The sequence below is a fragment of the Bradyrhizobium sp. Leaf396 genome (assembly GCF_001424605.1).
Taxonomy (GTDB): Bacteria; Pseudomonadota; Alphaproteobacteria; order Rhizobiales; family Xanthobacteraceae; genus Bradyrhizobium; species Bradyrhizobium japonicum_C.
Genome location: NZ_LMQJ01000001.1, coordinates 335,726 through 389,649, shown reverse-complemented (window position 1 = coordinate 389,649; position 53,924 = coordinate 335,726). Strand labels below are relative to the sequence as shown.

At 64.1% G+C, this 53,924-nt stretch carries 62 protein-coding genes and 2 tRNA genes (1 of these 64 cut by a window edge); 23 read left to right on the top strand and 41 right to left on the bottom strand.

Annotation, left to right across the window (positions count from 1 at the left end; all coding sequences use genetic code 11):
- The 5 genes from ASG57_RS01950 to ASG57_RS01930 all read right to left on the bottom strand — a co-directional run.
- On the bottom strand, positions 1-1,379 hold the 5' portion of the coding sequence (locus ASG57_RS01950; protein ID WP_024337767.1) for an O-linked N-acetylglucosamine transferase family protein. Its footprint begins 856 nt before the window's first position; only the first 1,379 of its 2,235 coding nucleotides appear in the window; its start codon is at positions 1,377-1,379; the stop codon falls past the left edge of the window.
- Positions 1,380-1,473: 94 nt separating this feature from the next.
- On the bottom strand, positions 1,474-2,211 hold the full coding sequence (locus tag ASG57_RS01945) for an amino acid ABC transporter ATP-binding protein (RefSeq protein WP_024337768.1): 738 nt from the start codon (positions 2,209-2,211) through the stop codon (positions 1,474-1,476).
- An 11-nt stretch (positions 2,212-2,222) separates the two neighbouring features.
- The gene (locus tag ASG57_RS01940) at positions 2,223-3,743 is read right to left on the bottom strand and encodes an amino acid ABC transporter permease (RefSeq protein ID WP_024337769.1); all 1,521 of its coding nucleotides are present in this window, start codon (positions 3,741-3,743) and stop codon (positions 2,223-2,225) included.
- Positions 3,740-4,945, bottom strand: coding sequence for an amino acid ABC transporter permease (locus tag ASG57_RS01935; protein WP_024337770.1), 1,206 nt, complete (start codon positions 4,943-4,945; stop codon positions 3,740-3,742). The genes ASG57_RS01940 and ASG57_RS01935 overlap by 4 nt, the downstream gene beginning before the upstream one ends.
- A gap of 23 nt (positions 4,946-4,968) precedes the next feature.
- Entirely contained in the window at positions 4,969-5,985 is a 1,017-nt protein-coding gene (locus ASG57_RS01930; protein WP_024337771.1) for an amino acid ABC transporter substrate-binding protein, read from the bottom strand.
- A 381-nt stretch (positions 5,986-6,366) separates the two neighbouring features.
- On the opposite strand from ASG57_RS01930, the gene metC reads away from it, so the two are divergent.
- Both metC and ASG57_RS01920 read left to right on the top strand, forming a co-directional pair.
- The gene (metC, locus tag ASG57_RS01925) at positions 6,367-7,551 is read left to right on the top strand and encodes a cystathionine beta-lyase (RefSeq protein WP_024337772.1); all 1,185 of its coding nucleotides are present in this window, start codon (positions 6,367-6,369) and stop codon (positions 7,549-7,551) included.
- A 133-nt stretch (positions 7,552-7,684) separates the two neighbouring features.
- Positions 7,685-9,376 (top strand): Na/Pi cotransporter family protein, encoded by a 1,692-nt coding sequence (locus tag ASG57_RS01920; RefSeq protein WP_024337773.1) that lies wholly within the window; start codon positions 7,685-7,687, stop codon positions 9,374-9,376.
- A gap of 9 nt (positions 9,377-9,385) precedes the next feature.
- Here ASG57_RS01920 and ASG57_RS01915 read toward each other — a convergent pair whose 3' ends face one another.
- The 6 genes from ASG57_RS01915 to ASG57_RS01890 form a co-directional block, all read right to left on the bottom strand.
- Positions 9,386-9,724 carry a lipid-A-disaccharide synthase N-terminal domain-containing protein gene (locus ASG57_RS01915; RefSeq protein ID WP_008559030.1) on the bottom strand — a complete coding sequence of 113 codons (339 nt, stop codon included), beginning with the start codon at positions 9,722-9,724 and terminating at the stop codon, positions 9,386-9,388.
- Positions 9,721-10,458, bottom strand: a complete 738-nt coding sequence (locus ASG57_RS01910; protein WP_024337774.1) for a glycosyltransferase family 2 protein — start codon at positions 10,456-10,458, stop codon at positions 9,721-9,723. Before ASG57_RS01910 ends, ASG57_RS01915 begins: the two co-directional genes overlap by 4 nt.
- A 65-nt stretch (positions 10,459-10,523) precedes the next feature.
- Positions 10,524-11,369: a phosphatase PAP2 family protein gene (locus ASG57_RS01905; protein ID WP_024337775.1), complete on the bottom strand. Its 846-nt coding sequence runs from the start codon at positions 11,367-11,369 to the stop codon at positions 10,524-10,526.
- A 1-nt stretch (position 11,370) separates the two neighbouring features.
- Entirely contained in the window at positions 11,371-13,113 is a 1,743-nt protein-coding gene (locus ASG57_RS01900; protein ID WP_024337776.1) for an ArnT family glycosyltransferase, read from the bottom strand.
- Positions 13,114-13,164: 51 nt separating this feature from the next.
- Entirely contained in the window at positions 13,165-15,276 is a 2,112-nt protein-coding gene (gene pbpC, locus ASG57_RS01895; RefSeq protein WP_024337777.1) for a penicillin-binding protein 1C, read from the bottom strand.
- A 111-nt stretch (positions 15,277-15,387) separates the two neighbouring features.
- Complete coding sequence (locus tag ASG57_RS01890; RefSeq protein ID WP_057195578.1) at positions 15,388-20,592, bottom strand: alpha-2-macroglobulin family protein; 5,205 nt, start codon at positions 20,590-20,592, stop codon at positions 15,388-15,390.
- 389 nt (positions 20,593-20,981) lie between these two features.
- Here ASG57_RS01890 and ASG57_RS01885 point away from each other — a divergent pair.
- Positions 20,982-21,058, top strand: a tRNA-Arg gene (locus tag ASG57_RS01885).
- Between the two features lie 155 nt (positions 21,059-21,213).
- Positions 21,214-21,432, top strand: a complete 219-nt coding sequence (locus tag ASG57_RS01880; protein ID WP_230646518.1) for a hypothetical protein — start codon at positions 21,214-21,216, stop codon at positions 21,430-21,432.
- A 52-nt stretch (positions 21,433-21,484) separates the two neighbouring features.
- Here ASG57_RS01880 and ASG57_RS01875 read toward each other — a convergent pair whose 3' ends face one another.
- Positions 21,485-22,756 carry a hypothetical protein gene (locus ASG57_RS01875; RefSeq protein WP_028145818.1) on the bottom strand — a complete coding sequence of 424 codons (1,272 nt, stop codon included), beginning with the start codon at positions 22,754-22,756 and terminating at the stop codon, positions 21,485-21,487.
- Between the two features lie 109 nt (positions 22,757-22,865).
- On the opposite strand from ASG57_RS01875, the gene ASG57_RS01870 reads away from it, so the two are divergent.
- Positions 22,866-23,093 (top strand): DUF2171 domain-containing protein, encoded by a 228-nt coding sequence (locus ASG57_RS01870; protein ID WP_018323146.1) that lies wholly within the window; start codon positions 22,866-22,868, stop codon positions 23,091-23,093.
- Between the two features lie 125 nt (positions 23,094-23,218).
- On the opposite strand, the gene ASG57_RS01865 is transcribed toward ASG57_RS01870, so the two are convergent.
- The 4 genes from ASG57_RS01865 to ASG57_RS01845 form a co-directional block, all read right to left on the bottom strand.
- Positions 23,219-23,431, bottom strand: coding sequence for a hypothetical protein (locus ASG57_RS01865; protein WP_024337780.1), 213 nt, complete (start codon positions 23,429-23,431; stop codon positions 23,219-23,221).
- A 1,024-nt stretch (positions 23,432-24,455) separates the two neighbouring features.
- Positions 24,456-25,226, bottom strand: coding sequence for a hypothetical protein (locus tag ASG57_RS01855; protein WP_024337783.1), 771 nt, complete (start codon positions 25,224-25,226; stop codon positions 24,456-24,458).
- Positions 25,227-25,400: 174 nt separating this feature from the next.
- On the bottom strand, positions 25,401-25,613 hold the full coding sequence (locus tag ASG57_RS01850) for a hypothetical protein (protein ID WP_024337784.1): 213 nt from the start codon (positions 25,611-25,613) through the stop codon (positions 25,401-25,403).
- A 70-nt stretch (positions 25,614-25,683) separates the two neighbouring features.
- Positions 25,684-25,920, bottom strand: coding sequence for a hypothetical protein (locus ASG57_RS01845; RefSeq protein WP_024337785.1), 237 nt, complete (start codon positions 25,918-25,920; stop codon positions 25,684-25,686).
- A 259-nt stretch (positions 25,921-26,179) separates the two neighbouring features.
- Between ASG57_RS01845 and ASG57_RS01840 the strand changes: the two genes are divergently transcribed.
- Positions 26,180-26,527: a DUF6481 family protein gene (locus ASG57_RS01840; RefSeq protein WP_024337786.1), complete on the top strand. Its 348-nt coding sequence runs from the start codon at positions 26,180-26,182 to the stop codon at positions 26,525-26,527.
- A 122-nt stretch (positions 26,528-26,649) separates the two neighbouring features.
- Here ASG57_RS01840 and ASG57_RS01835 read toward each other — a convergent pair whose 3' ends face one another.
- From ASG57_RS01835 to ASG57_RS01815, 5 genes are all read right to left on the bottom strand, one after another.
- The gene (locus ASG57_RS01835; RefSeq protein WP_024337787.1) at positions 26,650-26,895 is read right to left on the bottom strand and encodes a pentapeptide MXKDX repeat protein; all 246 of its coding nucleotides are present in this window, start codon (positions 26,893-26,895) and stop codon (positions 26,650-26,652) included.
- Between the two features lie 401 nt (positions 26,896-27,296).
- Positions 27,297-28,208: a hydroxymethylglutaryl-CoA lyase gene (locus ASG57_RS01830; protein WP_024337788.1), complete on the bottom strand. Its 912-nt coding sequence runs from the start codon at positions 28,206-28,208 to the stop codon at positions 27,297-27,299.
- Position 28,209: 1 nt separating this feature from the next.
- On the bottom strand, positions 28,210-30,213 hold the full coding sequence (locus ASG57_RS01825; protein WP_024337789.1) for an acetyl/propionyl/methylcrotonyl-CoA carboxylase subunit alpha: 2,004 nt from the start codon (positions 30,211-30,213) through the stop codon (positions 28,210-28,212).
- 4 nt (positions 30,214-30,217) lie between these two features.
- The gene (locus ASG57_RS01820; protein ID WP_024337790.1) at positions 30,218-31,822 is read right to left on the bottom strand and encodes a carboxyl transferase domain-containing protein; all 1,605 of its coding nucleotides are present in this window, start codon (positions 31,820-31,822) and stop codon (positions 30,218-30,220) included.
- 24 nt (positions 31,823-31,846) lie between these two features.
- Positions 31,847-33,019, bottom strand: a complete 1,173-nt coding sequence (locus ASG57_RS01815) for an isovaleryl-CoA dehydrogenase (RefSeq protein WP_024337791.1) — start codon at positions 33,017-33,019, stop codon at positions 31,847-31,849.
- 111 nt (positions 33,020-33,130) lie between these two features.
- On the opposite strand from ASG57_RS01815, the gene ASG57_RS01810 reads away from it, so the two are divergent.
- Entirely contained in the window at positions 33,131-34,159 is a 1,029-nt protein-coding gene (locus tag ASG57_RS01810; RefSeq protein WP_024337792.1) for an AraC family transcriptional regulator, read from the top strand.
- A 97-nt stretch (positions 34,160-34,256) separates the two neighbouring features.
- Here ASG57_RS01810 and ASG57_RS01805 read toward each other — a convergent pair whose 3' ends face one another.
- From ASG57_RS01805 to ASG57_RS01795, 3 genes are all read right to left on the bottom strand, one after another.
- Positions 34,257-34,556 (bottom strand): DUF3551 domain-containing protein, encoded by a 300-nt coding sequence (locus tag ASG57_RS01805; RefSeq protein WP_024337793.1) that lies wholly within the window; start codon positions 34,554-34,556, stop codon positions 34,257-34,259.
- 207 nt (positions 34,557-34,763) lie between these two features.
- A complete protein-coding gene (locus tag ASG57_RS01800) occupies positions 34,764-35,255 on the bottom strand; it encodes an Lrp/AsnC family transcriptional regulator (protein ID WP_024337794.1) in 492 nt (163 codons plus the stop codon).
- A 203-nt stretch (positions 35,256-35,458) separates the two neighbouring features.
- A complete protein-coding gene (locus ASG57_RS01795; protein ID WP_024337795.1) occupies positions 35,459-35,764 on the bottom strand; it encodes an ETC complex I subunit in 306 nt (101 codons plus the stop codon).
- Positions 35,765-36,018: 254 nt separating this feature from the next.
- Between ASG57_RS01795 and ASG57_RS01790 the strand changes: the two genes are divergently transcribed.
- Positions 36,019-37,194 (top strand): OpgC domain-containing protein, encoded by a 1,176-nt coding sequence (locus ASG57_RS01790; protein ID WP_024337796.1) that lies wholly within the window; start codon positions 36,019-36,021, stop codon positions 37,192-37,194.
- A 160-nt stretch (positions 37,195-37,354) separates the two neighbouring features.
- Complete coding sequence (locus ASG57_RS01785) at positions 37,355-37,780, top strand: hypothetical protein (RefSeq protein WP_024337797.1); 426 nt, start codon at positions 37,355-37,357, stop codon at positions 37,778-37,780.
- A gap of 57 nt (positions 37,781-37,837) precedes the next feature.
- On the opposite strand, the gene ASG57_RS01780 is transcribed toward ASG57_RS01785, so the two are convergent.
- Together ASG57_RS01780 and ASG57_RS38990 are read right to left on the bottom strand one after the other, a co-directional pair.
- Positions 37,838-38,032 (bottom strand): hypothetical protein, encoded by a 195-nt coding sequence (locus ASG57_RS01780; protein WP_024337798.1) that lies wholly within the window; start codon positions 38,030-38,032, stop codon positions 37,838-37,840.
- A gap of 776 nt (positions 38,033-38,808) precedes the next feature.
- Positions 38,809-38,991, bottom strand: a complete 183-nt coding sequence (locus ASG57_RS38990) for a hypothetical protein (RefSeq protein ID WP_230646517.1) — start codon at positions 38,989-38,991, stop codon at positions 38,809-38,811.
- On the opposite strand from ASG57_RS38990, the gene ASG57_RS38985 reads away from it, so the two are divergent.
- Both ASG57_RS38985 and ASG57_RS01770 read left to right on the top strand, forming a co-directional pair.
- Entirely contained in the window at positions 38,990-39,397 is a 408-nt protein-coding gene (locus tag ASG57_RS38985; RefSeq protein WP_244490924.1) for a hypothetical protein, read from the top strand. The two genes, ASG57_RS38990 and ASG57_RS38985, sit on opposite strands and share 2 nt — an antisense overlap.
- Before the next feature lie 136 nt (positions 39,398-39,533).
- The gene (locus ASG57_RS01770; protein ID WP_230646515.1) at positions 39,534-39,695 is read left to right on the top strand and encodes an RNA-binding protein; all 162 of its coding nucleotides are present in this window, start codon (positions 39,534-39,536) and stop codon (positions 39,693-39,695) included.
- A gap of 54 nt (positions 39,696-39,749) precedes the next feature.
- On the opposite strand, the gene ASG57_RS01765 is transcribed toward ASG57_RS01770, so the two are convergent.
- The 4 genes from ASG57_RS01765 to ASG57_RS01750 all read right to left on the bottom strand — a co-directional run bounded on the left by ASG57_RS01765 (position 39,750) and on the right by ASG57_RS01750 (position 42,163).
- Positions 39,750-39,826 (bottom strand) — tRNA-Pro (locus ASG57_RS01765).
- A gap of 116 nt (positions 39,827-39,942) precedes the next feature.
- A complete protein-coding gene (locus tag ASG57_RS01760) occupies positions 39,943-40,425 on the bottom strand; it encodes a DUF192 domain-containing protein (RefSeq protein ID WP_024337800.1) in 483 nt (160 codons plus the stop codon).
- Between the two features lie 114 nt (positions 40,426-40,539).
- Entirely contained in the window at positions 40,540-41,202 is a 663-nt protein-coding gene (locus tag ASG57_RS01755; RefSeq protein WP_024337801.1) for a cold-shock protein, read from the bottom strand.
- 199 nt (positions 41,203-41,401) lie between these two features.
- Positions 41,402-42,163, bottom strand: coding sequence for an SIR2 family NAD-dependent protein deacylase (locus tag ASG57_RS01750; RefSeq protein WP_024337802.1), 762 nt, complete (start codon positions 42,161-42,163; stop codon positions 41,402-41,404).
- Between the two features lie 252 nt (positions 42,164-42,415).
- Between ASG57_RS01750 and ASG57_RS38550 the strand changes: the two genes are divergently transcribed.
- Complete coding sequence (locus ASG57_RS38550) at positions 42,416-42,580, top strand: hypothetical protein (RefSeq protein ID WP_196232350.1); 165 nt, start codon at positions 42,416-42,418, stop codon at positions 42,578-42,580.
- An 81-nt stretch (positions 42,581-42,661) separates the two neighbouring features.
- Here ASG57_RS38550 and ASG57_RS01745 read toward each other — a convergent pair whose 3' ends face one another.
- Complete coding sequence (locus ASG57_RS01745; RefSeq protein WP_024337803.1) at positions 42,662-42,949, bottom strand: hypothetical protein; 288 nt, start codon at positions 42,947-42,949, stop codon at positions 42,662-42,664.
- Positions 42,950-43,228: 279 nt separating this feature from the next.
- Here ASG57_RS01745 and ASG57_RS01740 point away from each other — a divergent pair, with 279 nt between their 5' ends.
- Together ASG57_RS01740 and ASG57_RS39605 are read left to right on the top strand one after the other, a co-directional pair.
- Positions 43,229-43,459, top strand: a complete 231-nt coding sequence (locus ASG57_RS01740) for a hypothetical protein (RefSeq protein ID WP_024337804.1) — start codon at positions 43,229-43,231, stop codon at positions 43,457-43,459.
- Positions 43,460-43,549: 90 nt separating this feature from the next.
- A complete protein-coding gene (locus ASG57_RS39605) occupies positions 43,550-43,675 on the top strand; it encodes a hypothetical protein (RefSeq protein ID WP_283805263.1) in 126 nt (41 codons plus the stop codon).
- Here ASG57_RS39605 and ASG57_RS01735 read toward each other — a convergent pair.
- From ASG57_RS01735 to ASG57_RS01730, 3 genes are all read right to left on the bottom strand, one after another.
- Positions 43,672-43,872 carry a hypothetical protein gene (locus ASG57_RS01735; RefSeq protein ID WP_024337805.1) on the bottom strand — a complete coding sequence of 67 codons (201 nt, stop codon included), beginning with the start codon at positions 43,870-43,872 and terminating at the stop codon, positions 43,672-43,674. The genes ASG57_RS39605 and ASG57_RS01735 overlap by 4 nt on opposite strands.
- A 657-nt stretch (positions 43,873-44,529) precedes the next feature.
- Positions 44,530-44,667: a hypothetical protein gene (locus tag ASG57_RS38545; RefSeq protein WP_196232351.1), complete on the bottom strand. Its 138-nt coding sequence runs from the start codon at positions 44,665-44,667 to the stop codon at positions 44,530-44,532.
- Positions 44,668-45,105: 438 nt separating this feature from the next.
- Positions 45,106-45,402 carry an HU family DNA-binding protein gene (locus ASG57_RS01730; RefSeq protein WP_024337806.1) on the bottom strand — a complete coding sequence of 99 codons (297 nt, stop codon included), beginning with the start codon at positions 45,400-45,402 and terminating at the stop codon, positions 45,106-45,108.
- 339 nt (positions 45,403-45,741) lie between these two features.
- On the opposite strand from ASG57_RS01730, the gene ASG57_RS01725 reads away from it, so the two are divergent.
- The 3 genes from ASG57_RS01725 (at position 45,742) to ASG57_RS01715 (ending at position 47,105) form a co-directional block, all read left to right on the top strand.
- Entirely contained in the window at positions 45,742-46,233 is a 492-nt protein-coding gene (locus ASG57_RS01725) for a hypothetical protein (RefSeq protein WP_024337807.1), read from the top strand.
- Between the two features lie 111 nt (positions 46,234-46,344).
- Complete coding sequence (locus ASG57_RS01720; protein ID WP_024337808.1) at positions 46,345-46,647, top strand: hypothetical protein; 303 nt, start codon at positions 46,345-46,347, stop codon at positions 46,645-46,647.
- A gap of 185 nt (positions 46,648-46,832) precedes the next feature.
- Positions 46,833-47,105 (top strand): hypothetical protein, encoded by a 273-nt coding sequence (locus ASG57_RS01715; protein WP_024337809.1) that lies wholly within the window; start codon positions 46,833-46,835, stop codon positions 47,103-47,105.
- Positions 47,106-47,194: 89 nt separating this feature from the next.
- Here the strand turns inward: ASG57_RS01715 and ASG57_RS01710 are convergent, their stop codons facing one another.
- The 6 genes from ASG57_RS01710 to ASG57_RS01690 form a co-directional block, all read right to left on the bottom strand.
- Positions 47,195-47,401 (bottom strand): hypothetical protein, encoded by a 207-nt coding sequence (locus ASG57_RS01710; RefSeq protein WP_024337810.1) that lies wholly within the window; start codon positions 47,399-47,401, stop codon positions 47,195-47,197.
- A gap of 228 nt (positions 47,402-47,629) precedes the next feature.
- The gene (locus ASG57_RS37495) at positions 47,630-47,794 is read right to left on the bottom strand and encodes a hypothetical protein (protein ID WP_155248290.1); all 165 of its coding nucleotides are present in this window, start codon (positions 47,792-47,794) and stop codon (positions 47,630-47,632) included.
- Positions 47,795-48,383: 589 nt separating this feature from the next.
- Positions 48,384-48,596: a DUF2934 domain-containing protein gene (locus tag ASG57_RS01705; protein WP_024337811.1), complete on the bottom strand. Its 213-nt coding sequence runs from the start codon at positions 48,594-48,596 to the stop codon at positions 48,384-48,386.
- Between the two features lie 120 nt (positions 48,597-48,716).
- On the bottom strand, positions 48,717-49,784 hold the full coding sequence (locus ASG57_RS37490; protein ID WP_156402559.1) for a DUF1236 domain-containing protein: 1,068 nt from the start codon (positions 49,782-49,784) through the stop codon (positions 48,717-48,719).
- Positions 49,781-50,008, bottom strand: a complete 228-nt coding sequence (locus ASG57_RS01695) for a hypothetical protein (protein ID WP_024337813.1) — start codon at positions 50,006-50,008, stop codon at positions 49,781-49,783. The genes ASG57_RS37490 and ASG57_RS01695 overlap by 4 nt, the downstream gene beginning before the upstream one ends.
- Positions 50,002-50,235, bottom strand: coding sequence for a Dor-1 like family protein (locus ASG57_RS01690; protein WP_024337814.1), 234 nt, complete (start codon positions 50,233-50,235; stop codon positions 50,002-50,004). The genes ASG57_RS01695 and ASG57_RS01690 overlap by 7 nt, the downstream gene beginning before the upstream one ends.
- Before the next feature lie 97 nt (positions 50,236-50,332).
- Here ASG57_RS01690 and ASG57_RS01685 point away from each other — a divergent pair, with 97 nt between their 5' ends.
- The 3 genes from ASG57_RS01685 to ASG57_RS37480 are packed head-to-tail and all read left to right on the top strand — an operon-like array spanning position 50,333 to position 50,923.
- The gene (locus ASG57_RS01685; RefSeq protein WP_024337815.1) at positions 50,333-50,524 is read left to right on the top strand and encodes a DUF3072 domain-containing protein; all 192 of its coding nucleotides are present in this window, start codon (positions 50,333-50,335) and stop codon (positions 50,522-50,524) included.
- 59 nt (positions 50,525-50,583) lie between these two features.
- Complete coding sequence (locus tag ASG57_RS37485) at positions 50,584-50,736, top strand: hypothetical protein (RefSeq protein WP_155248291.1); 153 nt, start codon at positions 50,584-50,586, stop codon at positions 50,734-50,736.
- Between the two features lie 34 nt (positions 50,737-50,770).
- Positions 50,771-50,923 (top strand): hypothetical protein, encoded by a 153-nt coding sequence (locus ASG57_RS37480; RefSeq protein WP_155248292.1) that lies wholly within the window; start codon positions 50,771-50,773, stop codon positions 50,921-50,923.
- A gap of 78 nt (positions 50,924-51,001) precedes the next feature.
- Here the strand turns inward: ASG57_RS37480 and ASG57_RS39600 are convergent, their stop codons facing one another.
- A complete protein-coding gene (locus tag ASG57_RS39600) occupies positions 51,002-51,133 on the bottom strand; it encodes a hypothetical protein (protein WP_283805264.1) in 132 nt (43 codons plus the stop codon).
- A 503-nt stretch (positions 51,134-51,636) separates the two neighbouring features.
- Between ASG57_RS39600 and ASG57_RS01675 the strand changes: the two genes are divergently transcribed.
- The 3 genes from ASG57_RS01675 to ASG57_RS01665 all read left to right on the top strand — a co-directional run bounded on the left by ASG57_RS01675 (position 51,637) and on the right by ASG57_RS01665 (position 53,821).
- Positions 51,637-51,894 carry a hypothetical protein gene (locus tag ASG57_RS01675; RefSeq protein ID WP_024337817.1) on the top strand — a complete coding sequence of 86 codons (258 nt, stop codon included), beginning with the start codon at positions 51,637-51,639 and terminating at the stop codon, positions 51,892-51,894.
- 452 nt (positions 51,895-52,346) lie between these two features.
- On the top strand, positions 52,347-52,799 hold the full coding sequence (locus tag ASG57_RS01670) for a VOC family protein (RefSeq protein ID WP_024337818.1): 453 nt from the start codon (positions 52,347-52,349) through the stop codon (positions 52,797-52,799).
- A 383-nt stretch (positions 52,800-53,182) separates the two neighbouring features.
- Positions 53,183-53,821: a glutathione S-transferase family protein gene (locus ASG57_RS01665; protein ID WP_024337819.1), complete on the top strand. Its 639-nt coding sequence runs from the start codon at positions 53,183-53,185 to the stop codon at positions 53,819-53,821.
- The last annotated feature ends 103 nt before the right edge of the window (positions 53,822-53,924 follow it).

The window sequence follows — 53,924 nt, the reverse complement described above, 5'->3', positions numbered from 1 at the left end:
ATCAGAATGTCGATCCCGTCCGCCTGGATGCGATCGGCCAGCTCGTCGTCCGAAAGCTGCGCAGCATCGACCCAGACATCGGCGAGAGGCTTGAAGCGCTCAGTCATCTCGTCCTGAGATGGCCAGCAGGAATAGCAGACGATCTTGAATTTGGCGTGATCGTGATGGCGCAGCACCGGCAGCAGCGAATACGCTGCCGAGTGGCGCCTGAATTCGGAGGCGACATATCCGATCACGATCCGCCTGTCCGGATCGACCTCGCGCGGCAGCAGCGTCCTTTGCGGAAGCTTGGCCCCGATCGCGTCCCACCAATATCTTCGCGCAGCCTGCTGGGCCACGAAGTCGGCCTCCGGCAGATAGTCCAACACGAAAATCTTGTATCCGATAGCTTCCGGAAAATCCGGAGCGATCCTGAGCGCCGCGTCCAGGTGCTCGAGTGCGGTCGCGATGTCTCCCTGGTTCACATGGCAAGCCGCCAGAAGCGCCATCCCCATCTCAGATTGCGGATTGACCTCGAGAAGTCGCTTGACGCCCGCCAGAGCCCGCGCGGTATTCCCCACGAGGAGGTCGATCTGCGCTCTCCAGCACAGTGCGAGCTCGAGCCGCGGCGATTGCACCAGCGCCGCATCGAGGTCCGCGGCCGCCTGCTCCAGCCGGGACCGGGTTAGATTGAGACGCCCGCGCTGCAGCAGAAGCTGCGGTGAACCGGGCTTGAGCGCGAGTGCTGCGTCAAAGGCGACGACTGCCTCCTCGAAGTGTCGGAGCTCGAGGCTCACCATGCCCTTGCCGGCGATCGCCTCCGCATGACGCGGCTGAAACGCCAGCGCGCGATCGAAGCTCTCTTTGGCGCGTTCTAACCGGCCGGTCATCAGTTCCGCCATGCCCCTGTTGCAAAGTGCGTCGGCATAATCCGGCTTGAGCCTGATCGCGCGTTCGTGCAGCCCGATCGCCTCCTCGGCGAGGCCGATATGCAGCAGGGTGTTGCCGAGATTGGTCAGGGTGATCGGGCAATTCGGCTTCAGCGCAATGGCCTTCTCCTGGCATGCGCGGGCTTCCTGAAATTTCTGGAGGTCGAAATACACGGCTCCGAGATTGCCGTGGGCATCGGGCGAACGCGGATCGAGCGCAATCGCACGCTCAAGCAGGATTTCCGCTTCCTCGAGCCGCCTGCCATCGAACGCGCGCAGGCCGAGCAGGTGCGTGGCGTGGAAATGATCCGGCACCTCCTTCAAGATCTCGCGGCAGAGCATCTCGGCTTCGTCAAGTCTGCCCTGCCCGAGTGCCTCGACCGCGAATGCCATGACGGCATCGGCTTGCTTCTTCAGCTTCTTTTCCAGTCGCGCATTGTGATATGCGCGCGCGCCGGCGCTTCTCTGCAAGATCTCTCTCCCGAGTATTGCTCGGAAAGAGGCCAGCTGATTCGCATGGTGCCAGGCTTGCGGTCGGTCAGACCGCGAGGCCGGATCGCAAGGTTCACCGCAGAATCTGGCTGAGGAACAGCTTCGTGCGGGCGTGCTGCGGAGCGGCGAAGAACTCGTTCGGAGTGTTGGCCTCGATGATCTGGCCAGCGTCCATGAACACGACGCGGTTGGCGACCTCGCGGGCAAAGCCCATCTCGTGGGTGACGACCAGCATGGTCATGCCCTCCTCGGCCAGATCGACCATGGTGTCGAGAACCTCCTTGACCATCTCGGGATCGAGCGCCGAGGTCGGCTCGTCGAACAGCATCACCTTCGGATTCATGGTCAGCGCGCGGGCGATTGCGACGCGCTGCTGCTGGCCGCCGGACATCTGCCCCGGAAATTTGTTGGCCTGGTGCGGGATCTTGACCCGCTCCAGGAACTTCATCGCCGCCGCCTCCGCATCCTTCTTGGGGATGTTGCGGACCCAGATCGGCGCCAACGTGCAATTGTCGAGCACGGTCAGATGCGGAAACAGATTGAAGCTCTGGAATACCATGCCGACTTCACGGCGCACGGCATCGACATGCTTGAGGTTGGGACCAAGCTCGATACCGTCGACGACGATCTCGCCCTCCTGGAACTCCTCCAGCGCATTGATACAGCGGATCAACGTCGACTTGCCCGAGCCCGAGGGGCCGCAGATCACGATGCGCTCGCCCTTGTTGACCGCCAGATCGATGTCACGCAGGACGTGGAATTCGCCGTACCACTTGTTGAGGCCCGAGATCTTGACGATGGGGTCGGACATGGTGACCTCGATCAGTTGCGCCGGTGGGCGTTGAGGCGGTGCTCGACGAACAGCGAGTAGCGCGACATGCCAAAGCAGAAGACGAAGTAGATGATCCCGGCGAAGGCGAAACCCGTGAACGCCGTCGACGGCGTCGACCATTTCGGATCCGAGAACGAGGCACGAAGGGAGCCGAGAAGATCGAACAGCGCTACGATCGAGACCAGCGAGGTGTCCTTGAACAGCGAGATGAAGCTGTTCACGAGGTTCGGAATGACGTGGCGCAGCGCCTGCGGCAACACGATCAGCGAGGTCGTTTTCCACCAGGACAGGCCGAGGGCGGCCGCCGCCTCGCTTTGCCCGCGCGGGATCGCAGCGAGCCCGCCGCGGACGTTCTCGGCCTGATAGGCCCCGGTAAACAGCGCAATGCCGATCAGCGCGCGGACGAGCCCGTCGACGCTGAAATTGCCGGGCAGGAACAGAGGCAACATATAGGTGGCGAAGAACAGCACGGTGATCAGCGGCACACCGCGCCAGAACTCGATGAACGTGATCGAAAAGATGCGGATCAACGGAATCGTGGAGCGGCGGCCAAGGGCCAATGCGATGCCGATCGGCAGCGAGGTGACGATGCCGGTGACAGAGACCACCAGGGTCACCAGAAGGCCGCCCCACAGATTCGTCGACACGACCGGTAATCCGCCGCGATCGAGGCCCATCAGCTGGATGACGACCGCGATGCCGATGAAAACGGCGACGCTGGTCACCAGAGCGCGCCCTCCAGCACGAACGCCGCCCCCCAGTACGAAGGCGACGAGGGAGACAATCGCGGCGGTAACGGCAAAATCGATCCAGACCGGTTGCGCCGTCCCCTGGATATGATCGCTCAGCCAGGTGAGCGGAAAGATCAACCAGGAGATCGCCGTGCCGACCAGCATGATCAAGCTTCCGAGACTCCACAGCAGAGGGCCGATTGCGGATGTCTTGCTCAGATTGAGCAGCGCCTGCCCGGCGCCGATAATGCTCTCGTCGAACAGCTGAAGCAGCCCGGCCGTCCAGCTCAAGCCAAATCCCTTGATGCCGCCACCGTACAGCAGGAAAAATGCGACCACCGGAAATGCGACGAAGAAGAGGCTGGCGTTGATGCCCTTCGCCGGCAGCCGCGGGACGAGCAGCGGCACGAGAAGGACGGCTGAAAGGAGGAATGTGACGTTGACGCGCCAGCGCTCGGCCTCGGGATAGAAGCCGTAGATCAGCTGGGGCAGCTTGGCCTGGATGTAGGGCCAGCAGGCGCCGACCACAAAGCCTGCGTTCTCGGGGAGACACGCGGTGCGGTCCTGGCCGGTCCAGACCGCATCGACCATCAGGAACTTGACCGAGGGAACGATGGTGAACCAGAGCAGCAAGGCACCTACGACCGTGAGTAGGATGTTGGTCGGCGAGTTGAACAGGCGCGTGCGCATCAGGCCGATGAAGCCGGTGGTCTTCACCGGCGCGGGACGCTCGGCGAGCAGATCCCGCCGCACGAAGCTGAGCGAAGTGACATCGCTCATGCGCCGAGGCCCCGATTGACGCGCCAACCGTAGACGCTCATGACAGCGCTGGTGAACAGCGAGATCAGGAGGTACATGCCCATCGTCATCGCAATGATCTCGATCGCCTGTCCGGTCTGGCTTAGCGAGGTGCCGGCGAACACCGAGACCAGGTCAGGATAGCCGATCGCGACCGCCAGCGACGAGTTCTTGGTGAGATTGAGATACTGGTTGGTCAGCGGCGGCACGATGACGCGCATGGCCTGCGGCACGACGATGAGGCGGAGCGTGGCGCCGCGGCTGAGACCGAGCGAGGACCCCGCCTCCATCTGCCCCTTGTGAACGGACAGGATGCCGGCACGCACGATCTCGGCGATGAAGGCGGCGGTATAGGTCGACAGCGCCAGCGTCAGCGCCACGAATTCGGGAATGATCCGCGAGCCGCCGGCGAAGTTGAACCCCCTGAGCTGCGGCAGCTCGAAGGTTAAAGGCAGACCGAACATCAGGACGGTAGCGAGCGGCAACCCGAACAGCAGACCCAGCACATAGGGCCAGATCCGGATCACCCGCCCCTGCCGAAACAGCGCACGCCGCGCATGGAAGTGCAGGGCCAGTGACGCAACGACGCCGAAGGCCAGCATTGCCAAAAACGGTTCGAGTCCGCGCTCGCCGATCGCGCTCGGAATGACGAGTCCGCGATTACTGATGAAGGCAATGCCGAGCAGCGAAATGCTCTGTCGTGGATTGGGCAGGGCCGCGAGCACCGCGAGGTACCAGAACAGGATCTGGAACAATAGCGGCAGGTTGCGAATGACCTCGACATAGATCTCGCTGACGCGCGACAAGAGCCAGTTGGGCGACAGCCGACACAGCGCGACGATGAACCCGATCACGGTGGCAAAGACGATACCCACCGCCGAGACCACCAGCGTGTTCAAAAGCCCGACCACGAACACGCGCAGGAAAGTGTCCGATCCGGAATAGGAGATCAGGGTCTGGTTGACGTCGAAGCCGGCATTGTTCCTGAGGAAGCCGAAGCCGGCGGCGATATGCTGGTTCTCCAGGTTGGCACGAGCATTGGAGATGATCTCATAGCCGATCCAGCCGAGGATCGCCGCGAAGGCAAACTGGACGGCAACGCCGTTCCAGCCTGCCCTGCCGCCCAGAATGCGCCGGATCTTCAGCGCGATCTGGGGCGGCGGCTTTCGGGCCTCGGTGCTCATGCCGCTGCTGGCCGACCGGGTGATCAGCGGATCGGCGGCGCGTACTGAAGACCGCCCTTGTTCCAGAGATTGTTTAGGCCGCGGTTGATGGCGAGTGGCGAGCCTGCGCCGACGTTGCGATCGAAAACTTCGCCGTAATTGCCGACGGTCTTCACGATCCGCACCACCCAGTCCTTGGTCAGGCCGAGTTGTTCCCCGAAATTGCCGTCGCTGCCGAGCACGCGCTTCAGCTCCGGATTTTCCAGCTTCGCCTTCTCGTCGACGTTCTTCGAGGTCACGCCGAGCTCTTCGGCGGTGATCATCGCGAACAGGGTCCACTTCACGATGTCGAACCACTGGTCATCGCCGTGGCGCACCATCGGCCCGAGCGGCTCCTTCGAGATGATCTCCGGGAGCACCATGTGGTCGTTGGGATTGGCGAGCTTGAGGCGATTGGCGTAGAGGCCCGACTGGTCGGTGGTAAAGACGTCGCACCGCCCGGCTTCATAGGCCTTGACGGTTTCGTCGTTGGTGGCGAACGCGATCACCTCGTATTTCATGTTGTTCGCCTTGAAGTAGTCGGCGAGATTCTGCTCGGTGGTGGTACCGGTCTGCACGCAGACCGATGCGCTGTTGAGCTCGAGCGCCGAATTCACCTTGAGCGACTTCTTCACCATGAAGCCCTGCCCGTCATAGTAGGTCACGCCGGTGAAATTGGCGCCGAGCGAGGTGTCGCGCGAGATGGTCCAGGTGGTGTTGCGCGAGAGCACGTCGATCTCGCCCGATTGCAGCGCCGTGAACCGGTCCTTGGCCGACAGCGGCACGAACTTGACCTTGGCCGGGTCATTGAAGATCGCGCCCGCAATGGCACGGCAGACGTCGACGTCGATGCCGGTCCAGTTGCCCTTGTCGTCGGGTGAGGAGAAGCCGGGCAAGCCCTGGCTGACGCCGCAGGAGAGCATGCCGCGGTCCTTGACCGTCTTGAGCGTTTGCGCATCGGCGGCTTGGGTAGACAGGCCTGCGGCGAGAGCAAGGGTGAGAGCCAGGGTTACGCGTTTCATGGGCTTTGGGCCTTTCAAAGGTCGTCTCAAGGTCAGGAACGTTGTCTCTGGGATCATCTGTGCCGGGGAGAGCCCTGCAAGAGTCATGCTGGCAAACCTAGCCGAACACTCGCCGATGCAGGGAGGCCATATCCATACCTTAATCCCTGTCCCGGCGCCCGCCCTGGTGGCTATGGCGTCTGGCCCGGTCAGACATCGGATCGAAGGTCGCGGCAGGCCCCTCAACATGCGGCGACTGAATAGCACCTGCGCATCACAGAACGACTGGCCTGCCCGGTCAAGGGGTTGACGGGACTCTTCTGTGTTCTGTTATTAACGACAGTGGCCTTCGGGCCTAACCGCGGGCGCGATGCGTCCGGTGGAAATTTTGAAAGCAGGCGCATGGACTCCTCGCACCCTCAAGAGCAGCACGCCGAGACCCGGCTGGTCACCTCCGGCCGCGACACCAAGGCCCAAAGGGGGTTCGTCAATCCACCTGTCTTCCACGGCTCGACCGTGCTCTATCCGACCGCCGAGGACCTGCATGCCCATCGCGGCGAGTTCACCTATGGCCGCCACGGTTCCCCGACCACCAAGGCGTTCCAGGAGACGCTGATGGCGCTGGAGGGGCCGCAATGCGCCGGCGTGGGCATCGTGCCGTCGGGGCTGTCGGCAATCTCCACCACCCTGCTCTCGGTGCTGAGGGCCGGCGACCACATCCTGGTCGTCGACAACATCTATCGGCCCTCGCGCAATTTCTGCAACGGCATGCTGGCGCGCTACGGCGTCGAGACCACCTATTTCGATCCGCTGATCGGCGCCGGCGTCGACAAGCTGTTCAAGCCGAACACCCGCGCGGTGCTGGTGGAGGCCCCCGGCTCGCAATCGTTCGAGATGCCCGACATCCGCGCCATGGCCGAGGTCGCGCATGCGCGCGGCGCGCTCGTCATCGACGACAACACCTGGGCGACGCCGCTCTATCACCGCTCGCTCGAGCAGGGCGTCGACATCAGCATGCAGGCCGCCACCAAATATATCGGCGGCCATTCCGACATCATGTTCGGCACCATCTCGGCCAATGCCAAGGCCTGGCCACAGATCAACGAGGGCATCCGCCTGCTCGGTGTCTGCGCCGGTCCCGACGACGTGTTCCTCGCGCTGCGCGGTCTGCGCACGCTGTCGGTGCGGCTGGCGCAGCATCATCGCTCCGGACTCGACATGGCGCGCTGGCTCGCGGGCCGGCCCGAGGTCGCGCGCGTGCTGCATCCGGGCCTGGAGACCGATCCCGGCCATGCGATCTGGAAGCGTGACTTCACCGGTGCATCAGGCCTGTTCAGCATCGTGCTGAAGCCGGCGCCGCAGAAGGCGGTCGACACGATGCTCAATACCCTGAAGCTGTTCGGCATGGGCTTCTCGTGGGGCGGATTCGAGAGTCTTGCGATTCCCTTCGACTGCGACAGCTATCGCACGGCGACGAAATGGGCGCCCGGCGGCCCGACATTGCGCCTCCACATCGGGCTCGAAAACACTGACGATCTGAAGGCCGATCTCGATCGCGGCTTCGCTGCCCTGAAGGCGGCAACGTGAGCCTGCTCACAAGGCACAGCGCCATAGGAACGCGCATTCGCCGCAGGCGTTAACGCCCGTTGCCCAACAAACGGTTTGAACGCCGGACGTTTGGCGCTAGCCTCACCGATCGACTCCAATCCGGACACGGAGCATGGGAACGTTGGTTCTGCTCGATCTCATGGGCGGCGTTGCGCTGCTATTGTGGGGCCTGCACATGGTCCACAGCGGGATCCTGCGCGCCTTCGGTCCCGACCTCAGACGCCTGCTCGGCAAGGCGCTAGGCAACCGCGCCAGCGCGTTCGCCGCCGGCCTCGGGCTGACCGCGCTGCTCCAGAGCAGCACGGCGACGGCCCTGATCACTTCTTCGTTCGCAGCCGAGGGGCTCGTCAGCCTCGCCGCGGCGCTCGCCATCATGTTGGGCGCCAATGTCGGCACCACGCTGATCGTGCAGGTGCTGTCGTTCAACATTGCGGCCGTCGCGCCGGTGCTGTTCGTGCTCGGGCTCGTCGCCTTCCGCTCCGGCCCGCGATCCCGGATCAAGGACATCGGCCGCGTCTGCATCGGCCTCGGCCTGATGCTGCTCTCGCTGCACATCCTGCTCGATACGCTGGCGCCGGCGGAGAACGCGCCCGGCGTCCGCATCGTCATGTCGGCCATCACAGGCGATCCCATCCTGTGCGTCGTCATCGCCGCTCTCGTCACCTGGGCGGTGCATTCGAGCGTCGCCAGCGTGCTGCTGATCATGTCCCTCGCCTATTCGCAGTTCATCTCGCCCGAAGCGGCACTGGCGCTGGTGCTCGGGGCCAATCTTGGCAGCGCCATCAATCCAGTTTTCGAGGGCGCCAGGCGCGACGACCCGGCGAGTTATCGCCTGCCGGTCGGCAATCTCGTCAACCGCGTGGTCGGGATCGGTCTCGTCCTGCCCTTCCTGGGTGACGTCGCCGGGCACATGCACGCCTGGCAGCCCGATCTTGCGAGGATGACCGCGGCCTTCCACATCGCTTTCAATGTCGGCACGGCCATCCTCTTCATCGGCCTGCTCGACACCATGTCGCGCCTGCTCACCCGCCTCCTGCCAGATCGCGTCCAGGAGGCCGATCCCGCCGGCCCGCGCTATCTCGACGAGACCGCGCTGGAAACGCCGTCCCTGGCACTCGCCGACGCCGCCCGCGAGACGCTCCGCATGGGCGATTTCGTCGAGGTGATGCTGCGCAAGGTCATGACCGCGATGATGTCCGGCGACCGTGCGCTGGTCGACCAGGTCTCCAAGATGGACAATCTCGTCGATGGTCTCGACGAGGCCATCAAGCTCTACGTGACCAAGCTGATGCGGGGCAGCCTCGACGAGAGCGAAGGGCGCCGCGCGATGGAGATCATCTCCTTCGCCATCAACCTCGAACATATCGGCGACATCATCGACAAGAGCCTGAGCGAGCTCGCCACCAAGAAGATCAAGCGGCGCTTCCAGTTCTCGGCGGAAGGGGCCGAGGAACTCGCCGCGTTTCACAAGCGCACGATGGACTCCCTGCGCATCGCGTTCGGCGTTTTCATGTCGGGGGACGCCACCGAGGCGCGCAAGTTGCTGGTAGAGAAGACGGCGCTGCGCAACACCGAGCTTGCCGCGGTCGAGCGGCATCTCGATCGCCTTCGCGAGGGCCGCCCGGAGACCATCGAGACCACCTCGCTGCATCTGGACGTGCTGCGCGACCTCAGGCGCATCCACTCGCACATCTGCTCGGTCGCCTATCCCGTGCTCGATGCGGCCGGCGAGCCTTACCGCAGAGCCGAGGTGGACACCGTCACCCTGCCCGCATCAGGCGCAGCGTCGGCATTGCCGCGATGACGCCTTGGATCAGCGGTCCAGTGTCTTCGAGGCGGTGCCGCGGTTCTTCCAGATCAGCATGATGTTTCTGATGTAGATGACGGTCGCAAGGGACTGTCCGAGGATGATCACGGGCTCGCGCTTCACGACGCCGTAGACCAGCGTCATCAGCCCGCCGCCCATCGAGCAGAACCAGAACGCCATCGGGACTACGCTGTTGCCGGCGCGTTCGCTCGCGATCCACTGCACCAGGAAGCGCGCGGTGAAGAACAGTTGCGCGACGAGCCCGAACGCGAGCCAGAAGTCGAACTTGGCGACGAAGACGTCGTAGAGATAGTTGCTGAGCGCCTGACCGTATTGGATGATCATGCATGCACCTCGGTCACTTCCGGCGTCGGCTTCTTGCGGCGGATCAGCCACCATACGCCCGCGAGATCCATGATGCCGATCCACAGCCGGTCGAAGAAGCCATAGTTCGACACGCCGGAATGGCGCGGCCTGTCGATCACGTCGACATAGGCGATGTCGTAACCTTCCCGGCGGACCAGCGCCGGCAGGAAGCGATGCAGCCCGTCGAAATAGGGTAGCATCAGGAACACGTCGCGCCGAAACGCCTTCAGGCCACAGCCGGTATCGCGCGTCCCGTCCTTCAGGATCGCGTTGCGTACCCCGTTCGCCACGCGCGACTGGAACTTCTTGAAGCCGGTGTCCTTGCGGCCAACGCGTTGGCCGGCAGCGAGCCCCACGCGCCCTGCTCCTTTCTCGACCGCCGCGATCAGGTCGGGCAGGAAGGCCGGGTTGTTCTGGCCGTCGCCGTCGAGCGTCGCCACGATCTCTCCGCGCGCCGCACGCACGCCGCTGCGCACGGCGGCGGATTGGCCGCCCGATCGCGCATGGCGAAGCTGACGCAGATTGCTCCGCTGCTTCATGATGGCGGCGAGACGCTCGCCCGTCGCGTCGGTGGAGCCGTCGTTGACGTAGATGATCTCGTACGGCCACCGGCCATCGAGCGCCGCGCCGATCTCCGCGATCAGCGGCGCGATATTGTCGGCTTCGTTGCGCACGGGAACGACGATGGAAACCGAGGGCTGGGACGTCGACAAATCAAGGCTCGTGGTTGGAATTGGCCGCCTCAAAGGGAACCGGCGCCCCCCGCAGGCAGCCGCTTTTATGTGGCAGATGCCCCGCGGGCAACCTTTTTGAGGCGGTTCGAAACCCTCCCCGGAAGCGGCACGATGGTGCCGTCAGAGCGGATCGCAAAACCGAGCCGTCTGGCCGCGAACCAGTAGCGGACCGCCATGGCGCCGGCCGTGCCCACCAGGGCGCCGGCAACGACGTCGCTCGGATGATGGGCAAGCAGCACGAGGCGCGTCAGGAGAATCACGATCGCGTAAGTGAACATGAAGGCGCGCAGGCGCGGCCACAGCGACGACACGGCAAACGCGAGGGCGAATGCGGCCACGGCATGCCCCGAGGGCAGGCTGGCATAAGCGCCAGTCCCTTCGAATGGAACGAAGTTGAACGGATTGGGCGTGCCGCCGACGAACGGACGTCCACGACCGATGACGTATTTCAGGATCTCGGTCACCAATGCCGAGACGGCAACCGACAGAAACAGGAATTGCAGGCGCGTGCCGAAGCCGAGCAGCAGCGCGCGGCGAGTCCCATGTAGTCCCGCCGCAACGAAGGCGAGGACCACCAGCGCAGCCCCCAGCACCGAGAGCAGATACTCGTCCTTCCCGAAGTCGGTGAGGATACGGATCGGCCAGAGGCTGGGTGTCCCGCGGGGCGGCATCAGCTGGATCTCGGTCTGGTCGAAGGTGACCATGAGCGCAATGATCGCGATCGAGCCGGCCACGGCAAGCCACAGCGAATGCCGCGCCAGCTTGCGGGCTGCCTCGGCCCGGCGCGAATGCGAGGGCGAGCGCACGAGCTGCGCCAGCCCGCGCCTGGTCACGGCGAGCACTTGCGCGGGATAGCCGGCGCGCGGCGCACTGTCGGCCGGGGCCCGCATCCTACTCGGTGCCTTCCGAGCGGAAGATCGAGATCGAGATCGCGCGTCCTTGCGAGAAGTTGTAGCCCTCGATGCGGGCGCCGACCTTGTAGCGCAGCCCGATCGCCTCCGCGCGCTGCACGAAGCTACGCTCGGAGCGCTGCTCGATCAGCGCGAAGCGGCAGCTGCCCTGCCCGAGGAAATCGGCGGCACCGGAACCGTCAGTGAGCAAGGTTCGCGTGCCTACCAGAAAGACGAGGCTGGGCTCGTGATAACCGGCCGCAGCCGCTTTCGGCCCGACACAGGTGACGTTGCGCAGCGCGCGCGCGATCTCGATGCTCGGAAACAGCGGCGTCAGTGACGGCAGCACGATGCCGTAGACCGCCACCGCCAGCATCAGCGCGGCGACCAGCGCGTTGAGGAAAGAGCGCTCGGCGCGATTGTTGTCGTAGAGCCACCAGGCGAACAGGCCAAAGATCAGCGCGGCGGCGAAGAACGGCCAGGCCACGAATGCCGGCTGCCGCGTCAGGATCACCGCGCCCACGACCGCGATGATCGAGGCGCCCGCGGGGATCGCGAACCACCAGGCCGAACCGCGCGCCAGCCAGGAACGCGACAGCACGCGCTGCTCCACCGCGCCTGCGGTCAGGATCGCGATCGCCGGATAGAGCGGCAGCACGTAATGCGGCAACTTGGTCAGCACCGCCTCGAATACGATCCAGGACGGGATCAGCCAGGCCAGCAGAAATTGCGCGCCGGGCTCGCGCCGGGCCCGCCAGACTGCGGGAGCCGCCATCGCTGCAAGCGGCGCACCGGGCCAGAAGGTGATCCAGAACAGCACGAGGTAGAGTCCGGGCGGTGCACCGTGGGATTCCTGGGCACCCAGCTTGCTCAGCATGTCGCCGCCGACGGAGGTGGTGAAGAAGGTGTCGCCCGCGCGCCAGAAGATCGCGACAAACCAGGGCAGCACCAGCACCAGCATCCACATCAGGCCCCACACCGGGCGCAGCTTCCACAGCCAGGAAGCATCGCGATCCTGAATCGCGAGCGCAACGATGGTCAGGCCCGCGAACATCAGGATCAGCGGGCCCTTGATCAGGATTCCGACAGCGAGCGCAGTCCAGAAGATCGCGGGCCAGCTCCAGGGCGGATGCGTCTCGTCCTCGGCTCGTTGCCAGGACACATAGGCCCGCGCCATCGCGCCCATTGCGGCCACGACGCAGAACAGCAGCATGGCGTCGGTCTTGGCGAGCCGTGCTTCGACGCCGAGCAGCACGGAAGCGCACATCATCAGTGCGGCAAGCACGGCGGCACGCCGCGTGACGAAGCCGAGCGCGGCCCAATAGGTCATGAGCACGGCGCCGATCGCGCCCATCAGCGACGGCAGCCGATAGACCCAGATGCGCAATTCCGCCCTCGGCAGCTTGAGCAGCGACGCCGCCTCCACGGTCGCCGATTGCAACCAGTAGATGCCGACGGGCTTCTTGTAGCGGACGTCCTCCTGGAAGCGGATGTCGACGTAGTCGCCGCTCTCGACCATCTGCTTGGTGGCCTGGGCGAACCGCGCCTCATCGCGGTCGATCGGCGGGATGGTGAAGAAGCCCGGCAGGAAGAGCAGTAGCGCGCACAGAACCAGGAAGCCGACGGCGCGCGCATGGCTGGTCGTGACGATGTCGAGCATGCGCACGAGACCGCTGCCCGGATTTGCGGGCGATTTCGACTCTCGGGGTGCTCCAAAACGGGGGCTTGGGTAGGTCTCGGCCATTGGTTCCGCTTACGCCGAAACCGCCATCGCCACAACCGCTTGAGGCAGGGATCATTGAATTCGAATGACGACTGTGTCCGCGGCGCCCGTGGCATCGATCACGGTGAGCCGGGCAAAGCCGGGACCGGGCGGATCGATCAGCCGCTGACGGCGACCGTCGATCTCGCCGAGCGCGGTGCCATTAACCATGACGGTCATCGGCAACACGCCGCCGGCGACTTTGACCGGCATGGCTGCGCTTTCCCGACCACCCGATCGGTCGACGTCGATCCGCGAGCCGTTGAGCGGAAACTGAATGTGCAGCGGCTGCTCGCTTCCGGCGCGCACCAATTCTCCGACTGGGCGGAACCGCTTCAGCGGCAGCGGCAGCTTGGCGTTGCTGGCAACCAGGGTTCCCTTGGGCGCCTTGGGCAGCGGGACAAGCGTCTTGCCGCTCCGCGCGAAAGCGTCGAACAGGATCGGCGCCGCGGCGACGCGGCCAATCAGGCCGGGAACTGGGGCGCCGTCGGGCCGGCCGACCCAGACGCCGATGGTCATGCGGCCATCGAAGCCGACCGACCAGGCATCGCGGTAGCCATAGGACGTTCCGGTTTTGAACGCGATGCGGTTATGAGCGGCGTTCTCCGGGGGCGGCGTACCCAGGAGCACGTTGCCGACCTGCCAGGCTGCGACCTGATCCAGCAACCGCATCGGCTCGCGGTCGTCCTTGTCAGACATGATCTCCCGAATGGGCCTCGTGGTGCCGAGCCGGGCGAAGCCCGCATACAGCTGGGCGAGATCCTGAAGGGTGACGCCCACCCCGCCGAGGCCCATGGCGAGCCCTGGCGCCTCGTCCTTGGGCAGGACCAGGTTGCCGCCGGCCTGGCGCAGTCGCGACGCCAGCCGGCTGGAGCCGACGCGGTCGAGCAGCACGATGGCCGGCACGTTCAGCGACAATTGCAGCGCCTTCTTCACGGGCACCGTGCCCTGGAAGGTCATGTCAAAGTTCTCCGGCGCGTAGGAGCCGAAGCGGGCCGGACGGTCGTCGATCAGACTGTCGGGATGGACGAAGCCGTCCTCGAAGGCGAGCCCGTAGATGAAGGGTTTGAGCGTCGAGCCCGGGGAGCGGATCGCACGTGTCATGTCGACCTGCCCTGCCCGGCTTTCGTCAAAATAATCGGCCGAGCCGACGCGGGCGAGCACGTTCCCGCTCTCATTGTCGACCACGATGATGCCGACCGAGATGTTGGGCCCGAGCGCGATGGCGCGGTCGCGCGCCAGCGGCTCCAGCACCTTTTGCAGGTTCGCATCCAGCGTCAGCTTGACTACCGGCTTATCCTTGATCATCGACAGCGCGGCGTCCGAGGCGTGCGGCGCCAGGATCGGCATCGGCTTGCGCAGCTTCGGAATGGGAACGGCCTTGGCCTGCTTCGCCTCCTCCGCACTGACCTGATGCTCCCCGACCATGCGGTCGAGCACACGGTCGCGCGCGATGCGGGCAGCCTCGGGATGGCGATCGAGCCGGCGCGTCTCCGGCGATTGCGGCAGAGCCACCAGCAGGGCGGCCTCGGCCAGCGACAGCCGCTTCGGCTCCTTGCCGAGATAGGCAATCGACGCGGCGCGGATGCCCTCAAGGTTGCCCCCGTAAGGCGCCAGCGCGAGATAGAGATCGAGGATCTGCTCTTTGCTCAACGTTCGCTCGAGCTCGATCGCGCGCACGATCTGCCTCAGCTTGGCATAGAGCGAACGCTGGCGCCGCGGCTCCATCAGCCGCGCGAGCTGCATGGAGATGGTCGAGCCGCCCGAGACGATGTGGCCGCGCGTTCCGAGCTGCAACGCCGCGCGCCCGAGCGCAAGCGGGTCGAGGCCGTTGTGGGCGTAGAAGCGCTGATCCTCGTAGGCGAACAGCAGCTTCAGATACGTGGGATCGACGCTGGTCTTGGCATCGACCGGCAACCGCCAGCGCCCGTCGGCCATGGCATAGGCGCGCAGCAGCTTGCCGTTGCGATCGACAATGGTGGTGGAGACCCGGCGGGCCTCGTCGAGCGGGAGAGGACCGAGAGAGTAGACCCAGCCGACGAAACCGACGAGGGCGAGGATGAGCGTGAACGCAGCGGCTGACAGCAGACGAAAGGCTATCCGCCCTCGCCGCCCGTCATGGCCCGGCTTGACCCGGCCATCCACGCCGTCATCCACCGCCGCTGCGGCCGTGGATGCCCGGGTCAAGCCCGGGCATGACGACTGGTTGTGTGGCTCCGCTGCGCTCATCCAGTTCAACTCAGATTCGAGCTCGTCTCACTTCGCGGCGCGTACCTCGACAGTGCCCGTGCCGGTCCGCCCATAACGCGATGGATTGTACATGTCCTCGACATAGGCCTGCGGCAGGACGTATTTGCCGGGCGAGACCGCGCGCACGACATAAGCGACGGTGAACACGGACTTGGAGTCCGAGGCGCGGTCGACCGCCGCAGTGAAACGGTCATCGCGGAACTCGGTATGCTCGGGCTCCTCGCCATCCTCGATCCAGTCCAAAGTGCCGCTGTCACCGGACGACACCAGGTTCGGATTGTCGATCTCGAGACCGGCCGGGAGATAATCGGAGACCATGATGTGGCCGTACTCGGGCTTTGCCTCGGTGATCTTCAGCACCACCGCAAAGCGCTGGTTCTGCTTGACCTTGCTGATGTCGGCGGGCTTGCCGTCGAGCGTGAAGTAAGTGCGCTCGATCTTGAAGCCGTTCGATGCCGCCGGCTCCGGCGTCACCGGCGAGCCCGACACCGAGACCACCGCCTGCACCGGTGCGTCGCCGGTGTTGGTGATCTTCATCGGCTTGCCTTCCAGTGTCGCAGCCTTGTAGCTGCGGTACAGCGCGGTTTTCACCGGCTGGCCGTCCACCTCCATGGAAAGGTTCTCCTTGGCGAGCGCGCGCGCCGCCAGCACGAGCCAAGCATTCTCCTGCGTGGAGGTGTAGGGTGTCAGCCCGCGCGCGGTCTCGACCCGCACTACCGCCTTCGTCAAGGTCGCCTTCGGCGCGTTGCCTTCGCTGGCGAGCGACACCAGCGCTGCGGCGTCGCGAAGCTGCGAGCCGTAGTCGGTGCGGCCGAACTCCAGCGCCGGCTTCGGCGCGAGGCTGTCGAGAGCGGCACCATAGACCCGCTCGGCGCGGTTGCGATCGCCAACCAGCGCCAGCGCCGCCGCAAGCTGGGACTTCGCGATCGGGGTCGCGAGGTTGTTCAGCTTGGTGTCGGCGAGATAGCGGAGGTCACCGATCGGGGCTGCGCCGTTCCGTGCGAGCACGTAGAGGCCGTAGGCGAGTTCGCGGCCGCCATCCTTCTCCGGCTCGTCGGCATTGACGACGGAGTTGCGGATACGGTCGAGCGCGTTCTTGAACAGCACGTCCGGCACCGCAAAGCCCTTTTCGCGGGCGCGGGTCAGGAAGTCCGTCACATAGGCATCCAGCCAGGCATCGTCGCCGCCCGCCGACCAGAGCCCGAACGAGCCGTTCGAGCCCTGGCGCGCCAGCAGCCGCTCGATCGCGTCGCGGATGCGCTGGTCGACCTCCGTGTCCATGGCCAGATGCGCACCGGCTGCGAGGTCATTGACGTAGAGCAGCGGCATGGCCCGGCTCGTGATCTGCTCCGAGCAGCCGTAGGGATAGCGGTCGAGCGCTTTGAGGATCGTCGCCGCATCGAGCGCGGTCGACAGGCTCGCCGAAACCGAGACGCTGCCGGTGCCCGGCACGAGATCGGAGAACATGTCCGAGGTCAGCGTCAGGCTCTCGCCCTTGGCCAGCGTCCGGACCGAGCGCCGCGCGAGCACCTGGGTCGCCGGCTTGACGTCGAACGCATAATGGCGCGCCAGGGCAAGGCCATTCGGCCCCTTGATGTCGACATCGAGCGTCGCCTGCCCCGCCGCCGTTGCGTCAAGCGCGAGCGAGAAGGAGTTGCGCTGCTTGGCGGCAAGCTTGACGGTCGTGGCGGGATTGCCCGTCATCTTCACCGGGCCGCCTGTCTTCACGTTGATGGCGTAATCGCCGGCCTGGCCCTCGACGTTGTCGATCTCCAGGTTGACCGTGCCGTGGTCGCCATTGAGCAGGAAGCGCGGCAGGGTCGTGGTCAGCACCACGGGATCGCGGATCACAACGTCGGTGTTGGCGCGGCCGACCTTGGTTGCGGTCCATGCCACTGCCATTACGCGCGCGGTGCCGGCGAACTCGGGAATGTCAAAGCTGACTTCGGCGGTCCCATCGGCGGCGACGGTGACGATGCCCGAATAGAGCGCGAGCGGCTTCTGCGTGGGCGGCGAACCCTGGAGCTCGCCCGCACCGGCATCGCCGCCGGATTTGATCTGGCCGCGCGTGCCCGACATGCCGTCGATCAGTTGCCCGTAGAGGTCGCGGATCTCCGCGGTCAGGCGGCGCTGGCCGAGATAGAAATCATCAGGCGCCGGCGGCTTGTAATTGGTGAGATTGAGGATGCCTACATCGACCGCGGCGATCACCACCTTGGCGTCCTCGCCCGGATTGAGCCCGTCGAGCTTGACCGGGATCTTCAGCGCGGCGTTCGGCCGGATCAGCGCCGGCGGCGTCAGCTTCACCTGGAGCGTGCGGGTCTGCTTGTCGATGCCGAACCATTTCAGGCCGATCGCCCGGCCCGGCATGCGCTGGGCGGCCGCATCGAGGGGACGGCGCAGCGTCGCCACCACATAGGCCCCCGTGCCCCAGTCCTTGCCGACCGGGAGCTTCACCTGGGCGGTGCCTTCCTTGACGTCGATGGTCTGAGTCGTCAGGAGACGGTCGCCGAGCACATTGACGGTCAGCTTGCCGGCGCTACGGACATTGACGGACACCGTCATGGTATCGCCGGAGGCGTATTGCGGCTTGTCGATCGATGTCTCCAGGAGGTCAGGCGTGTCGGCGCTTCCATCCGAATACCAGCCGACGTCGAACTGCACGGAGGTTACCGGGCCGTCGGCCTCGTTCGATTTCACATCGAGCCGATAACGGCCGGGCTGCGGGCTGAGCGAGATCCGCGTCGGCCTGTCGGCCGCGATTGCGACATCGCCGTCGGCGACGCGCGAGGTCGATTTGACCGGCTCGTACTCCCAGTAATTGTTCTGGCGATACCATTGGTAGCGCGACTCGATCTTCAGGAGCTCGTACCGCAGACCGTCGCGAGCGAGCTGCTTGCCCTCCGGCGAGACGAACACGACGTCGAACTCGGCCTTGTCGCCCTCGGCGACGTTCTTCTCGCCAAACAGCGGCTTGACGCCGATCTGCGCAGCGGCCGGCGCGACCGGCAGCACGAGCTTGCGCTCGACGGCGCGCCCGCCGGTCTCGACCATGCGAACGAAGATCTGCGCCTCCTGCGGCCGGGTCGATGCCGGCTGACTGTCCAGCGTCACCGGGAAGGTCGCGACGCCGTTGGCGTCAGCTTCGGGCAGGTTCTCCAGCGGCGTGCGCTCGTTCGAGGTGGTCTCCTCGTCGTCGACGCCGAACTGGTAGCCGGCAAAGCCCGGCCGCTCGCTCGCAGGCGCGACCAGCATGTCGCCTTCAAGCGCAAGGCCTGAGGCCGGTGCGCCGTAGAGGAAATGGCCGTCCGCCTTCAGCTCCACTGGAACGTTAGCTTTGATAAGCTTGTCCTTGGCGGACAGGTCGAATTCGATCCGATCGGGGACGTAGTCCTCGACCATGAAGGTGGTTTCCCCGACCGACGATCCCTTCGGGTCGGTGAAGGCGCGCACCCGCCAGGTGCCGGTCGGGACAGCCGAGTTGAGCGGCACGGCCAGCGTGCGGCCGCCGGCGCCTTGGTCTGCCAGCACGGCACGGCGGAATTCGACGCCGTCAGGACGCTCGATCACCAGCGTCATCGGTCCCCCGGTGACGGCATTGCCCTGCCCGTCGCGCAACAGCGCGGTCAGATAGACGGTCTCGCTGGAACGGTAGACGCCGCGCTCGGCATAGACGAAGGCATCGGCACCCGCCGGGACGGTGCGCCCCGAGACGCCGCGGTCGGACAGGTCGAAGGCCGAGCTCTTCAGGCTGAGGAAGGCGTAGTCGGCCTTCTCGCCGGTGACGGTCAGCAGCGCTGGCGACAGCCCGCCCTCGCCTCGCGCAAGGCCGGCCTCGAACAACACGTGACCGGACTCGTCGGTCTTGCGCGTCGCCAAGATCTCGTTGTTGCGCGCGACCAGCCGCACCTCGGCCTTGCCAACCGGATCGGTCGAAGCCAGCGAGTTGACGAAGACGTGGATGCCGTCATTGCCGGAATAGGCGGAGACGCCGAGATCGGAGACGATGAACCATTGCGTGGCGATCTGGTAGTCGTCGTCCGAGCCCGGGCCCTTGGCGGCGGCTGTCATCACGTAGACGCCGGGCTGAAGCTCGCCAATCGCCTCGTCGACCGGGAATGCCGTGGTGACGTCCTGGTTCAGCGTCATCGCGGTTGCGAGCTCGCCGGACCAGACCTTGACGCCGCGCTCGTCGCCGAGATCGCTGAGCTGGTATTTGGACAGGGTCTTCTGGAAATCGCTGTCGACCACCGTGTTGATCAGGTTGCGGTCGCCGATCCGGAAGACGTTGATGTTGACGGCGGGCGTATTGACGCTGACGACGGGAATGCCGCGCTGGCCGCTCCGCGGCAGCACATAGGCGCGGCTGGTGAAGCGCACGAAGGGCTTGCGGTCGCGCACATAGATGTTGAACTCGGCCGATTTCGGCAGGCCCTCCTTCACCGTGGACGGCAGGCCGGCACGCAGATTGACGTTGTACCGCTCGCCGTGCTTCAACCCGTCGACGCAGAGCTGCTTGCCCTCGGCCGACAACGCCGGCTTGTCCTGGCCCGCCAGCGCCAGGAACGGTGCGAAATCGGTGCGCTTGGCGAGCTCCTCCGAGAACTGGAAGCAGGCGCGCGGGCTCGCCGAATCCGAGTCTACGGTATAGTCGAGCAGCCGGAAGCCGTGCTCGTCCCGCATCTTCTCGTACTGGCCGCGGACGTCGGCGACCTCGCGCATGTCCAGCGATAGCCGCAATGCGTCCAGGGCCGGCCGCCACAGCTTGCGCTCGGCGAACGACTTGCCGAGCACGGCGAGTGCGTCGGCCTCCACGCCCGGATTTCCTGCACGCTGATAGGCGATGTAGGCCGCAGTCGAGGCCCGCTCCAGGAGGAACGTCTGCTCGCTCGAGCTCTTGGGGGTGATCTGGAAGATGACCTTGGCGAGGCGCAGCCAATTGCCGGCATCTTCAGGCGTGGTGGCGGCGATCTGGCCGAGCACCGAGAGGCCGGTGCGGTAATCATTGCGCCGGAACGCGGCGTCGGCGTCCGTCTTGAGCGTCGCGCTGGTCTTGGCGACCGGCCCCGCCTCGCTCTTGATCTGCGCCTCCAGCTTGATCGCGGAATCAGCGAGATCGTCGCGCTTGAACGCCTTGTCCGCGGCTTGCGCGGCGCTTAGGCCGAACGCCAGCGTGGCGCAGAGTGTGACGGCGCGAAGCAAAGCGATCATGATGGACTCCCGGAAATCGCGGCAAACGCCGCGTCAGATGAAATGCGCGGAAAGGTGACGGACTCAAGGCGATGGAACCACAAGAACAAAACGCCGCATTGCGCCATGACAAGTCCTAACCAAACCGGTCAAGGTAGCGGCGCGCGCGCCCTTCCGGTTGGCGCAGCCTGACATGGCCGGTCGACCGGCAACCGTGTCCCGGAAGCTGTTCAGCGGCCCTGGCGATTTAACCGATCGTCCGTTCCGCTGCCGCTCGACCCCACACCCCGCCGTTCCGCTTTGTCGCCGCATTGAGGAAAAGGGTTCGGTTCAGGCTTGGCGAAACACCAGATTTTTCATATTGGCATGCTAGATGAACGGCCAGCCGTCCAGACCGGCCGGCTCGAGACGGTCCCGTAGCTCAACTGGATAGAGTAGCGGATTTCTACTCCGCGGGTTGCAGGTTCGAGTCCTGCCGGGATCGCCAATTCTTGCATCGCCAATTCTTGCGCTGATGGACCTCGTTCACGAACGCGTGGGTCGCTTCGCTCCGGGCTTTGAAGCTTCCACATCAGCCCTATCTATGCGCCGGGCGAAGTGCACCCGAACAGGATCCCAATGCCTCAACCCGAGTGGACCAGAATGGCGATCGCATCTGCGGTGGCGATCGTCGCGATGTCATACTTGGCGATCGACGCAGGCGTCGTGAATACGAACGTTGTCAAGAAGCCTATCGAAGTGGCGCAGGCATCGATCGTCGGCGCCGCGATGGGTCAGCATCACCTTGCCTTCGCCGTTCAGGAGTGGGCGCGTGGCGGCCAAGAGAAGCCGGCCTTGGAGCAGTGCCTGGCGACCGATTGATGCGAAGCGCGCTCGCGGAGCTGTCGAACGGACATCGCATTCACCCACCACCTCACGCCTGATGTGCCAGCCACCATCGCGCGATTGCGGCGGCCAGATCATTCCAAAGCTCGGTCGGAAGATCCGGGACCGCCACCCGGACGCTATACTGGTCCGTGGTCGCGTCGTGAAACCACTCCGTCGCGGCGAAATCAAAGCCGAAGCTGCCGGCGTGGCGGATGGGAAAGCCCTCACGCCGCAGTTCGCTGCTCATGTCTTCGGCAGCCTGGCGCGCTGCCGCCTCGTCGAGCGGGCGCCTTCCCCGGAGGGTCACGTACAGGCCGTGGGCGAAATGCAGTTCGGCCGAGAGCGCCGGGAGCTTTGCGGCAAAATACCGAGCGGTGCTTCGGCCGTTGCGCAAGATCGCCGCAACGCGCCTTTTCGTGAGAGCCCAGTACGCGGCGCTGCCCGCAAAGGGCGGGAAGTGGGCCGGCAGCGCCGCGCCCCCGAGCAGCCGCACCGCGTTTCGCGTTTCGGACGCGAGACGCGCCCATTCGAGCCCCCCTGCCCGCTGCTGACGCTCATTTTCATGCACGAAGACGGCCGAGCCAAGCCGGCCATACTCCGCTCCGAGCGAGTCGAGCTTGTTGTGGCTGCGCACCAGCACCAGCGGAATGCCGTGTCGCCGGGCCCAGCTCAGGACCCGCCTGATCCGGCCTGACCGGCCGGCGAAGCATGTCGTATCGAACACCAGGAGGTCGAGGCCAGAGCCGTCGCAGCGCAGCGCCGCCTCGAAAGCGCCGGCCAAGGAGCAGGAATCCAGCAGCAAGATGCGCGGCCGGCCCGCCCGGGCAAACGCATCGCCCAGCGGCAGCTTCAAAGCCTCGAGCCGCAAATGAGCGACGTAGCTCCGGATCAGTTCCAGCGTCTCGCCATAGGAGCCCGGCAGCACCAGGATATCGGCCTTCGGCGCGATCTGCGCGGAGGCGAGCAGCGCGGCAGAGATCGCGGCCATACCCGAGGCGGTATAGATTGCGGTGCTCGTGGAGGCGCAGTCGACTTCATAGAACGGCGGCCCGCGTACCGTAAGATCGGCCCGCTGATAATCGTAGCCGAACTCGAACGGTCCGCTGGCGGGATTGGCGGTGTGCGACCAGGCCGTCTCCGTCGCCTTCCACTCATGCAGTTCGTGCTCCGCCCTCAGCGCCGCAGTGATCCGGAACTTGGACCCGACCACGTCATCGACGGATTGCGGACGCACTAAGTCAATCCGGTTTCTCAGGCAGCCATTCAACAGCCTGAGTTCCTCATGCTTTCGTTGCAGATAGGCTTGAATGGTCTCCATGCGCTTCTGACAGATCTGATCAGGCGTCAACGTATAGAAAGCGCCTTGGGTCCAAGGCCCGTGCAACGAACATGCGTTTTCGCAGTTGAATCCGTGCAAGGAGGACAGCATGTCTGAAATCAGAGAGCACATGAAGATCATCGGCAAGGACGGCGCACATGTCGGCACCGTCGATCGCGTCGAGGGCAACCGCATCAAGCTGACGCGCAAGGACAGCCCGGAAGGTCACAAGGACCATCATCACTACATCGACACGAAATATGTAGGAGCCGTCGAGGGCGACGTCGTGAAGCTGTCGATGAATGCCGACGCGGTACCGAAGACGGAAGCCGCATGAATCACTGAGCCCCTTCGGGGGCTTTTTGTTTGTTCACGATCCGACTCTGCTTCGTTCGCACGGCACGAATCGCGATCGCAAATCGAAGCGTCGAGCAATTGTTAAGAACTGGTTCAATGCATGGATCAGGCAGTCACGAGCGCGGGCCGCAGCCGATAGGCGTCGATCGCGGCATTCGAGAGCAGCAATCTGCGCCGCTCTCCGCGCTGCATCATGCGGTCGATCCGGCTCAAGATGAAACGGGCGGAATCCTTGTGCTCACCCGTGAGCAGGCCGGACTGGTCGAGATATCGCCAGGCGATCTCGAAAGACTGTGCTCGTAGCTCGGGATCGGTCATAGCCGCACAACGTCGCCGCGGAACGGACGTTCCTTCCTGCCAAGCGCAGGCGTCACTCCAGGAGTGCAGGATCTCAGCCGCGCCGATAGACCTGGAACGAACGCGCAAGCAGAGCGTTGAATGACCGACTTGAGTGGTGCCGACCGCCAACCCCGGTCGGCTTTGCAGAGCCCCGTGCTTGTCCCCCGAGCACGGGGTTTTCTCATGTCCGCGTTATCGGACCGCGGCTGTGTGCCCGGCTGGATGAGAGAGGCCGGTTCGCTCGCCACGCGGATCGCGGGCGAGCTGGTGCCATGCCAGGGCCAGCTGGATGAGCCGTTGCCTGTCCGCACCTTCGGCCTCCGCAGCGCGCTTCATTGCGAGCTCGGCTTCATGCTGCGGATCGTACTCGGTGCACATGAGGCAGACCCTAACCGACCATCTGGACAAGCGCGTGGCAATTTCGTCCGTATGATTGCGGGGTAACCGGCAAGGCTCTGTGAACTGCGTCACAACTCGCGCCGGAAATCTTCGCTAAACAGCGCTTCATGGCTCTATGGATGATGTCCCGTCATGACACGCAAGGCAGCAACGGAAGCCATCGTCCCGCCGCGGCGGCATAGCTCGGATCTGCTCGGCGTCGCATATCTCGGCACCATTGCGATCGTGATGCTGGCCTGGATCGCCAGCCTCGTCTGGGGGGGCGATCGCGTTCTTCAGCTGGCTCGTGTCTTGATGCGCGAGCAGATTGGTTCAGGTGCCACACGCATGGGTTGCCGTGGCGAATCGTGCGCTAGAACAGATATGGTAACGCCTGCGAGAGTTTGATCCCGCCACAGACGATCATGGCCCAAAGCGCCAAGCTGATCTGGATGGCATCCAGCATGTCCCACATCCCCGCGAATCATCCCGACGTTTTCTTTTGAGACTTGCGTGAGGCGGCGACGAGCGCCAGCGCTAATTTGCTGATTTGAAGCAATCGCTGCGGCGCAAAACAAAAAAGGCGGACCTAAGCCCGCCTCTTCTTCGATCCGGATTGGAAAACTCAATAGCACGCGCGAGGATCGGCCTGCACATACTGGCCATTCGGATAACGGTAGTAGCAGGTGCCCTGCGCCCAGTAATAGCCGGGCTGGGATGCAGCGGTGGCCCCCGCAATCGCGCCCGTCGCGCCGCCGAGAACCGCGCCTGCGGCAGCCCCCGTTGCATTGCCCGAGATCAGGCCGCCCAGCAAGCCGCCGACGAGCGCCCCGCCGAGCGCGCTGGCACCGGGATCCGCCGGTGCAGGAGGCGGAGGCGGCGGCGCATAGGCGACCGGAGGTGGGGCGTAGGCCACCGGCACGTCGTCGATGTAATCCTCGGAGATGTAAGCGGGCGGGCCCGCCATGCGCTGCGGATAATAATACCAGACGCCGCCGACGTCCCACCACCAGCCGGACCGTCCGTTGCGGACTTCGTGCCGCCACCGTCCCCCATCCCAGGCGCGGTTGCCGCGATAGATGTGACCGCCCCAATGGCGCTCCGGCGCAGGACCGCGGGCGACGTGCCGTCCCGGCGGCGGCCCCCCGGCATGGTGCGCACCAGGACCCGCATGGGGCCGATCGGCAGGGCGCTGCGCCGGCCGGACCGCCTGCTGCTGCGGCGGAAGGCCTTTACGCATGTTCTGATCGGTCGGGGCCGGCGCACCAGCGCTGGGGCGGGCCGCTGCCGGGCCGGCATCCCTCGGCCTTGAGTCCTGAGCCTGCGCCGAAAGCGCGAGGAACGACATGGCCGAAGCCACGGGAATGATGATCTTGATGCGTTTGGACGCACTCATGCGTGCTCGCCCCCTGCTCTGTCGATGGCCGTGGTGCCCGGCGCGATCGGCGAATCGCCGCGCGCCGGGCTGATGCCGGCCGAAACAACTGCCCTGCTTGATCGGCTAAGTCCCGTTACAAATGATTAAGATCACGGCAATTTTTGGCCCCAACCGCTGCGGCGGAGCCGGACTCTAGCGGGCCGGTTCAATCACATTACAATTGGTGCGGCCCGACATCAGGCAGTCCTGCATCTTGCTTGCCGAGGTGAGGTGGCGAGCAAGCCACCAGCCGACGGCGAGGATGACAAGCGTAATGATCAAGCCGGCAATGGCGCCGCGCCGATTGCCGACGGGTCGAGGTCTTCCAGCTGGTTTGGGCTTCTGGCCCAGTTCGGGCTTGGACATGGCCACCTGATCGCGCAAGGGGCTCTATCACCTGTGCGGCGTCGCGTCACATCCCAATCCGCGCCCTCATTCAGCCGCGCCGGGACGGAATAGCTTCCTTACCCGAGGTCTCGACCGCCGGGATCGCCTGCAGATCCCGCGGTGCGCAGCTCGTGAGCACGAAAGCGGTCTGGGTGCATTCCCAATCCGCCCCAAGTACGGCACTTTCAATGGGCTGCGGACGGGCTAGCAGCACCGCGGCGCCGGTCAGGCTTGCCAGGACGAAGGCGATTGAGAGCGCCTTCAGGTTGGGTCTGGAGAACGTCATGGCTGTGCTCCGTCTCGTAGCGGGCGGACGCTAGGCGTCGCCCTCGTGCTCCCTTATGAGGGAGATCACAATTCGGCAGTTTTTTCGGGCTACGAGAGATCGTCGGGGCGATTTCGTTGACCTGATCGGCTGCGATTTGGGTGGCTTCGCGACGCGCGGCGATGTACACGCTTCTGCGTCGCGTGGCGCCTGCTATGCCCAGCCGACGTACCAACAGGCACGGATGTAGGATCGAAAGCGAGGAAGACAAGGCTCGTCGATGAGTGGATTCAGGGAACCAGGTTTCGCAGACCGGCAAAAAGCGGCGCAAGAGGCGCGCAAGAATCTTTTGAACAAGTTCAAGTCGCAGCCGGGTCCCGATGATCCCGCGGTGGCGGCGAAGCGTGCCGAACGCGAGGCTCTCGCGGCCAAGCGCGCCGAGGCGAAGGCTGCGCGCGAGGCCGAAAAGGCGGAGCAGAAGCGACGCGAGGAAGAGGCCAAGGCCGCCGAGGCCGCGCGGATCGCGCGCGAGGCTGAGGAGGCCGAAGCTCAGCGCGCTGCGCTGGAAGCCGAGCAGAAGGCCAAGCGCGACGCGCGCTATGCCGCCCGCAAGGCCAAGCGCAAGTAAGGCTTCTGGTCGCGTTCAATTGAACCAGAATTGAAGAACCTTCCGGAGGCTTCCAACGGCTGCCACCGGAAGTCGAGAGAGTGCGGCCGCCTCAATGTAGGCTCTGCTCCGAAGGCGAAGGATCAGTTCTTCTTCATCATCCCGTCTTCCTTCTTCATGCCGTCCTTGGACATGTGGTCCTTCTTCATGCCGCCTTCCTTGGACATTGTGTCCTTCTTCATCATGCCGTCCTTGGACATCGTGTCCTTTTTCATCATGCCGTCATCCTTGCCCATCTTGTCTTGGGCAAAGGCGGCCGGGGCAAACGCGAGGCCGAGCGAGAGAGCGGCAGCCGAGACGCCGAGCACGATGCGGGTGCGAATGGTCATGGTTCATGTTCCCTTCGAGTGGTGGTTGTCAGCGACAGACGCCGCTATTTGATGTCGACGGATCGCGAGCCCGCCTTGTTACGCCCCCGCCGATAAAATTGGCGCGACCGACCTCGAGGATCTTCGAGCTTGCGAGGAGTCGGAAGTGTGCAGCGCAGCACGACCGGTACCTGCCGGAACATCCGGTCTCAAGCTGTCAGTTGAAAGAAGTTCGACTGAAGGACCGGCCAGGACGGGCGCAAGTGCCGGTCTCGATGCCCAAGCCCAAATCACAGCACAACAATAATGCCCAAGGACATCCCGCCATGCTCGCTGCACCTGCCGCGCTGGGAGCTGCTGTTCGCGATCCATGGCAGACGTTGAACGGTCAGGCGGGTACCGCGCTACGCCTCCCTGCCGTCCTATGAGGCGGCCCGCTTCTTCTTCGCGTTCAGCGCCGACGCCACGCGGCTGACGGGCGGCTTGCCCAGGAGGCCACTCATCGCGTTCGTGGCCGCGAGCAGCTTTTCCATGTCGATGCCCGTCCTGATGCCCATGCCTTCGAGCATGTAGACGACGTCTTCAGTCGCGACGTTGCCCGTGGCACCTGGCGCGTAGGGGCAGCCGCCAAGGCCGCCGGCGGCGGCGTCGATGACGCTCACGCCCTCCTCCATCCCGGCATAGAGGTTGGCGAGCGCCTGGCCGTAGGTGTCGTGGAAATGCATCGCGAGTCTGGCCGGCGGAATGTTGGCCGCCACCGCGCGCAGCATCTCCTTGGCCCTGGTGGGCGTGCCGACGCCGATAGTGTCGCCGAGAGAGATCTCGTAGCAGCCGAGTTCGAACAGCGTACTCGCAAGGTCTGCGACCGCCTTCGGCTTGATCTCGCCGTCGAACGGGCAGCCGAGCACGCAGGAGACATAGCCGCGCACCGGCACGCCGTCGGCCTTGGCACGCGCCAGCACCGGCTTGAACCGCTCGATCGACTCCGCAATCGTGCAGTTGATGTTCGCTCGCGAAAAGCCTTCCGAGGCCGCTGCAAACACGGAGACGACCCTGGCGCCCGCGGCGCGCGCGGCGTCATAGCCCTTCTCGTTCGGCACCAGCACGTGAAATTCGGCGTCCTTGACGTGGCTGACGCCGCGCAGCACGGCGTCCGAGCTTGCCATCTGCGGGATCGCCTTGGGCGAGACGAAGGCGCCGACCTCGACCGTATCGAGGCCGGCCTCAACCAGCGCCTCGATGAAGGCGATGCGCGCCTCGACGCTGACGGGAGTCTTCTCGTTCTGGAGGCCGTCGCGGGGGCCCATTTCGATGATGCGGACTCGGTCGCTCATGTCACTCCCCGGACGGCTCGACGACGGCGAGTTCGACACCCTCCTGGACGATGTCGCCGACCTTGCACTTGACCGACTTCAGCACGCCGGCAAAGGGCGCGCGCAGCGTCTGCTCCATCTTCATCACTTCCAGGGTCAGGATCGGAGCGCCCTTGTCGAGCTTGGCGCCCTCCTCGGCCAGCACCGCGACGACCGTTCCCGGCAACGGCGCGGCGATCTTGTCCTCGCCCGTCTGCTCCTCGGTTTCGCCGCCGAACGGATCGACCCAGTGCAAATCGAAGCGGCCGTTGCGCGTGCGCAAGTAGAGCTCATGGCCGTCGATCACGGCCGCGACGGACGATTTGACGCCGTCCAGCGTCAGATCGAAGCCGCCGTCACGCGGCGCAATCGCGAAAGCCAGCTCGCGCTCGCCGATCAGCAGCGTCGACGGTCCGCTGCCGTAGTTCAGCACGATCTTCTGCTCCGGTCCGTGACCGACGCGGAAGGCAAAGCTGCGCTGGCGGCGGCCGACCGGCTGCCAGCCGAAGGTCTGCCATGGCGAATTTGCCTGCGCACGGGCCGCCTGCTGCTCGTCCTTGAGGATCGCCGCCACCGCGGCGCAAAGCTCGAGCTCGCCGGGTACCGGCGCGGCCTGTGTGAGAACCGCCAGCTCACGCTCGATGAAGCCGGTGTCGATCGCATTCATGCGCACCTTGGGATGCGTCATCAGCGCCGACAGGAACGGGATGTTCGTTACGATGCCGCGGACGTCGGACTCTTCCAGCCCGCGATTGAGCCGCTCGATCGCGACGTCCCGCGTCGGCGCCCAGGCGATCATCTTGGCCAGCATGGCGTCGTAATACGGCGAGACGCTATCACCTTCGCGATAGCCGGCATCGATGCGCAAGCCCCCGGCTTCCGCCGGCAGCCGCCAGGTCGATATCCTGCCGACCGACGGCATGAAGTTCTTGGTCGGATTCTCGGCGTAGACGCGCGCCTCCACCGCATGGCCGTTGAGCCTGATCTCGTCCTGCCTGAGCGGCAGCGCCTCGCCGAAGGCGACGCGAAGCTGCCATTCGACGAGGTCGATGCCCGTGATCAGCTCGGTCACGGGATGCTCGACCTGGAGGCGCGTGTTCATCTCGATGAAGAACACGTCCTTGCCGTCGGAGACGAACTCGATCGTGCCGGCGCCGACATAGTTGACGGCACCCGCTGCCTTGCGTGCGGCGGCGCAGACGGTCTCGCGCTGGGCGGCGTTCAGCGTCGGTGACGGCGCCTCCTCGATCACCTTCTGGTGCCGGCGCTGCAACGTGCATTCGCGCTCGAACAGCGAGAGCAGATTTCCGTGGCTATCGCCGATGACCTGCACTTCGATGTGCCGGGGATTGTCGACATATTTCTCGATCAACATGCGGTCGTCGCCGAACGCGGCCTTGGCCTCGCGCTTGGCACTGACGACCGCAGGCCCAAGCTCATCGGCCGACCGGACGATGCGCATGCCCCGGCCGCCGCCGCCGGCGGAGGCTTTCACCAGGATGGGGAAGCCGATCCTGTCCGCGGCCTTCGCAAGCGTCGCCTCGTCCTGGGCCTCGCCGTGATAGCCGGGCACCAGCGGCACGCCGGCCTTCTCCATCAGCTCTTTCGAGCCGGACTTCGAGCCCATCGCATTCATCATCCCGGCGGTCGGGCCGACGAACACCAGCCCGGCGTCAAGGCAGGCCTGCGCGAACCCGGCATTTTCCGAGAGGAATCCGTAGCCGGGATGCACGGCCTCGGCGCCGGTCTTGCGGGCGGCCTCGATCAGCCGATCGATGTTGAGATAGCTGTCGCGGGCGCGTGCCGGCCCGAGCAGCACGGCCTCGTCCGCGAGCGCGACATGCATCGCGTCGCGGTCGGCCTCCGAATAGACCGCGACCGTGCGCAGGCCCATGGCGCGCGCCGTGCGGATGACGCGGCAGGCGATCTCGCCCCGGTTGGCGATCAGGAGCGTGCGAAAACGCCGGTAGAGCTTTGAGCTGTCCATCGCATCACATCCTGAACAGGCCGAACTTCGTCGGCTCGATCGGCGCATTCGACGCCGCCGAGAGGCCGAGGCCGAGCACGAGGCGCGTGTCGGCCGGATCGATCACGCCGTCGTCCCACAGCCGCGCGGTCGCATAATATGGATGCCCCTGGCTCTCATATTGCGCCCGAATCGGCTCGCGGAATTTGTCTTCCTCTTCCTTCGACCAGCTGTCGCCCTTGGCCTCGATATTGTCCCGGCGGACCTGGCTCAGCACCATCGAGGCCTGCTCGCCGCCCATGACAGAGATGCGCGCGTTCGGCCACATCCAGAGGAAGCGCGGCGAGTAGGCGCGGCCGCACATGCCGTAATTGCCCGCGCCGTAGGAGCCGCCGATCACCACCGTGAATTTGGGCACCGAGGCCGTCGCGACCGCCGTCACCAGCTTGGCGCCGTCGCGGGCGATGCCGCCGGCCTCATACTTCTTGCCCACCATGAAGCCGGTGATGTTCTGCAAGAAGACCAGCGGAATGCCACGCTGGCAGCACAGCTCGATGAAATGCGCCCCCTTCAGCGAGCTCTCGCTGAACAGGATGCCGTTGTTGGCGATGATGCCGACCGGATAACCCCAGATGTGGGCGAAGCCGCACACCAGGGTCGTGCCATAGAGCTTCTTGAACTCGTCGAACTCGGAGCCATCGACCACACGCGCGATGATGTCGCGCACGTCGAACGGCTTGCGGCCGTCGACCGGCACCACGCCATAGATTTCCTCCGCCGCAAACAGCGGCTCGCGGGGCGGATGCATGTTGAGGTTCGGCCGCGCGGGTGGCTTCAGCGTGCCGACGATGCGCCGCGCAATGCCGATCGCATGGGCATCGTTCTGGGCATAGTGGTCGGTCACCCCGGACTGGCGCGAATGCACGTCGGCGCCGCCAAGCTCCTCCGCGCTGACGACCTCGCCGGTCGCAGCCTTCACCAGCGGCGGCCCGCCAAGGAAGATGGTGCCTTGATTGCGGACGATGATGCTCTCATCCGACATCGCCGGCACATAGGCGCCGCCCGCGGTGCAGGAGCCCATCACGATCGCGATCTGCGGAATGCCTTGCGATGACATCTGCGCCTGGTTGTAGAAGATGCGACCGAAATGCCGCTCGTCGGGAAAGATCTCGTCCTGCAGCGGCAGGAAGGCGCCGCCGGAATCGACCATGTAGACGCAAGGAAGATTGTTCTGCCGCGCGACGTCCTGCGCGCGCAGATGTTTCTTCACGGTCATCGGATAATAAGTGCCGCCCTTGATGGTGGCGTCGTTGGCGACGATCACGCATTCGCGGCCCGCAATGCGCCCCACCCCGGTGACGACGCTCGCCGAATGCACATCGCCACCATAAAGGCCATAGGCCGCGAGCGGCGACAGCTCCAGGAACGACGTTCCCGGGTCGACCAGCAGATCGACGCGCTGGCGCGCCAGCATCTTGCCACGCGCGGTGTGGCGGTTGCGCGAGACCTCGCCGCCGCCGCCGGCGACCTGGCTGAGCTTCTCGCGCAAGTCGGCGACGAGCGCGCGCATGGCCTCGGAATTGCGCGCAAAGTCTGATGAAGACGGATCGATGCTGGAATGGAGCGGCATGGTGATTCCAATGAAGTGAAACGTTTAGGCCGTCTCGGCCATCAGCTCGCGGCCGATCAGCATGCGGCGGACCTCCGAGGTGCCGGCGCCGATCTCGTAGAGCTTGGCGTCCCGCCACAGACGCCCCACAGGGAATTCGTTGGTGTAGCCGACGCCGCCGAGCGCCTGAATCGCCTCGCCGGCCATCCATGTCGCCTTCTCCGCGGAATAGAGGATTGCGGCCGCCGCATCCTTGCGCAAGGTACGCGCATGGTCGGCGCGATCGCAAGCGCGCCCAACCGCATAGACATAGGCGCGCGTGGCTTGCCAGGTCGAATACATGTCGGCGAGCTTGCCCTGCATCAGCTGGAAGTCGCCGATCGGCTGGCCGAACTGCTTGCGCTCGTGCATGTAGGGAACCACCGCGTCCATGCAGGCCGCCATGATCCCGAGGGGGCCGCCTGAGAGCACCGCGCGCTCATAGTCGAGGCCGGACATCAGCACCTTGACACCCTCGCCCACCTTGCCGAGCACGTTCTCCTCCGGCACCTCGCATTCGTCGAAGAACAGCGGATAGGTGTTGGAGCCGCGCATGCCGAGCTTGTCGAGATGCTGGCCGTGGGTGAAGCCCTTGAAGCCCTTCTCGATCAGGAACGCCGTCATGCCGCGCGGGCCGGCCTCCGGATCGGTCTTGGCGTAGACCACGAGCACGTCGGCGTCGCCGCCGTTGGTGATCCACATCTTGGAGCCGTTGAGCACATAACGGTCGCCGCGCTTGTCGGCGCGCAGTTTCATGGAGACCACGTCGGAGCCGGCCCCGGGCTCGGACATCGCGAGCGCGCCGACATATTCGCCTGAGATCAGCTTGGGCAGATAACGCTGCCGTTGCGCATCGTTGCCGTTGCGGCGGATCTGGTTGACGCAAAGATTTGAATGGGCGCCGTAGGACAGCCCCACCGCCGCCGAGCCGCGCGAAATCTCCTCCATGGCGACGATGTGGGCGAGATAGCCCATGTTGGAGCCGCCATATTGGTCCGGCGCGGTCATGCCGAGCAGCCCAAGGTCGCCGAAGCGCTTCCAGAGGTCCGCGGGGAACAGGTTTGCTTTCTCGATCTCGGCGGCGCGCGGGGTGATCTCCGCCTCGACGAAGGCGCGGAGCGTGTCGCGCAGCAGGCTGATGTCTTCGCCCAGATCGAAGTCGATGCTCGGGATGTTCAAGGCGATTCCTCCCTATTTTGGGGTCCGAACCTAGCCCGGTGCCGGCCCTCTTGCGGTCGAAAAGGTTGCATTTTCCGCCAAACTTGGCGAGGATTTTCGAAAGGAACTCCGATGCCTTTTCAAGCCGCCACCGCAATCCCGCGCCGCGCCGTGACCCCCGCGGCCTTCGTCCGCGGCGTGGTTGCCGCTTATGAGCGATACGGCCTCGATCCCGCGGAGGCATTGAGCCGGGCCCAGGTCGCGCCAGACCTCGTCAATTCTCCGGATGGGCGGGTCACCGCCACCCAGTTCGAGGCGCTGGCAGACCATGCCATGCGCGAGCTCGACGACGAGGCGCTCGGCTGGTTCTCGCGGCGGCTGCCTTGGGGCACCTATGGCATGTTGTGCCGGGCCTCGATCACCGCGCCGACGCTGGAGGTCGCGCTCAAGCGCTGGTGCCGGCACCACCGTCTCGTTACCGAAGATGTGTTGCTCGATCTCGCGGTTGGCAAAGAGACCGCAATCGTGTCGATCCGTGAGCTGCGCGACCTCGGGTCTTTCCGCGAGTTCTGCCTGGTCACGCTACTTCGCTACGTACTCGGCTTCTCGTGCTGGGCCGTCGACTCCCGGATCGCGCTCCGGGCGGCCGAGTTCCCCTTCGCCGAGCCCAGCCACGTCTCGGTCTATCCGACCATATTTTGCAGGACTGTCCGCTTCGATGCGGACCGTGCGGCAATCGTCTTCGACAAGCACTATCTTTCGCTGCCGCTGACGCGCAGCGCGGCCGATCTCGACAACATGCTCAAGGGCGCGCTAAGGCTGACCGTGCTGCCCTACCGCCGCGACCGGCTGCTGGTCGAGCGTGTCCGCCGCGTGCTGCGCCATGCGCGCGGACGCGTCCTCGGCGCCGAGGATGTCGCAAGCGAGCTCGCGCTCTCCACCCGCACCATGCACCGCCGCCTCCGGGAGGAGTCCACCTCGCTGCGCGATCTCAAGGAAGAGGCGAAGTTCGAGCTCGCCAAGCAGGAGCTGATGCGCGGCCGCACTCCGATCAAGCGCATCGCGGAGATCGCCGGCTTCCGCAACGAGAAGAGCTTCTCCCGCGCCTTCCGCAGCTGGACCGGCGCAAGCCCGCGCGAATTTCGCGGCCGCTATCGCTGAGGCGCAAGCCAGTGCGATCTGGCTTAATTGCTCTGTATCGGCGGCCCCGACATGGGTCGCAGACCGCAACGTCGCCAAGCTGCTCTCGCTTGCAGCCCTAGTTCGAGTTGGTCTGTCCGCCCGGTCGAAGCTTGCGCGATCGCGACTGTTTCGGCTGCAAGGCGAACGCGTCGTTCGCGGTCTTGGCGCCGCCGCTCTGCGAGCAGATGCCGCCGATGCCAGCGGTTGCGGCCCGGCACGCCTCCATCGTCGGATAGCCGCAGCCATGAGCGGCCTGGGCGCCGTTGGTGATGCAGTATTCTTCCGCCTGTGTTGCTGCGGGTGCGGTCATCGTGAGCAACGCGGACGCAAACAGCGTTGCAGCGGATGCGACGAACGTGTTCGAAATCGATGTCATGGAGTCTGTTCCTGCTTCAGGGTCTCACAAGAGACCCTCGGCATGCCAAGCATGCTGAGGTTCACATCTTGGAGCTAAGCGGCGCACAGGAACCAGCAATCACGGCCCAGCGCATTGCAGGACTTCAAAAATCACATGTTGCACTTAGGTGATTAACTCATACTTAATGTGCGCAGTTTCATTCTCATCTGGGGAGTGTTCAGATCGCTATCCTGCCGGCGCCGCGGAGACCTCCTGCAGCGGCAGGGGCACATCCTTTGCGACGCCCAGCACGGGGAAGCTGCGGACGTTCTTCACGTTGGGCATCGCCGCGAAATGCAGGAGTTGCTGGCGCATGCTCTCGACACTCGGCGCGACGCATTTCAGCAGATAATCGGTATCGCCCGAAATCCGCCAGCACTGCTGGATGCGCGGGATTGCGGCGATCGAGCCCTCGAATGCCTCCAGCACCGGCTGGGCTTGGCTGCCGAGCTGGATCGAGACGAACGACGTCACCTCATAGCCAAGCAGCCGCTCGTCGATGACGGCGCGCACCGCCCGGATCACGCCCCGGCTGAACAGCGATTTCAGCCGCCGCAGGCAGTTCGGCGCGGACACGCCAACGCGCAGCGCCAGCTCGTTGTTGCGAACCCGCCCGTCCTGCTGGAGCTCGGACAAAATTTTCAGATCGATGCCGTCGAGCTGGTCACGCCCGGCCATCTCCTAACCTCGCCGATGAGCTGTCATGCGCGGTAGCGAAGCACGAGGCCAAATTGCTGCCAAGGGGCTCTCGCGGCGGGCGGCCGGCGGCCCTCCTCATCAGGCCGGGCTTGTCCCAGTCATCCACATTCCTTCATCGGCTACCAAAACGTGAATGCCCGGGACAAGCCCGGGCATGCCGTGCCGATGGCACTCGTCGAGGATCAATGCGTCCAGGGTTCGCCGCGTCGGAACGAGAAATTGTCGGCATAGGCGACCGGGCGGCGGATCGATTCCTTCGGCTCGATCACCTGGTAGGCGATACCCTTGCGCTCGCAATAGGCGATCGCCTCTTCCTTGCTGTGGAAGCGCAGCGTGATCTGCTGCTTCATGTCGGCCGACGAGGTCCATCCCATCAGCGGCTCGACCGAACGCGGCTGCTCCGGCTCGTAGTCGAGCTGCCATTCCCGGGTCTTGGACCGGCCGGATTGCATCGCGTTCTTGGCGGGCTTGAAAATGCGTGCGGTCATGGTTGGTCCGGGCCTCTTGGTCTTTTCGTCCGATTCCGATGCGTCACGGTGGCAGTTGGTGGAAACCTCGGGGATAGTATAGAGACACCGACCGGGAACTGATCGGTGATTCCGGGCCCTCCCGGCACCCTCGCCAACGGTATAGTCATTATGCTGCACCGTGACAATTGCGTACCCGCCTTCGCCGGGATGCCACCCGGCGGTACTTTGTCGTCGACACCAGCGTATCCGTCCCCTTCGAGAGCTCCCGTCGCATGGCCTTCCTGAACATCACCGCCACCCTCCCTGAAAAGGGCCGTGACCTCAGGCTCGACCTGTTTCGCGGAATCGCGAACTGGGCGATCTTTCTCGACCATATCCCCGACAACGTCGTGAACTGGATCACGACCCGCAACTACGGCTTTTCCGACGCGGCCGATCTGTTCGTCTTCATCTCGGGTTATACGGCCTCCTTCGTCTATGCGCGGATGATGCTGGAGCGCGGCTTCATCGTCGGCGCCACGCGGCTGACCAAGCGCGTCTGGCAGCTCTATGTCGCCCACATCATCCTGTTCGTGATCTACATCGCCTCGATCAGCTATCTGGCGCTGCGCTTCGGCGATTCCGAGATGATCAACGAGTTCAACGTCGCCGGGCTCGTCGACAACGCCACCGAGACGTTGCGCCAGGGCCTTTTCCTGCGCTTCAAGCCGCTCAATCTCGATGTGCTGCCGCTGTACATCGTGCTGATGGGCCTGTTTCCGCCGGTGCTGTGGCTCATGCTGCGCAAGCCCGACCTGACGATGATCTTGTCGATCGTGCTGTGGCTGACCGCGCGCCATTACGGCCTCAACCTCACCGCCTATCCGGCCGGCCAGTGGTACTTCAACCCCTATTGCTGGCAGGTGCTGTTCGTGTTCGGCGCATGGTGCGCGATGGGCGGCGCCCGGCGTTCGATGACGCTGATCAACTCGCCGATCACGCTGTGGGTCTGCCTCGGCTATCTCCTGTTCGCGCTGGTCATGACCATGGCCGGGCGCTTCCCCACCTTCGGCGCCATGTTCCCGGAATGGCTGTTCTCGGCCTTCAACCCGAACGACAAGACCAACCTCGCGCCGTATCGCTTCCTGCATTTCGTGGTGATCGTAATCCTGGTGATCCGCTTCGTGCCGAAGGAATGGCCGGGACTGGAGTGGAGGATCTTCGACCCCTTGATCGTCTGCGGCCAGCAGTCGCTCGCCGTGTTCTGCGTCGGCGTGTTCCTGTCCTTCGTCGGCCATTTCGAGCTGACGATGAGCTCGGGCTCGCTGCTCGCCCAGATCTTCGTCAGCGTCGCCGGCATCGCGATCATGACGACGGTGGCCTACTACATTTCGTGGTCGAAGAAGCAGGATAAGCCGCTGAAGCCGCCACCGTCCAAGCCGGGGGCAGCTGCGGCAAAGGCGGCCTGAACCCGCACCGGAGCGCGGCGCCCGGTTGCCCGTGCTTGCTCAGCCGGGACGGACCTGATTGACATGGGTCAACAGAGGCGGCGCCGGCCGGCTTAGTGTCGCCGCGACATGCGCCGCCGCATCGACGCCGGCGGCCTCCTCTCGCACAAGGCCCAGACACATGCCTACTCATTTCCACGCCGTGGTTTGGATCGACCATTCGCAGGCCAGGATCTTCCATCTCGGCCTGAGCGGCTCGGATGAAGTCACGCTGCATCCGCAACTGGCGACACGCCATCTTCATCACAAGGCCAATTCGATCGGCAGCGGCCATGCTGCACCCGACAAGGCATTCTACACTGACGTGACCAAGGCCCTCGCCGAGGCCGGTGAGATCCTCATCATCGGTCCGGCAAGCGCCAAGACGGAGCTCGCCAGCCACATTCGCGCGAGCGCACCCGATCTGGCCAAGCGGATCGTGGCGGTGGAAGCGGCCGATCATCCCTCCGACGCCGAGATCATCGCGTACGCGAAGCGTCATTTCAAACTGCCGCTGCCCCGCGTTCAGGCACCGGGATCGGCCGCAGGCGAGCGGCACACCCGCTAGAACCGCACAGAGCCAGGCTTGAGCCGCGAGGAGATTATCACAATCTCCTCGCGCGCTTCAGGCAGCCTCTTCGCCGTCGAACTCGGTGAACTTCTTGTAGATCCAGTCGCGACCGTCATGGCGGCGCCAGACCTTCCCGACCACGAACTGCCCATTGATGGAGCGGCGCGGCACGATCACTGTCCACAGATGCCAGATCTCGGTCCAGCTCGACCGCGAACCAACGGTCTTCAGGTTGCGATCGAAGGGCATGGACGACACTCGCTGGCGCAGAACTCGACTGATACGCGCGGCGCGACGAACCGTGAGCTGTGGTCGCCCGGATTGAAAGGCAGGCCGTCGCGAGCCGATGTTGATCTAATAACAGCCGGCAAAACGGCCGCAACAACCGCCCGCCCTTAACCTAACCGATCAACCTTACTCCTTGGGATGGAGCGAAGCGACCGGTTGAAAGCCAGAAGCAGCCTTTCTAGAATGCAGATCATTCGAGAACGGGCGCGCTGTTTCGGCGCACCGTCATTTTCATGCTGACCTCGAACTTTGAAAGCAACCGGTCGTTTGGAATTAATCGTTCTGCCGGGGGCCAAATCATGAAATTGCTATGTTCACGCCTAGCGCTGCGCATGACGCCGCCTGCACTGGCCGCGAGGACGCCGTCTCAGGAGACGCCGCAAGCCGCTAACGACAACCAGGCGGTCTGGCCGTTCGCCCCGTTCCCGCCCGGCTGGTACGCGTCAAGCTGACCCGCCCGATCGGAAAAGCGCAACGCCGCGCAAGCGGAATATCATCGCTTGGCGGCGTCCGTTTAGACATTGGGCGCTGAAATCCCCAACACACATATGTCTGCGGCAACAGCTAAAGGTTCGATGAATCTTTGGCAATTCGGCGCCGCGCGCCCCTCAGCAACACCTTGAAAAATCCCGCAGAAGTCGTGTGGCGCAGGCTATGAGCGCCAGGGCTTCAAAGTGATTGGACAGACCTCGCGCAAACGACTCACCCGCACTATGCCGCCCGCCCCGCCTCGGCGATCAAGCCGACTGGGACGTGGCGCTGGAGGCGCTGCCGGACGCGTTCTGCGCATTTGTCCCGAGCGCGCCTTGCGCGTTGTAGGTCTGCCCGGACGGACTGCCTTGCGTGCTCGCGGAGGTCTCGACCTCTGTGGTGCCGTCGGAATAGGTGATGGTGGTGGTGGTGACGCCGTCGATAGTCATGGAGACCTCGCTGACGATGGTCTTGGCCGAGCCGCCGCCGCCCGATCCCGAGCTTCCCCCCGCCGCTTGCGAGGACGATTCCGACGAGGTCGATGAGGCGACCTCCGTCGACGAGGCCGCAGACGTTGAGGATGCCGCAGACGACGACGGCGTCGCGGTCGAAGCGGACGTCGTCACGGCCGCGGTGGTGGATACAATCGCGCTGATCGACATGGAGACCTCGCTCGAAGGAGACCTCGGGCAAAGTGCTGGTTGCGCGCCCGATCCTTGCTTCACGCACACATCCCGCAAAGCAGGCGCGGCGCTGCGAAAAAATCGGCCCGGCAGATCTACTAGCTCGGACGGAGCAACCAAACGCAGCGCCGTGCGTTGCAGGTTTTTCCCAGCGATCTCAGGGTCCCCGTGAATGTCAACTATCAGCGCGCGCCCGCCATGGACGGAGTCATCTCGTCTCACGTCCGTGTGAGCAGAAGCGCGGCCGGTGAATTTCTGCGATCGAGCCGAGACCAATGATGAGCAGGCCGCATAACCAAGGGGGAGCAGTGAGCCAGATCGATAGGACCGAGAAACTATCCAACGTCCCGGAGACCGGAAGCTCGCTGTTGCCGCTCCTCGGACTTGGCGTGGCCGTGATCGCAATGCTGGGCTGGATCTGCACCCTCGCCTGGGGCGCCTGGCGGCTTGTCGACTGGCTGCTGTTCTGAGCGGAGTTGCGGTCGCAGCTCTGCGATCCCATGCCCTGCGAGCCTTCTCGGGACTGGTCGGGGCAGCTGGATTCGAACCAACGACCTGCAGTACCCAAAACTGCCGCGCTACCAGGCTGCGCTATACCCCGAATGTCCGGCGAGCCTCGTCGATACACGCTTCCCGAGCGGTCAGCAAGCTTTCCCAGCCCATCAGCAGGGCTCAACGCGCAGCAGCACGGCGGGCAATCGTCCCGGCCCGCTGGCGCTATTTGCTGCCGAACAGGGGATGGCCGACGCGGTCGCCGGGGCGGATGCCGTACTTTTGCGCCGTTCCCGCCACGACCTCCAGGACGGCCCTGGCGGGACCTCGGGACGAGATGATCTTGGTCGACAGCGGCTCGGTGTTCTCGGCAATGCGCAGGATCCGGCCGTCGGCGCGGATGAAGATCATGTCGAGCGACACGTACGTGTTCTTCATCCACATCGAGATTTCCTGCTCGGGATTGAAGTCGAACAGCATGCCTTTGCCGTCGGCCAATTCCTTGCGGTACATCAGGCCAGTCCGCCTCTCGTCCTCGGTCGTCGCCATTTCCACCGAGAACACCTGTACGCCGTTCTTGGTGACGATCTCGAGCGGCTGGAAGGTGGCGGCGCCGGCAGGCGCGGCGGCGGCACAGCCGATGATGACGAGGATGGCGGCAAGCCAGCCCTTCGCAGCGGACCAGATGGCCTTTCGATCAGAATTCATGTGGGCTCTCGAGGCGTGGCACTTGGCCAGTCCTTACGCGGCGGCAGCCGCAAAGGAAAGAGGCGCGCCGGACTGCCGGCACGCCTCTGCTCACGATGGCGGGAATTGGTGCTCTCAGTGCGACTGCAATCCCGGCGATCCGGTCTCGGGATGAATCTCGGCCGCCATCATGCCCTTGGAGCCGGGCCCGAAGCGGACCAGCACATACTGGCCCGGCCTGAGCTCTGTCATGCCGAAGCGGCGCAGCGTCTCCATGTGCACGAAGATGTCGGGCGTGCCCTCGCCGCAGGTGAGGAAGCCGAAGCCGCGCAGCCGGTTGAACCATTTGACCTGGGCCCGCTCCAGCCCGCTGGTCGGGGTGACCGTGACATGGGTGCGCGGGGGCAGCATCTGCGCCGGGTGGATCGCGGTCGACTCGTCCATCGAGACGACGCGGAAGGCCTGGTAACCCTTGGCGCGCTGGATGCATTCGACGACGATGCGGGCGCCTTCATAAGCCGTCTGAAAACCGTCGCGCCTCAGCACGGTAACGTGCAGGAGAACGTCCGGCCAGCCATTGTCGGGAACGATGAAGCCGTAACCTTTGGAGGCGTCGAACCATTTGATGACGCCATGGACCTCGACGAGATTGGCGCTGGTCTCACCAAGCCCGCTGAACGGACTGAGCCCACTATCCCGGCCGGCCCCCCCGTGCTCGCCCGGCGTCATTCGCCCGGGCGATACTCCCTGCCCGGGAACCCCGAGCTTCTTGGACTCAAATCCGTCCGACGACCCCATAACCCCGGACCCCACACTGCCATGCAGCCCGCCACATCGGCGGCGCTCGAATCACGCGTCTTTAAGAGAATGTTCTCAATTCGACGCGACGCGAATCTTTCGACTCAAAAGATAACACTCTCGGTTGCGAGGCATAGACAAAAAAGAGATTCGCCGGAACCTATGAACAGCTTGCACAGCCGCGAATCAAACTGATGCCTCAATTGCCGACAAAGGGCCCGAGCGTCTCGCCGATGTCGTGGCGGATGACGAGGTCGGCGATATCGTCCTGCTCGGTCGGCTCGCGATTGATGATCACCAGACGTGCGCCGGCCCGCTTGGCCATCATCGGAAAGCCCGCCGCCGGCCACACCACGAGCGAGGAACCAATCGCGATGAAGAGATCGCAGGCCTGCGACAATGCGGTCGCGCGCTGCATCTCGTCGTCCGGCATCATCTGGCCGAAGGAGATCGTGGCGGTCTTCACCGGCTCGTCGCAGGCCGTGCAGTTGGGCGCCGCGCCATCGTCGTCGAAACGACGCCTCACCCAGTCGAGCGGATAGGCCTGCCCACACCCGATGCAGCGCGCATAAGTGGTATTGCCGTGAAGTTCAACCACGTGCTCGCCGGCGAAGCCCGAGGCTTGGTGCAGATTGTCGATGTTCTGGGTGATGACGGCGGGAACCTTGCCTGCGCGATAGAGCGAAGCCAGCGCGCGGTGGCCGCGGCCGGGCTTCGCCGCGGCAAAGACCTCCTCCATCGCGAAACGGCGGCGCCAGGATTCGTTGCGGGCCTCGAGGCTCGCGACGAACTCGTCGAACGGGATCGGACGGTTTCGCGTCCAAATTCCACCCGGCGAGCGGAAATCGGGAATGCCGCACTCGGTCGAGATGCCGGCGCCGGTGAACGGAACGATGATCCTCGACTCGGCAATCATGTCGCCGAGCCGCTCGACGCCGCTCTGAAGATCCAATGCGATCAATCGCGCCTCCCGACTCGTTTTGCCTGACAGCAATATGCGCAAGCGGCAAGATCGTTGACGCTTTTATCAAGCGCGAATGCAATGCGCCCGGCAATCCTTTCCGATCTTCGCTTATCACAATCCTGCAATGCCTCCTCCCCATTGACGCCCCATTCAAGAGCGCCAATGGATGTGTTGACGCGACTCAACGTGATTGCGGCGGCAGCGCTTGAGTTTAGGTGTGCACATACTCAGGTGTAGAGGGGATTTGACATGACCGAAGATGAAGAACGGAAAGAGCGCGAACGCGAAGAGATCGCTGCCCGTGTCGCCGCCTTCCGTGCCACGCAGGAAAAGTTCAAGCGCGAGCGCGACGAATATTTCGTGTCGACGCTGGAGAACGCCCGCAAGGTCGAGCGGCCCTCGCTTTGGCCGTAGGCCGGTCACGCAAGCATGAGCGGGAAGACGCGCGAACGAAAAAAGCCCGGAGCATCGCTCCGGGCTTTTCGCTATCCATGACTACCAATGGCGCCAGTGGTGATGGCGGTGGTACGGCCCGCCGCCGTAATAGGCGTGGGGTCCCGGTCCGTAATAATAGCTCGGGCCGCCGTAATAGCCGTAGCGGGGACCGTAGTACCCATGAGGCCGGGAGGCTGCGACCGCGCCGGCGGTGATCGCGCCGGCGGCAAGGCCGAACGCGAGGCCCGGGCCGATGCCACGACCGCGCGCTTCTGCCGGTGACGGCGCGGCTACTGCCGTCACGCCAACGGCGGCCATGGTGGCCAGAACTGCCAGTGTCTTCTTCATGCTCTCTCCTTCGCGTCGTGCGGAGATAACCGTCAGCGCCAGCGATGGTTGCGGGCCCGGTGAAACCGACCGCTCGAAAAAATGTCGCGACACCGGGAACAGAATCGTCGAGCGCAGATTGACCTTCCAAGTGCGGGAGCCTCCGCCATCCGGGTCGAGGCAACGGCACGAAGACCCCGTCAGCATCTCCGCGATGCTGGCGGGGTTTTCAGTTTCACGGGAGCAGATGGCAGCAGACCATGACGGTTGCCAGCGGGGCCGACGTTCGAGGAGGAGAGCTTGCCGTTATCCGCTTTGCTGGCCCGTATCCGCAGATTGGTTCCCAAGTCCGACGATCAGCACTACGAGGAAATCGTGCGCAGCTTCGGCGTCGGCACACTGCGCCCGCCGCCGACACCGATGAGTGATCGTGAGCTGGCGCGGGCCATTGCCGAGTTCCTGAAGGAGCAGCCGTCGAGCAAATCGGTCGCGACGCTCGGCCGGCGCCTCGACCCCTCCTCTCCCCTTTGAGCAGCGCCCGCCTTGATTTGAGCGGCACTCGTTCGGGAACATGCGCTCCGCGCGCACGTTGTTCGTCCCTTCAAGACGAGGAGGTATGACATGCCGGTGTGGCTCGAAGTCCTGGTGAACCTGTCCGGCTATGCGGGTTTCGTTGCGCTGGCGACCTGCGGCGCCGGCTGCGCCGACACGTCCACCGACGATCGGATGTGCAGCAAGGAACGTTAATTCGCGCGCGGCACTTGCCCTGCCGTTCGCAACAGCCGGTCGGCCTTCACGGCGACGCGCGTGTCCTCGGCCTGCGGCGGCCGCAGCGAGAAGCTGATCTCCACGAAGGCAAGACAGAACAGCGCGCCGACGATGGCGACGCGACGGTAGGTGTGCCGGTCGCCCTGATAAAAGGACGTTTCTGAAAAAGGTGTCATGGCAAAATTGCTTCTTGGCGAAGTCGTTTCTTGCTTGTCTTTGCCCGACACCTATCGCAACCCGCAGCAAGCGCAATGCGATTGAGCTTTTAACCTAACCGAATAGCGTTATCGGCATTCGTGCAAGCTATCGTTAGGCACCACAGGCGGGCACCTTCGCGAAAAGCCCAGACGGACAGCCGACTTGTTCCGGCTTCGATACCATTTCGTTCTCGCAGAACGAATCGGAATCGCAGAAATCGATGCGGAGCAATTCTTAACAGGGGGTTCGCAACGACATGGTCGCGTCGCGTCGTCTTCGATTGCGGATCCCTGCGGCCGCACTGGAACGGAATGAGAGCGTGGTGCCGCTCGCATTTGCTCTCTCTTCGCCTCATAGGGGCGATGAGCACAGGACTGTGCCAGGCACCACGCCTTGCGATACGCACGGTCTTATCGCAGACAGCGGGCAGCGCGTGTTCTGCATCCGACTCCATTTCGTTCCCGAAGAACGAATCGGAATCGGATGAGCAGCGCGCAGCGACTCCTAACAATCAGTGAAGCACGCTCTCACCCTTCGGCGGCACCACTCGTCGTCAGGAATCCATCAGGGGCAAATCAAGCGCGCGCCGCGAGGCACGAGATCGCGCTCACGTGCTGCCGCAGCGCCGGCGCTGATCAAGCCGCCCGCTTCGTCTTGTCCTTCGCCGAGAAACATTCGAGAATCTGGATACGAAGTTCTTCCGCGGCCGGCCCCTCGAGCTTCCTGAGTTCGTTCCAGAGCCTGATCACTTCGCGCTGCTTTTCGACGGTCATGAGTCACCTCCAATTGATCACAAAGGCGGCTCACACTAGAACAAAAAGAGAACGAAATGTCCAGCCCTCTTCAGAAATTTCGCAGACCGTCGAACCTTTTCAGCCGGCCAAGAACTCATGGAGGCTGGGGATTTCAGCGCCCAGTGATACGGCAGCGCCGCCTGACGAACATACTCCGTCGCCGCGGCGCTGTTGCTTTTTGATATTTCAACTTTAAGTTAGCGACACGGCTGGCGGCCAGGCGCTGAATCCCAACGCCGTCAGCCAGAGACCCCGCGTGAGAGCGCGGGGTTTTTCTTTCAGGTCTGAGAGTGCTCGCGTCGGGGACTGCCGTCATCGTCGTGGCAATGTTCGGCATGGCCCCGAGCACCACCTGTCCTCAGCCGTTTATCGTTGCACCGTCCTGCGAGGACGCGCTGCAACGGCATCGCAGGCTTTTCAGACGGCGTCCTTTGCCACCTTCAACGGCGAGGCCTTGACCGATTTGCTGGCGGGCTTCGCCGCAAACTGCATCGGCTCCTTGGTGAAAGGATTGACGCCCATGCGGGCCTCGGTCGCCGGCTTGTTCACGACCGACATCTTCACGAAGCCGGGAACGACGAACTCGCCGGACTCGTTGAGCTCCTTGTAGCCGACCGTCGCCATGTACTCGATCACGGACTTCACATCGTTCTTCGAAAGCTGCGTGCCCTCGGCAATAGCATCGATCAATTGGGTCTTCGTCATCTTCGCCATGTCTGAATTCCTTCGAATGGATTCGCGCGAGCAATGCCTGCTGGAGACGCGGTCGGACCGCGATGGCGCGCTGCTGATTCATGCCAGAAGCCATGAAGCGATGGGGCTTAGAGCCCATCGAGGCCGAAAACGCAAGCACGGGTTCTGCGAGGTTCCCGACTTGTTGTGAAAGACGGCGGGATGCAATTTCCTTGAACCATTCTGCAGCGGGCGCGTCTCGTCGACGATGTCCCTGCGCTTCATCCACGAGAGAGCCACCTCCCGCGCGGGTCTTCGCTTTTGCGTGCCGGCAGAACGCCCCCGCTGCTATAGTGACCCGAATATTCTCGTGGGGCGCTCATGAAGGTTGCTATCGTCGTCGCAGGTTTGATCGTCATCGCTGTCGTAGCGTTCGTCGCGATACAGCCAAGCTTCCTGAAGCCGGCATCCCTCGCACTCGTCAAGAAGTCCGACATCTTCGGCTTCTCGCCCGGAATGACGTTCGAGGAGACCAGCAAGCTCGTCAGTCAACGCCGTTATCTCTGCCGCCGGGGCCGCAGCTCGCCCAGCCTCGAATGCGAGATCAATGGAGCCAAGGTCTCCGTCGACAGCGACGAGTCCGACGCCAGGCACCCGATCTGGCGCGTCAATGCGACGTTGAGCAATCCGGGCTCGCAGGAAGCTGCCGTGAAGTCGATCTCCGACCAGTACAACGCACAGGCCATCAAGAGCCGGGAGGGATGGACATGGATCGTCGGCCGCGGCTTCAAGCTGAGCTATGACGGTCTCGCCTTGAACCTCGTGGACGAGGCCGCGGAGGCACGGCTTCGCAAGGACGAAGCAAAGCGATAGAGCGTGGAGTCACCTCCGCGTGAAATCTGTGGCTCTGCAGGCGTTGTTGACACTTCAGTAACCCAACGCCGCCAAGCTCCCATCAGGTTCGTTGCGTTGGAGTACCCCACAGTGCTGGATTTTGACGAGCTGCGTGAACTCGCAGCCGATGTTCGTATTTTTGTCGACGTCGCCGAAGACAAGGCCGAGGCGCTGAGGGCCGTCATCGCGGCTTACGACGTTGTGCTGGCGATCTTCCCCACCGAAGAGGGCATGGGCCTTCACGTCATCAAGGGCGGCGAGATCCTGGATGGCATTGCAAAATCGCGGACACATGCGATGTACAGCCATACGGCGATCGCAGTTCCCGACCTCGCCCATGCCGAAGCCCTCAAGTTCCTGACGAGGCCCGTCGAACAGCGGATTGCGGCCTGACGCCGCGCAACTTCGCCGGCCTCGGCTGCAATGCCGCGGCCGCACGTAAACATCCGCGCCTGCTCGAACGTGGTGCAGGCCGGGGGCTACAGCTTCGCGGAATTTCTTTGCTCTTGAATATCCTGTTCCCGGGAACATGATTTCCGCACTCCCGTTGGCTCCAGGCAACCAACCAGGAGTTTGCGATGAAGAAAATCATGATCGCCACCGCCGCCCTCGGTCTGATGTGCGGTTCCGCCTTTGCGCAGAACCAGACCGGCCCGGCCCCGCAGTCCAACAACATGCAGAAGCCCGGCATGAACAGCACGGACAAGGGCTCGATGAATCAGGGCACGACCGGAATGAGCAACGACGGGATGAGCAAGGGCGGAATGGTGAGGCCGGACGCGTCCGGTCAGGGCGGCTCGGGCCCGGGCAGTGACCAGGGCGGCACCAAGACGCGCAGCAACATGAAGTAAATCGCTTTTCGCAGAGCCTGCTTCCCGGCCGCGCCGCTCCGCAGCAGAGCGGCGCGGCCGAATTATGCGCGGGCTTCAGCGGCCCGGCTCTAGGCGGTTCGCGGCTTCCGCCGCAGACCGATGCGGGTGCCGGGCAGATTGATCCCGAGCTCGATCGCCCGCGACCTGATCGATGCAATGGGACGCTTGAGTTTCACGATCATCAGCGTGAGGCTCTTTCCGGTTTCACACATGGATCGCAGCAGCCGGTCGTCGTCTTCCGACCAGCGTTCGTGATTGTAGGTTCGGGCAGCCATGGACATGTGCCTCTGAGGCCGGTGAGGCGGGGCCAAGCGGGGGAATGTCAAAGGACCCAGCTTCGCCTTTTCTGAGCGCGGCGGCTGGGTGTCAGTTGAAGGGCGGCTTGTTACGCTGCCGCCTGATCCAGAGATAGTTTTTAGACGCAGCTTTTCAATCGACTTACGGATTTGTAATCGCGGATACGTCTCGCGCCCGCGTTCAGCGAAATTCGCGAACTTTCCGCGTCAATGATCGAGAAAGAATGCTGCGAGTCCGATTGCAATGCAGGAAAGACCGACGATTGCAGTGGTGAGTTCGACGGCGTTCTCCAGGCGCAAGAACCTGACGACGGCGTTCCACACAGAAGTGAGGAGCGTTTCCACGATGGCGCTGAGCAGGCCCTGAAGCATGGCGATTGGTCACAGCCGGTCTCGCCGAGGTTCATCCGCGACTGATCCAAGAGCCGCCTCCTCCGCGAGGCAGTGCATTTTGTTTTGAACTTTCGACCGGCTCGCGCGTCTTACAGTTGAAGCCCCCAAGGCTTCCCCCCGACAGAGAACCCCGCTTCCCCCAGGCGGGGTTTTCCGCTTTCGCGCGCTGCATCAGCTTGCCCGGGATTTCAAGCGCTCTTTGCCGTTGACCTCGCTACCCCTCCCGGCGCACTTTTTGCGCCGGGCAGGGTTTTGAGGAGCCGTGATGCCGAAAACCCTTGTGGAATTCAGAGCGCAGAACCTTCGTTTGCTCGAGCGGCTTTGTCCCGACGATCCGCGATACATCGCGGCGTGGCTGAAGCAGTTCGATGAACAGAACGGGATCGTATCAAAAGCTCGGCCGAAGTCCGGCAAAACCGGTGGAACGTCTCCGCCGCGCAGGAAGGCTGCTTCACCCGGCCGGGCCAGATCAGTGCCCTCCCCTGTCTCACCTCGCTGATCGCAGCAAACGGCGGCGCGCACCCGTTCGCCTTGCGCGCGCGTGCGCTTCCCAGCGCCGGCCGCAAGCTCATGCGGCTCGGCGCTTCCTTCGCGGCCCTGCGGACTTCGTCTTCGGTTTTTCGGTGCTCACCGTGGAGACCCGCGCGACCGAACCGAGAGACGCGGAAAGAATCTCGCGCTGCGCTTCGAGCCAATGCGTCTCGGCGTGGCCGTCCTGACCGCCGCTCTCCATCCAGATCTGATAGGCACGCTCGCGGATCGCTTGTTCCAGGTCTGACATCGCTGTGTCCCTCCGAATTGGAGCGGCATCCTGAGCGTGCTCGGTTAACAAGCTCTCAAGCGAATGACGTTCCCGCACCGGAACAGTTTGCACAGAGCACGCGGCTCTTCGAGGAACCCGTCATCGTACGTCGGCAATGATGGCTGCGACGCGGCGCGAGTGATGATCCACGATCACGAGGGACTTCCCCGCTATCAAATATTGATCGCCCCAAAACCCGTTGAGGATTTGCGTCACCTCAGCCGGAAGATCCGCGGTCTCGGTTTGTCGCGGGACCGACGTGCCGACCATCATTTCGAAATTCGGCCGATCCACCGCAGGACCTTGCGCCGTCGAGAGCACCGACTGGAGTTGCTGGCGTTGCTGCTCGGAAAGGTTCGCGGGCTGGCTGCTCTGCTTGATCTGGCGGGCGCGACCGCCGCTCGAATCCTCGTTTACAGCCGGATCTTCTTTTGCAGCCGTGCTGATCGCGTCGCGCTGTGTTGGAACACCAGTGCCGACCGTGGTCGCCGGCGCGCTGCTGTCGGCTCCGGTCGTTGGGCGCCCAACGTAATCGGTCATGCCGAACATCTGGGGAGCCGCAAGCCAAAGCCCGGAGCCCACGAACAGGATCGCGGCAACCGCCGATCCCCACATCATCAACTTGCGCGTGCCTTCTCTCTCTTGGTCCCGGGAAAGATCTCTGGCCATGTCGAGGTGCCTCCAGTTGCTTGTGGCCAACCCGGGCATTGCTTGTCCGTTCCTCCTGAGCTTCGGCCAACCTCTGTCCGGCGCCTCATCCTTGATTTGGAACGTTGCGTCCGCACCCGCGACAACGATGACAACAGCGCAATCGCCTGCGGTGCTTGGAAGGGGCGATGCCCGACAGTCCATCGGCCCCTTTGACGCTCCCGTTCGAACGGTCAGGCAGAAGCAATGCAGAGCACTCAGAAACCAGGCTGCAGTCGTTCCGGCGGATGCATCCGCTGAACGCAGCCAGCACCCTGCCGGCCCGCACGCCGCGCCGGAGCTGACCGACGCGGACAGGACGCCCGGTTGCGGAATGTTGCCTGAACCGGATGACCAAACATCAGTCCCAGGGGCTAAGTCGGATGAACGATACTCGGCGGCGCAGTGGTCCCGCGAGGAGTGACGTGTGCATGGGTGGAGCTCCGCCAGTTCCACCAAATAGAGCGGATAGACAATCAAGGAATGTCGGCAGCTTTCCGGCTCTCCCCGATCGAAACCGGCTTGTTCAGGAAATACTCGCGATTGCCCGTCGCGGCTTCCGCGTACTGGTCGATGGCCACGATGATGGCCTGGACGTGGGCATAGCACCACCCTTCCCGCGTCGCTCTGCGACGAACGTCCTCGAGCGCGGTCAGGAAGGGCGACAGGTCTCTCTCGTCGTCGAACCATCGCCTGCTCACCATGTTCTCCCGCCGAGCACCCTGCCCTTGGTCTGGCGCGGCTGTGCCGCCTTCAGCGCGTCGCGTTCGGCACAGAGACTCTCGACCTTCGCCTCCATCCGCGACAGCAGCGCTTGCGCCGAGGCCGTCCCGATCCCCGCGCGCTGCAGCTGGAGGATCTCCTTCCTCTGTCTGCCCATCTGGATGCGCATCCGTTCGATCTCCCGCCTGAGAAAGTCCAGGTCCGGCATGTCTGGCCTCGCGATTTTGAATATGGCCCAATGAGAACAAAAACGGAACGAAGAGTCGAGTCCGACGTTCTACGGAAAACGGAATAGGAGATGTGCAATGGCCGACAACACCCAGAAGGACCCGAAAGACTGGGTTTCCGGAGACGACCCGATGACGGGTGCTCAGGAATCCTATCTCAAGACACTTGCCGAGCAGGCCCATCAGGACCCGCCAGCGGAAGACCTGTCCAAGGCCGAGGCCTCCGAGCTGATCGACAAGATGCGGCAAAAGGCCGGGCTGGAGGAGTGAGCCAGTAGAATTGCGGGAACTCGCCGCCATGTGTATGCAAACGAAATTGGGAATCGAAAATGCCATATTTCGTTTGCGCCCGCGACGGAGCGGGCCAGATCATCTTGAAGCGCGACACCAAGGAGGCAGCCGAGAAGAAGGCCGCCGAACTCCGCGACATGGGCTATTTCGAGGTCGAGATCGTCGCGAAGGGAGTCGAGAAGGCGGCGTGAGGGAACGGAGGCGCTCGGGGCGAGTTGGCCGTGCATGACCAAAGTATCGCTCCAGCACCAAGCCGACCGCGCCGAAGCCCTCGCTGCCCAGACGGCGGATGGCGAAATCAGAGAGGCTCTGTTGAAGGCTGCGCAGGAATATCGGGCCCAGCTCGAGAGCGACGATGACAAGGCCGACCTTGAGTAGACGCGGCCTCATCAGCAAGGTTCGCGTATTGGACCTTGGTGGCGGCTTGACCGCGCGCCCCGCATCGATCGAGCTTCGTCAAAGCAAGTCGCCGACGAGCTTGATGATGCTGACGATCAGGCCGGACAGACATGCCGCGGTGCCGAGGTCGGCCACGTAAAGCAACGCGTGACGTTCGTCCTCATTTAGTTCTGCCAGCGCCTTTCGCATCTTCCCTCTCCATGGCCTCGATGAGTTCTTCGTCATCGAGAACATCCAAAAGACCATCAGTCGTCTTGTTGCAGTCGCGCAGTCCCGGCCCGGCCGACGCCTTCCCTCCCGCGATCCGGCATGCCGGTACTCACTCTGTGAAGCAAAACGCGATCACGAGCGGCGCGTTCCTCTGCTCGATCCTTTGAATAGGCCTGCGCGACAACCCTTCGGAGGTCGTGTCGCGATACTCGTCGTCCACATCGTGTGTCGGCTCGACCCAGATCGCCTTCGGCTTCTGACGGGCTCGGTCAGCTTGGTCTCGGGTTGAGCGGATTCGTAGACCAGCAGGTGCCGAGACCTTGGTCTCTGCCAAGGCTGCCGAGCCAAATACGTCAAACGTTATCGCGCAGCCGCTTCTGACCCAATCCCGATCATCTGTGATGAAGCACACGCAAGCTGCTTACGTCCTGCCGGATTGAATTCACCCTTGTTTTCAGACGCATCGTCTCTATCTGTCTCGCATGGAAATATCCGACATTCAGGATTTTGCGATCCAGGCCCGCCTAGCGGCGGTCCTCGGCGCAGCCGAGTTCGACCGCGTCTTCGCCGGGGTTCGTTTTGCCGAGGTCGAGGGGCCGCTGTTGTATGTCTATGCGAAAGACGAAGCCGCCGCTGCCGCGATCGAGGACGACTTCGCGCTGCTCGTCGCGGACATTGCCGGCCACATCTTGAAGCAGAACATTGACGTCGTGGTCGTGCTGCCGAAGGTGTTGCAGTAGCTGAAGTGACACTTGGCGGCGAGTTCAGTCAATCGCACGCGACCGCCGACAGCGCTTCGGCCTGAACGATCCCGATGTTCGGTCACATGCAGTAGTATTGCCCCATTCGACGCATCGCTTCCGCGCGTACGCTTCGCGCGGTGGCGGTGGCGGTATCGCCCCTAGCGAGCGCTTTCCAGCACAGCGCGATGTTCTGCGGAGTCAAAGCCATCACTTCGGCAAGTCGGCTTTGCGTCAACCGTCGCTTGCGTGAGCAATGCCGAAAGCTCCATGCTCGGCAAGTGATCGTTCGCAGCCTCTTCCCTTCAATCGCGCCTGCCGCGAGCCATTCTCAGATCCTCTCGTTCTAAGCTCGACGAGAGCCCTGCCCTTCCTCCCTCTTTTTTGCTATCTCTCGCTCCTGCCGGCTTCGCCGCCTCAAGACCCTCCATCTTTTCCAGGGAGCAACAACCATGAGATATCTCCACACCATGCTGCGCGTGAGCAATCTCGATGTCGCGCTGAAGTTCTACCAGGATGCGCTGGGGTTGAAGGAGGTGCGGCGGATCGAGAACGACAAGGGGCGGTTCACACTTGTCTTCCTGTGTTCGTCGGACGATCTCGAGGCGCTGAAGACGCAGCCGCCGACGCGCGGGGCGCCGCTCGTCGAGCTCACCTGGAATTGGGACGAAGAAAAGTACGGCGAGGATCGCTTCTTCGGCCACCTCGCCTACGAGGTCGACGACATCTACGCCACTTGCGAGAAGCTGATGAAGGCAGGCGTCACCATCAACCGGCCGCCACGCGACGGCAACATGGCCTTCGTGCGCTCGCCCGACCTGCACTCGATCGAGCTCTTGCAGAAGGGAGATCCGAAGCCGCCGCAGGAGCCCTGGGCTTCGATGCCGAACACCGGTCATTGGTAGCTGCGCGCGGGAACAAGCGCGCACGGCCCGCGTTCACCCTCCAGTGATGCAATTGGAGGAGGATGCGATGGCGAGAGGGCTGTTGCTGTGGATGATCGGCGTGCCGATCCCGGTGATCATTCTGTTGTGGCTGTTCTTCGGCCGCTGACCGTCAGGTTGAACTTTGCAATGAAAGCTCCGCCACGTGCGGAGCTTTTTGCATGAGAGGCGCGCCGCATCGCGCATCGCGTCTTTCGGGAAATTCCGCTATCACCCGCGCAAGGTGGACTTGTAGCCCGGATGGAGCGCAAGCGTAGTCCGGGACAGCCGATGTCAAAGCCCCCCGGATTGCGCTCCGCTCCATCCGGGCTACGACTCCGGACAACGCTGCGGGGAGACGCCTGATGCCTGAGACCAAGCTGACGATCTGGGGCCGCGCCAATTCGGTCAACGTGCAGAAGGTGCTGTGGTGCTGCACCGAGCTTGGCCTGCCTTTCGAGCGCATCGATGCCGGCATGCAATATGGCAAGACCCGCGAGGCCGACTACCTCGCGATGAACCCCAATGCCCGGATCCCGACGCTGGTCGAGGGCGACTTCGTGCTGTGGGAGTCCAACTCGATCATGCGCTATCTCTGCCTCGCGCATGGCCGCGGCACGCCGATCTACCCGGAGGCGCCCAAGCAGCGCGCCAGCGTCGACCGCTGGCTCGATTGGACGCTGTCGACGGTGCAGCCGGTCGACCGCCCGGTGTTCTGGGGCATCGTTCGCACGGCGCCCGCCGAGCGCGACATGATCCAGGTGCAGCGCGATGCCGATGCGGCCGCCGAGGTCTGGGCCATCGCCAACCGCCTGCTCACCACGCGCAGCTTCATCGACGGCGATGCGTTCACGCTCGCCGACATCGCGATCGGCTGCTATGCGCGGCGCTGGCTCGGGGTCGAAGGCATCACCCGGCCGGCGCAGCCGCATCTCACCCGCTGGCTCTCCGAGCTCGGCAAACGGCCCGGATTTGCGCAATTCGTCGCACCGCCGATGTCCTGAGCCGGTGATGCGGCTCAAGCCGCGGCGAGGACGCGAGGAATCGTCGTTCGCGCGCCTGCCGCCGGGCGCTACGGCAGCGCTTGACGGCTACTGTGCATGGGGT

Bases quoted from the DNA above. Each gene is read 5' to 3' on its own strand.
- ASG57_RS01945 (WP_024337768.1), bottom strand. From the start codon at position 2,211: ATGTCCGACCCCATCGTCAAGATCTCGGGCCTCAACAAGTGGTACGGC.
- ASG57_RS01940 (WP_024337769.1), bottom strand. From the start codon at position 3,743: ATGAGCGATGTCACTTCGCTCAGCTTCGTGCGGCGGGATCTGCTCGCC.
- ASG57_RS01935 (WP_024337770.1), bottom strand. From the start codon at position 4,945: ATGAGCACCGAGGCCCGAAAGCCGCCGCCCCAGATCGCGCTGAAGATC.
- ASG57_RS01930 (WP_024337771.1), bottom strand. From the start codon at position 5,985: ATGAAACGCGTAACCCTGGCTCTCACCCTTGCTCTCGCCGCAGGCCTG.
- metC (WP_024337772.1), top strand. From the start codon at position 6,367: ATGGACTCCTCGCACCCTCAAGAGCAGCACGCCGAGACCCGGCTGGTC.
- ASG57_RS01920 (WP_024337773.1), top strand. From the start codon at position 7,685: ATGGGAACGTTGGTTCTGCTCGATCTCATGGGCGGCGTTGCGCTGCTA.
- ASG57_RS01915 (WP_008559030.1), bottom strand. From the start codon at position 9,724: ATGATCATCCAATACGGTCAGGCGCTCAGCAACTATCTCTACGACGTC.
- ASG57_RS01905 (WP_024337775.1), bottom strand. From the start codon at position 11,369: ATGCGGGCCCCGGCCGACAGTGCGCCGCGCGCCGGCTATCCCGCGCAA.
- ASG57_RS01900 (WP_024337776.1), bottom strand. From the start codon at position 13,113: ATGGCCGAGACCTACCCAAGCCCCCGTTTTGGAGCACCCCGAGAGTCG.
- ASG57_RS01890 (WP_057195578.1), bottom strand. From the start codon at position 20,592: ATGATCGCTTTGCTTCGCGCCGTCACACTCTGCGCCACGCTGGCGTTC.
- ASG57_RS01880 (WP_230646518.1), top strand. From the start codon at position 21,214: ATGGCGATCGCATCTGCGGTGGCGATCGTCGCGATGTCATACTTGGCG.
- ASG57_RS01875 (WP_028145818.1), bottom strand. From the start codon at position 22,756: ATGGAGACCATTCAAGCCTATCTGCAACGAAAGCATGAGGAACTCAGG.
- ASG57_RS01870 (WP_018323146.1), top strand. From the start codon at position 22,866: ATGTCTGAAATCAGAGAGCACATGAAGATCATCGGCAAGGACGGCGCA.
- ASG57_RS01865 (WP_024337780.1), bottom strand. From the start codon at position 23,431: ATGACCGATCCCGAGCTACGAGCACAGTCTTTCGAGATCGCCTGGCGA.
- ASG57_RS01855 (WP_024337783.1), bottom strand. From the start codon at position 25,226: ATGAGTGCGTCCAAACGCATCAAGATCATCATTCCCGTGGCTTCGGCC.
- ASG57_RS01850 (WP_024337784.1), bottom strand. From the start codon at position 25,613: ATGTCCAAGCCCGAACTGGGCCAGAAGCCCAAACCAGCTGGAAGACCT.
- ASG57_RS01845 (WP_024337785.1), bottom strand. From the start codon at position 25,920: ATGACGTTCTCCAGACCCAACCTGAAGGCGCTCTCAATCGCCTTCGTC.
- ASG57_RS01840 (WP_024337786.1), top strand. From the start codon at position 26,180: ATGAGTGGATTCAGGGAACCAGGTTTCGCAGACCGGCAAAAAGCGGCG.
- ASG57_RS01835 (WP_024337787.1), bottom strand. From the start codon at position 26,895: ATGACCATTCGCACCCGCATCGTGCTCGGCGTCTCGGCTGCCGCTCTC.
- ASG57_RS01830 (WP_024337788.1), bottom strand. From the start codon at position 28,208: ATGAGCGACCGAGTCCGCATCATCGAAATGGGCCCCCGCGACGGCCTC.
- ASG57_RS01825 (WP_024337789.1), bottom strand. From the start codon at position 30,213: ATGGACAGCTCAAAGCTCTACCGGCGTTTTCGCACGCTCCTGATCGCC.
- ASG57_RS01820 (WP_024337790.1), bottom strand. From the start codon at position 31,822: ATGCCGCTCCATTCCAGCATCGATCCGTCTTCATCAGACTTTGCGCGC.
- ASG57_RS01810 (WP_024337792.1), top strand. From the start codon at position 33,131: ATGCCTTTTCAAGCCGCCACCGCAATCCCGCGCCGCGCCGTGACCCCC.
- ASG57_RS01805 (WP_024337793.1), bottom strand. From the start codon at position 34,556: ATGACATCGATTTCGAACACGTTCGTCGCATCCGCTGCAACGCTGTTT.
- ASG57_RS01800 (WP_024337794.1), bottom strand. From the start codon at position 35,255: ATGGCCGGGCGTGACCAGCTCGACGGCATCGATCTGAAAATTTTGTCC.
- ASG57_RS01795 (WP_024337795.1), bottom strand. From the start codon at position 35,764: ATGACCGCACGCATTTTCAAGCCCGCCAAGAACGCGATGCAATCCGGC.
- ASG57_RS01790 (WP_024337796.1), top strand. From the start codon at position 36,019: ATGGCCTTCCTGAACATCACCGCCACCCTCCCTGAAAAGGGCCGTGAC.
- ASG57_RS01785 (WP_024337797.1), top strand. From the start codon at position 37,355: ATGCCTACTCATTTCCACGCCGTGGTTTGGATCGACCATTCGCAGGCC.
- ASG57_RS01780 (WP_024337798.1), bottom strand. From the start codon at position 38,032: ATGCCCTTCGATCGCAACCTGAAGACCGTTGGTTCGCGGTCGAGCTGG.
- ASG57_RS38985 (WP_244490924.1), top strand. From the start codon at position 38,990: ATGGAGACCTCGCTGACGATGGTCTTGGCCGAGCCGCCGCCGCCCGAT.
- ASG57_RS38990 (WP_230646517.1), bottom strand. From the start codon at position 38,991: ATGACTATCGACGGCGTCACCACCACCACCATCACCTATTCCGACGGC.
- ASG57_RS01760 (WP_024337800.1), bottom strand. From the start codon at position 40,425: ATGAATTCTGATCGAAAGGCCATCTGGTCCGCTGCGAAGGGCTGGCTT.
- ASG57_RS01755 (WP_024337801.1), bottom strand. From the start codon at position 41,202: ATGGGGTCGTCGGACGGATTTGAGTCCAAGAAGCTCGGGGTTCCCGGG.
- ASG57_RS38550 (WP_196232350.1), top strand. From the start codon at position 42,416: ATGACCGAAGATGAAGAACGGAAAGAGCGCGAACGCGAAGAGATCGCT.
- ASG57_RS01745 (WP_024337803.1), bottom strand. From the start codon at position 42,949: ATGAAGAAGACACTGGCAGTTCTGGCCACCATGGCCGCCGTTGGCGTG.
- ASG57_RS39605 (WP_283805263.1), top strand. From the start codon at position 43,550: ATGCCGGTGTGGCTCGAAGTCCTGGTGAACCTGTCCGGCTATGCGGGT.
- ASG57_RS01735 (WP_024337805.1), bottom strand. From the start codon at position 43,872: ATGACACCTTTTTCAGAAACGTCCTTTTATCAGGGCGACCGGCACACC.
- ASG57_RS38545 (WP_196232351.1), bottom strand. From the start codon at position 44,667: ATGACCGTCGAAAAGCAGCGCGAAGTGATCAGGCTCTGGAACGAACTC.
- ASG57_RS01730 (WP_024337806.1), bottom strand. From the start codon at position 45,402: ATGGCGAAGATGACGAAGACCCAATTGATCGATGCTATTGCCGAGGGC.
- ASG57_RS01725 (WP_024337807.1), top strand. From the start codon at position 45,742: ATGAAGGTTGCTATCGTCGTCGCAGGTTTGATCGTCATCGCTGTCGTA.
- ASG57_RS01715 (WP_024337809.1), top strand. From the start codon at position 46,833: ATGAAGAAAATCATGATCGCCACCGCCGCCCTCGGTCTGATGTGCGGT.
- ASG57_RS01710 (WP_024337810.1), bottom strand. From the start codon at position 47,401: ATGGCTGCCCGAACCTACAATCACGAACGCTGGTCGGAAGACGACGAC.
- ASG57_RS37495 (WP_155248290.1), bottom strand. From the start codon at position 47,794: ATGCTTCAGGGCCTGCTCAGCGCCATCGTGGAAACGCTCCTCACTTCT.
- ASG57_RS01705 (WP_024337811.1), bottom strand. From the start codon at position 48,596: ATGTCAGACCTGGAACAAGCGATCCGCGAGCGTGCCTATCAGATCTGG.
- ASG57_RS01695 (WP_024337813.1), bottom strand. From the start codon at position 50,008: ATGGTGAGCAGGCGATGGTTCGACGACGAGAGAGACCTGTCGCCCTTC.
- ASG57_RS01690 (WP_024337814.1), bottom strand. From the start codon at position 50,235: ATGCCGGACCTGGACTTTCTCAGGCGGGAGATCGAACGGATGCGCATC.
- ASG57_RS01685 (WP_024337815.1), top strand. From the start codon at position 50,333: ATGGCCGACAACACCCAGAAGGACCCGAAAGACTGGGTTTCCGGAGAC.
- ASG57_RS37485 (WP_155248291.1), top strand. From the start codon at position 50,584: ATGCCATATTTCGTTTGCGCCCGCGACGGAGCGGGCCAGATCATCTTG.
- ASG57_RS37480 (WP_155248292.1), top strand. From the start codon at position 50,771: ATGACCAAAGTATCGCTCCAGCACCAAGCCGACCGCGCCGAAGCCCTC.
- ASG57_RS39600 (WP_283805264.1), bottom strand. From the start codon at position 51,133: ATGCGAAAGGCGCTGGCAGAACTAAATGAGGACGAACGTCACGCGTTG.
- ASG57_RS01675 (WP_024337817.1), top strand. From the start codon at position 51,637: ATGGAAATATCCGACATTCAGGATTTTGCGATCCAGGCCCGCCTAGCG.
- ASG57_RS01670 (WP_024337818.1), top strand. From the start codon at position 52,347: ATGAGATATCTCCACACCATGCTGCGCGTGAGCAATCTCGATGTCGCG.
- ASG57_RS01665 (WP_024337819.1), top strand. From the start codon at position 53,183: ATGCCTGAGACCAAGCTGACGATCTGGGGCCGCGCCAATTCGGTCAAC.